Here is a 52,154-nt window from a genome sequence, read left to right as displayed (position 1 = left end):
AAAGAGGACCAGGCTCATAGGGCCTCCAGATTCCCCGCGTAGACCCTGCGCTCCACCTCCGGGGTCAGGTCCTCCACGGGTCCGTCAAAGACGAGCTGTCCCCTGTTGAAGGCCAAAACGCGCCGCGCATAGCGCCGGGCCAGCTCCAGGACGTGGATGTTTACCAAGACGGTCACCCCTTTTTCCTGGTTGTACTCCTTGAGGATGCCCAGGATGACGTCGGAGAGCCGGGGGTCCAGGCTGGCCATGGGCTCGTCCGCCAGGATCAGCTCCGGCTCCTGGGCCAGGGCCCGGGCGATGGCCACCCGCTGCTGCTGTCCGCCGGAGAGCTGGTCGGCCCGGGCCCGTTCCTTGCCTTGGAGGCCCACCCGGCGGATCTGCTCCAAGGCGAGGGCGGTGTCCTCCTCCCGGTAGAGGCCCAAAAGCCCCTTCCAGGTGGGGAGATAGCCCAGGCGTCCGTGCAGGACGTTCTCCAGCACCGTCAGGCGCTGGACCAGGTTGAACTGCTGGAAGATGAAGCCCACCCGGCGGCGGAAGGCTTGGAGCTCCCGGCGGGAGAGGCGGGTGACCTCCACCCCGCCCACCCGGATCTCCCCGGAGGTGGGCTCCACCAGGCGGTTCAGGGTGCGCAAAAAGGTGCTCTTGCCCGCCCCCGAGAGGCCGATAATGGCCACGAAGTCTCCCTGGGGGATGGACACCGAAACTCCTGAAAGGGCCTGGGTGCCGTCCGGGAAGACTTTGCTCAGGTTCTTGACCTCGATCATTGTTCCCCGAAAAAAAGCCCCCAGGGGTGCCTGGGGGCCGAAAGGGCTAGGTCCTCACTTGTCCTGGCCGGAGATGCGGCGGGCTTCCCGCACCACGTCGTAGTCGGCGTCCTTGGCCGGGATCATGTAGTCGATGCGGTAAAGGTTCTGCAGGAGGTTGCACTTGGGCGCTTTGCAGCGTTGGATGGCGGCGGCGATGCCCTTGGCCAGGTTGGGGTACTTGGTGAGGAAGTCCTTGGAAACCGAGAAGGTGTCGCCGGGGATGGGTTTGGAGTAGAAGATGGCGGTGATCTGCCGGGCCTCTTCGGGCTTCAGGAACTGGGTCCAGGCCCCCGACTTGTTCTTGTCGTCGTTGGCGAAGGTGGCGGCGGCGTCCACCGACTTGTTGAGCACGGCCAGCACCGCGGCGTCGTGCTTGCCGGCAAAGACCTGCTTGGCGAAGAAGGTGTCGGGGTTGATGCTCCGGCTCACCAGGGCCGCCCGCGGGAAGATGTAGCCGGCGGCGGAGAGGGGGTCCACCCAGGCGATGGTCTTGCCCTCGAGGTCCTCAATCCGCTTCAGGCCTGAGTCCTTGCGCACGATGATGGCCGACCAGTAGAAGGGGTTGCCGTTGCGCACCGACTTGAGGAGCACCTCGGCCCCCGCCTCCCGGTGGGCCAGCACGTAGCCGTCGGGGGGGAAGAAGGCGAACTCCAGCTTGCCCGCCTTCATGGCCTCAATGAGGCCGCGGTACTCGGTGGGGACGAAGATTTCCACCTCCACCGTGCCCTTGAACTCCTTCTCGATGTAGTCGGCGATGGCTTGGGCGGCCGCCTTCAGCTGGTCGGAGTTCTGGGTGGGGTTGAAGCCGATGCGCACCTTCACCGGGGCCTGGGCCAGGCCCAGGCCGAGGCCCATGAGGGCCAGGAGGAGAAAAACCCAACGCTTCACGGGCCGATTCTACACCCTGGCGGTCCTTGGGCAAGGGGCTACTTGCCCACCAGGCGCCTGCGCTGGCTGGGATCCAGCACCTTCTTGCGCAGGCGCAGGCTCTTGGGGGTCACCTCCAGGAGCTCGTCCTCCGCCAAAAACGCCAGGGCCTCCTCCAGGGAGAGCCGTCTCGGGGGGGTGAGGCGGATGTTCTCGTCGGAGCCGGCGGCACGCACGTTGGTGAGCTTCTTGGCAAGGGTGACGTTCACGTCCAGGTCGTTTTCCCGCACGTGCTCCCCCACGATCATGCCCACGTAGACCTCGGTGCCCGGCTCAATGAAAAACTGCACCCGCTCCTGCAGGCGGTTCAGGCTGTAGGCGGTGGCCACCCCCGCCTCCATGGCCACGGCGCTTCCCGTGGTGCGGGTGGGAATGGGGCCAGCCTCGGGGCCGTAGCCGTGGAAGGTGTGGCTCATGAGGCCTTCTCCCCCGGTAAGGGAGAGGAAGAGGCTACGGAAGCCGAAAAGGGCCCGGGCTGGGATGACGAACTCCGCCCGCACCCTTTCGCCCACCTCCATGTAGACCATCTCCGCCCGCCGGGCCCCTAAGGCCTCCATCACGCTGCCAAAGCGGTCCTGGGGCACCTCCACCACCAGGAGCTCGTAGGGCTCGAGGCCGTCTTTGGTGAGCACCCGGGGCTGGCCCACGCTGAACTCGTACCCCTCCCGGCGCATGGTTTCCAGGAGGATGGCCAGGTGGAGCTCCCCCCGGCCCTTAAGCTCGAAGACCTCCGGGTTCACTTCCTCCACCTGCAGGGCCACGTTGGTGCGGAGCTCCTTCAGGAGGCGCTCTTTCAGCTTCTGCCCCGTCACGTACCGGCCCTCCCGGCCAGCGAAGGGGGAGGTGTTGGCGGTGAGGGTGAGGGCCACGGTGGGCTCGTCCACCTGCAGGCGGGGGAGGGCTTCGGGGGCCTCCTGGGCCGCCAGGGTGTCCCCGATCTCCGCCCCCTCCACCCCGGCCAGGGCCACGATGTCCCCGGGGAGGCTCTCCTCCACCTCCACCCGCTCCAGGCCCTGGTGGGTGTAGACCGCGGCCACCTTGGCCAAGAGGCTGGCCCCTTCCTTGAGGATGGCCACGGTTTCCCCCTTGCGCACCCTCCCCCGGGCCACCTTGCCGATGGCCACCCGGCCCAGATAGGGGGAGTGGTCCAGGTTGGCCACCAGGAGCTGGAAGGGGCCCTCCGTCCAGCGGGGTGGGGGGACGTGCTCCACGATGACCTGGAAGAGCTCATGGAGGTCGTTTCGGGGCTCCTCCCGCCAGGCCCGGCCCTCCCGGCCGATGGCGTAGAGGTAGGGGAAGTCCAGCTGGTCGTCCGAGGCCCCCAGCTCCACCATGAGGTCAAAGGTGAGGCTTAAGACCTCGTCGGGGCGGGCCTCCTTCTTGTCCACCTTGTTGAGGACCACGATGGGCTTTAGCCCCGCCCCTAGGGCCTTCCTCAGGACGAAGCGGGTCTGGGGCATGGGGCCCTCGGCGGCGTCCACCAGGAGGAGCACCCCGTCCACCAGGGAGAGGGCCCGCTCCACCTCCCCGCCGAAGTCCGCGTGGCCTGGGGTGTCCACGATGTTCACCTTCACCCCGCCCCAGACCACCGCGGTGTTCTTGGCCAGGATGGTGATGCCGCGCTCCTTCTCCAGGTCACCGGAGTCCAGGATGCGCTCCCCCTCCTCTTTGGAAAGGGCCTTGGCTTGGCGGAGCATGGCGTCCACCAGCGTGGTCTTGCCGTGGTCCACGTGGGCAATGATGGCAATGTTTCGGATCTCCATGGGTGCACCCAATCCCCCCACTTTACCACGGGCGGGCGCGTAGGATAAGGGCATGGTGGTGGCCACCTTCTCCCTGGTGGCCCGGGACCCGGAAACGGGGGACCTGGGCGTGGCCGTGGCCAGCAAGTTTCTGGCGGTGGGGGCGGTGGTGCCCTTCGCCCGGGCAGGGGTAGGGGCCATCGCCACCCAGTCCTACGCCAACCCCCGCTTCGGCCCCCAGGGCCTTGCCCTTCTAGAGCAGGGGGCAAGCCCGGAGGGGGTTTTGGAAGCCTTCCGCCGCACCGATTCCGGGCTGGAGCGGCGCCAGTTTGGCCTGGTGAGCGCCAAGGGTGAGGCCCTCACCTTTACCGGGGCGGAGTGCCACCCCTGGGCCGGGGGGCTTTCCGGAGAGGGGTATGCCGCTCAAGGAAACCTCCTCTCGGGCCCCGAGGTGGTGGAGGCCCTGGTGGAAACCTTCCTGCGGGAGGAAAAGGCCCCCTTTCCCGAGAGGCTTCTCCTGGCACTTAAGGCGGGGGAGGAGGCTGGGGGGGACAAGCGGGGCAAGCAGTCCGCGGCGCTTTTGGTGGTGGGGGAAGGGAAGGGGTACGGGGGGCTTTGGGACCGCTACATCGACCTCCGGGCCGACGACCACCCCGAGCCCGTGGACGAGCTCTTCCGCCTGCTCTCCCTTCACCGCCTCCTCTTTGAAAGGCCCCGGGAAAAGCGCCCCCTCACCGAGGAGGAGGTGCGCTGGCTGCAGAGGGTCCTCCGGGCCCAGGGGCTTTATGCGGGGGAGGCCCACGGGGTCTTTGACCGGGCCACGGAGGAGGCCCTTTTGGCCCTCGTGGGCATGGAGAACCTGGAGGAACGCTACGGGGGAGGCCTGGAGGTGGACGAGGCCACCTTGGCCTACCTGAAAGGGAGGTACCCATGGAGCTAGGGGCGGGGGGCGTGGTCTTCAACGGGAGGAAAGAGGTGCTCCTCCTGCGCGACCGCATGGGCTTCTGGGTCTTCCCCAAGGGGCACCCCGAGCCGGGGGAGGGTCTGGAGGAGGCGGCGGTGCGGGAGGTGCGGGAGGAAACCGGCGTGGAAGCGGAGGTCCTCCTGCCCCTCTTCCCCACCCGCTACGTGAACCCCAAAGGGGTGGAGCGGGAGGTGCACTGGTTCCTCATGCGGGGGGAGGGGGAGCCCAGGCTGGAGCCGGGGATGACCGGGGCGGGCTGGTTCAGCCCCGAGGAGGCCCGGGCCCTCCTCGCCTTCCCCGAGGACCGCAGGCTTTTGGAGGTGGCCCTTGAGCGTCTACCGCTTTGAGGACAAGACCCCCAAGGTCCACCCCACGGCCTTCATCGCCCCCGGGGCCCATGTGGTGGGGGCGGTGGAGGTGGAGGAGGGGGCCTCCATCTGGTTCGCCGCCGTAGTGCGGGGGGATCTGGAGCGGGTGGCCATCGGCCCGGGCAGCAACGTGCAGGACGGGGCCGTCCTCCACGCCGACCCAGGCTTTCCCTGCCTTTTGGGGGCCCGCGTGACCGTGGGCCACCGGGCGGTGGTCCACGGGGCGGTGGTGGAGGAAGGGGCCCTGATCGGCATGGGGGCGGTGGTGCTCAATGGGGCCCGCATCGGCAAGGACGCCGTGGTGGGGGCGGGGGCGGTGGTGCCCCCGGGGATGGAGGTGCCCGCAGGGATGCTGGCCTTGGGGGTTCCGGCCCGGGTGGTGCGCCCGGCAGAGCCTCCGGGGAACGCCCCCCGCTACCGGGCCCTGGCGGAGCGCTACCGGGTGGGCCTCTTCCCCGTGGACCCGCCCCGGCGCTTCCGCCTCACCCTGCGGGGCCAGGACGCCCTGAACCCCTTTAGCGAGCTGCACCTGCGCCTCAAGCGGAGCCGAAAGGAGGCCCTCGAGGCCCTGCAGCGGGTGGCCCAGGGCTTCCCCCTGGCTCCGGAGGCGGCTTCGCCCCTCCTGGAGGAGGGCTTCATCGTTCCGGAGTGAGCCCGGGGCCACACAGGAAAAGCGGTAAGGAGGGCACCATGGAAGGCAGAATGGTGGAGTTAGAGGAGACCGGTCTCACCTTTGAAACGGAGCTGGACCTGGAGCGGCTTCAGCGCCTTGCGGCTGAGTGGCTGGAGGTCATTGGGGAAGACCCTGCTCGGGAGGGGCTCTTGAAGACCCCCGAGCGAGTGGCCAAGGCTTGGGCCTTCCTCACCCGGGGCTACCGCCAGAGCCTCCAAGAGATCGTGAACGGGGCGGTCTTCCAGGCCGAAGGCAGCGAGATGGTGGTGGTGAAGGGCATTGAGTTCTACTCCATGTGTGAACACCACATGTTGCCCTTTTTCGGCCAGGTGCACATCGGCTACATCCCAGACGGGAAAATCCTGGGGCTTTCCAAGTTCGCCCGCATCGTGGACATGTTCGCCAGGAGGCTCCAGGTGCAGGAGCGGCTGGCGGTGCAGATCGCCGAGGCCATCCAGGAGATCCTCCAGCCCCAAGGGGTGGGGGTGGTGGTGGAGGGGGTCCACCTGTGCATGATGATGCGGGGCGTGGAGAAGCAGCACTCCCGCACCGTCACCAGCGCCATGCTGGGGGTTTTCCGGGAAAGCCAGAAAACCCGGGAGGAGTTTCTAAGCCACCTCAAGTGACCTCCTCCCGTCCTGAGCCCTCTTCCGCTGGGGATGGGCCGGGGTACGTGAGGGTAACGGAAAACCCCCTGCAGGCGCAGGGGGTTTGGGGCCGTTACTCGGGGGGTTGCGGCGGTGCGGGCACCTCGCATCCCGGCACAGCCATCTGTGGGGCCAAGGTCTGCACGTTTACCGGGATTTCCGCGTCCCCCACACCTTCCACGTGGAGGCGCAGGATGCCGCTTTGCGCTCCTTGGGGAACACGGAACATGAGGGTGGCCGGGTTCTCTGCCTGGGTGATCTCAGGGGACTCGGCGGGGAGGCCGGGTTCGGGGGGAAAGAGGGCGTGGTTGGCGCCGCTGTCCCACTCCGCCTGGGTACCGAAGGTGTTGCCCTTAAGGGCCATCCAATCCCCGGCCCGCACGATGCACCCGGAGACCACATCGGGCTGAACGCTTTGGATGCGCAGGCTCCCCGTGGTCTTGATGCCTTGGGGAGCAGTGCAGGCCGCGAGGGCCAGAAAGACAAGCCAAAAAGCCTTTTTCATGTTGGCCTCCTAAAACCCCGGGCGGCCTCTGCCGCCCGGGACAAAGGGCTTACTCGCTACAGTGGCCGGGGCCGATCAGGCCGTTGTTGTAGCTGTCCAGGGTGGCGGCGTAGCTCTTAGCCTGGTTGGCCAGGGTCTTGCTCAGGGAGTCGCTGGGCTTATAGGTGCCGAAGAAGCTTTCCGCCCAGGCCATGGCGGCGTCCACCGCTGGGGTGGTGGCGGCCCCCTTCAGGAGGTTCAGCTTGGCGGCGATGAACTGGTGGGCCAGGATGTAGTAGGCGTTGCCCCCGGAGGGAGAGGTCCAGAGGACCTGGTAGTAGCTTTGGCCGGAGAGGTAGAAGATTGTGTCCTCGCCGAGCTTGGCCCAGGTGCTGTCGTAGGGGGCGGGGCCGTACTTGGAGTGGGTCTTCCAGTAACCCTGGGTGAGGGTGCAACCCCCGGCGCAGGGCACGTTCACCTGCACCGTGGCCGAGGCCGAGCCTTGGGTGCCGGTGGTGTTCGTGGTGAAGGTGGCGGTGTTTTTCACCTCGTACTGGCCGCAGGAGTCAAAGCGCACAGGGCGCTCGAAGAAGTAGGTCTGGGAGATGATCCCTTCGGGAGTGATGCCGCTGATGGCGCTCACCAAGGTGGCGGAGGGGTCTTGCACCGTCACGCTCCCGTCCACCACCTCGGTGGGGGCGGTGAAGGCGAAGCTGGCCTGGGCGGAGGCCGTGCCGCTTTCCCCGCCGCTATTCCAGCTCACCGTGGCGGTGTTGGTCCGGCTTTGCCCGTTGGGCAGGCTTTGGCTGTAGGTGCAGCTCAGGCTTTGCCCTGCGGGCAGGGTGTAGGGGAGGCTTACACCACAGTTGAGGGCTACGGTTTCGCCTGTGGAAAGGGTATCGCTAAGGGCCTGCAGAAGGACGTCCACGCTGCCCGTATTCTTGATGGTAACCGTGCCCTTTACCTTGAAGTCCGAGTCGGTGGGGGTGCCCACCAGGGAAACCGCGTACTTCACCAGGTAGCTCTGCCCCGGGGCCAGGGTAAGGGTCCCGCCCGCAGGGTCCGTGACCTTCTTCTCCATGGTCCAGCGGTAGGTGCGCTTGAACTCGGGCACCGCCGTTTTTTCCACCGTCACCGAGGCCCCCACCGCCACCTGGGGCTTGACGCCTTGGGGGGCCTGGGAGCAGGCTCCAAGGAGCCCTGCCGCTAAAAGCACTGCCTGCCAATACCGCATATCCATCCTCTCCTTTCCTGGATCCTCTTGCTCAATGGTTCGCGCTCTCCGAGGGGATGGCCAGGTCCAGTTCTCCCAGTCCTTCCCCATCGGCCAGCACCAGAAGGGTATGGTGACCGGGGCCTAAGGGCACTTCCCCGGTCCAGGTATAGCCGTCCTCGCTCTTTAGAGTGAAGCTTTGGCCCTTGGCCGTAAGGGCCACCTGGGTGGCCCGGAAGCGCAGGGTAACCTTGACCTTGGGCCCTTCCAGGGAGCTTGGGCTGTAGAGGGAGCCGGATACCACCTGCAGGAAAAGGGGGGCCTCGGCCTCTTCCTGGCCTTTGGCCCTTACGGTCAGGGCATGAAACCCTGGGGCCAGGGGCAGACGCACCCGGGCGGTGTAGTAGTTTCCCTCCTGCCGGACTAGGGTTACTGGGTCCGAGGGGAGATCCAGCCAGACCCGCTCCGCTTCTCCTTGGACCAGGGCCTTGACCTCCACCTCGGCTCCGGCGATGGGGGTGGAAGGGTCGGCGGTGGCCACCAGGCTCAGACGGCCTGCGGTATAGGTCACCTCCACCTCCCGCTTGGGGGGGGCGGCCACCACCTGGACCTCCGCCACAGGACCGCTCGGCTCCACCCGCACCTGGGCTGCCTTTTCCTCCCGGTAGCCCTCGGGTAGGTAGCGGGGGTCGGGGTAGACCCGGTACTCCCCGCGGAAAAGCCCGCCGATGAGGGCTCGGCCATTGGCGTCCGCCCGGGTGCACCGCTTCACCACCCCCTCGGCGCAGACGCCGGCGAAGGCCAGGCCCTGCTCGTTTCCGCCGTCCAACACCTGGACCGCCAGGGTGGTGGCGGGAGCAAAGGGCAGGTTCTTCTCCAGGCTGGCGTTCAAGGTGACCTGTACCCGTTCCTCCCCCAAGAGGGCCAGGGTGGCGGGAAGGTTACCGAAAAAGAGGACGCCCTCGCCAGCAGCGGTGAAAAGGCGGTAGCGGCCCTGGGCGTCGGTGGTTTCGCAGGTCTTTCCCAGGCAGACCCTCAGGCCCGCTAGAGGTGCCTCGCCTGGATCCAGGCGCCCGTTCAGGTTCTCGTCGCGGAAGGCCTGGCCCGCCACCTCGCCTCCCTTGCGGCCGCCGAAGAGGTCCACCACCTCTTTGGGGGTGGTGAAGGTGAAGGTTTGCGTGTAGGCCAGGCTCAGGCCAAAGTCATGGCGGATCCCGGCTTCTTCCAGGATGAGGGTGTAGGAGGCTCCTAGGGAAAGACTGGGTTCCAGGAAGTTGCGCTGGAATAGGGAAAGGCCAAAGCGCTGGCTCGCGCTTTCTTCCAGGCGGTACTCGTAAGAGAGGCGGGTTTGCAGACTTCCCGGCCAGAGCTGGTTCCAGGCAGCCCCGTAGAGGGTGAGGTCCTTTTCCGTGCCCCGCTTTGCCAGGTACTGCCCCTCGAGGCTCCCCCCGCTTAGGGCTAGGCGCAGGAGCAGATTGCCCTCCAAAACGGGGTTTTCCTGGACCAAGTAGCGCAGGTAGCCGGAGAGGCTGAGGTCGGGGGTGCCCAGGGTGAGGCTGGCCTGGTAGCTCTGGTTTTCTGGGGCTTCCCCGGAAAGCTTGCGGTTCACGCCGTAGCTCAGGCTCAGGCTACCTGCGTACACCCCGGGTTCGCCGAAGGCGGTGCTGAGGCTTGGGGCCAGGCCGAAACCCCGGCTTTCCCCCTGTTGGCGGTAGCTGCCCGTGAGGCTCACGAAAGCCCCCGCCACCGGCTGGGCGTACAGGGTGAGCTGGCTCTGCCACAGGCCCTGGCTGGGCCCGAACTGCAGGCTGCTGCTTCCCCGCAGGCCCAAGGGATAAAGGCTCCGGCTTCCCCCCGCCAGGCCCAGGGTGTGCAAGCCCGCAAGGGGTATGCCGCTGTAGCTTTGCACCAGCTCCAGGTTCTGGATCTGCCAAGTGAGGCTCTGGCTTAGGCCGAAGGCGAGGCGGTAGCCCTCCCCGGCCTGCCCGCTGAGGTCGGTGCCCAGGCCCAGGCTGAGGCCGCTTTCCAGGGGTAGGCGGTAGCGCAAGCTGAGGCTGTCCTGCCGGCCCGTGGGGGCGGTCTGGGTGGTAAGGGCGCCCTGCAGGTCCAGGTTTTTGTCCAGGCTCACTGCGCTGGCCCTAAGGCCCAGGGCCTCTGGGCGGTAGGTGCCCTCGAGGCTAAGCCGTGCCGGGTCCAGGCGGAAGGTGCCCGCCAGGCCAAAGCTCCCCTGCCCCCCTTGGGCCCGGGCCTCCCAGCCCTCCCCCTTCAGGCTCAGGGTGAGGGTCTGGGGCAGGCGCAAGGGCTCGGCCAAGCTGCCCGTGAGGGGGCTTGGGGTGGCGGTGGCGGCCACGTAGTCCGAGAGGGCGCCGCTCAGGCTGGGGGCGAGGAGGTAGCCCACCTGGCCTCGGAGCTGGCCCCGCTCCAGACTGGCCCCTAGGCCCAGGGCCAGGCCCAGGCCCAGGGTGAGCTCGGGGTCCTTGCCCCGGCCCTGCCCCACCAGGGGGTCGTTGAAGAGGACGATGACCCCGGCCTCCCTGCGGGCTGCGGGCGCGCCCTTGGGGGTGGCGCGAAGCTTCATGTAGAAGCGGTAGCCGGCGGAGATCTGCCCCTCGGGGCTCACCATGACCCGCACCGCCCCCGTTTCCCCGGGGGCTAGGCTGAGGCCTGCCGGGTTCAAGAAGACTTGGGCCATGGCGGCCTCGGCCTCCAAGAGAACCTCCACCTGCTGGTTGGAGCGGTTGGTGACGTAGACGGGAAACTCAAAGGGCCCGCCCAGCTGGGCCTCGAGGGCGGCAGGGGCGGAGAGGGCCACCTGGATGAGGGGAAGCACGGAGAGCTCCACCTCGGTGCGGGCCACCTCCTTTTCCTCCACGTAGGCCACCACCAAGGCTTTTCCCTTCGTGCCCGCAGGCAGGGGCGGCACCCTGAGGGTGAAGCTTAAGGACTCCTCCTTCCCCTCCAGCACCGCCTGCCTTTCCTGGGAAAGGGCCTGCCAGCCTTCGGGGGGAAAGAGGCGGAAGCGCACCGGGCCCTGGCCCTCCACCCTGAGGCCCAAGGTCAGGTAATCCCCGGGGGTGCCCGCCAGGCTGGGGCCCGGCAGGAAGCGCACCTGGGCCAAGGCAAGCCCCAGGAGGAGAAGAAGGGCCAGAAAGCGCTTCATCTCACGGCTGCCTCAAGGCGGTGACCAGGGCTTGCACCACGTAGCTTCCGGCGCGTTCGTTGCCCGTGAGCTCCAAGGCGAACTCCAGGCGGATCTCCAACCAGTCCCCCGTGGGGCCCGCTTGGGTGTAGATGATCTGGGGGGTGCCGTCGGCCCTAAGCCAGAGCCCCCCGTTCACCCGGTAGAGGATCTGTTTGGCGGGGAGGAGCAGGGCTCCGTTTTGGTCCTGGAGATCGGGGATCTGCAGGAGGAGGCTCCACACCCCTGGAGCGTTGGCGAAGACCTGGACCGGGAGCACCCCTCCTTCCAGGTTGCTGGCGGGGTAGGTGGCGGGAAAGCTCTTGGGGGGGTAATCCTTGAGGTCAAAGGCGATCTGGGTGGTGGGGGTGCGGAGGGCGATGGTTTCGGGAACCAGGGTCTGCACGATCCAGGTGGCCTGGGCCAGGGCGGGGGCCAAAAGCAGGATGAGACCCGTTAGCCAACTTCTCGTTCTCATGGGCTACCTCCTTTTTCCCCCTCGGAGGGGGGCTGGGGGGGCGCGGCCAGGGGCGTGCGCAGGGTGAAGGGCAGGTCGGCGGCCACGTCCTTGCTGGGGTCGCCGTAGTTCAAGATGGCCAAGGCGGTATACCCCCCTGCGGGCAAGGGCCCCACCAGGCTGACGGGAAGAACGCGCACCTGGCCGGGCAGGACCACCACCTCCTCCACCTCCACCTCCGCGGCCTTGCGTCCGGAGGCGTCCCGCACCTCAAAACGGCCGGAAAGCTTCTGGGCGGTGTTCCCCGTGTTCTGGTACTGAATGGCAAAGCGGTAGGGCTCTTGGGCCTCTTTAGGGGGGCTAGGCACGATGCCGGTGATGCGCCCAGAGGTGGTCAAGGGGGGCAGGTTCACATAGAAGACGTGGGCCATGCGCACCCGGAAGGTGGCCAGGGGCACCCCGGGGGGTGGGTTGGGGTCCTCGGACTCCAAGAAGAGGATGCCCCAGTGGGTGCCAGGGGTTGCGCCCTTGGGAATGGAGAGGGTGTAGGTGAGGGGGCGGCTTTGCTTGGGCTCCAACAAAAACTCCGCCGGGGAGAAGGTGGCCCAGGGGCTGGCGCTCTCCTTGAGCGAGCCGGTGGGCAGGAACTGGATCTTTCCCATGGGGTCGTAGGTCCAGTCCCCCAGGCTGACCCGCACCCGTACGGGACGGGTGCCCACGTTGTAGACGGTGAGGGTTTGCGTGAGAACCTCCCCCGGCTTGGCTTCCTTGAGGAGGACGGGTGGTTCCACGCCCAGGGTGCTTTGGGCCAGGGCGCTGAGGGCCAGGGTGAGGAGGAGGGGAAAGAGTCGCTTCATGGTTCACCAAAGGGTGAAGGCCTGGCCTAAAGGCCAGGCCTTCCAGCTCGCTTACCAAGCGGTCGTGGCCAGGGTGTAGGTGAGGTTCGCGGTGCTCTTGCCCCAGAGGTCGCTGTTGACCTTGACGGCCACCACCACCAGGTCATCCAGCCAGCTCTTGTAGCCACACCGCTCGGGGTTGTTGCCGGAACGGGTCCCCGTGGGGCCGGCCTGCAGGTTGCGGGGAACCAGCTCCAAGGTGGCCCCGTTGGGGAGCTCGTAGAGGCCCGTGGCCGCGCCGAAGGTGTCGCAGGGGTTGTCCTGGATGTAGAGGTGCTGGATGCCCTGGGCGCTTTCGGGGTCGTTGCGGTTCACGGTCAGGTGCCACTGCTTGCCGTTGGAGAACTTCTGCAGGATGAAGGTGCGGTAGCAGACGAAGTAGTTCTTGCTTCCGGGCACCAGTTCCCCGTTCTTGTCCAGCTTGATGGGCGGGTAGGCGGTCACCGCTCCGCCGCCGTTGATGGAGATGTTGGGCCAGGTGGCGGTGTTGTAGCTGGTGCCCAGGGGCAGGGTCTGCACCTGGTTGTAGAAGTTGTTCCCCAGCTGGGTCTTCACGTCCTGCTCCGTGAGGCCGTAGACGCAGACCATCTTCCCTTCAAAGTCCGGGGTGGAGTTGGGCCAGCTGGCCCCGTCCAGCCCCGTGAGGTCGAAGGTCAGGGTGGTGACGTCCAGGTGCAACGCCGTGGCCTTGGGGAGGATGAGCTCGATGGTCTGGTTCACCGCCGCCGAGTCGGCGCCCTTGGCGTAGGCGTCCGGGCCGTTGCCCCTGGTGGGGGCCACCGTGGGGGCCTGGGCCAGGGCCAGGGGAGCTAAAACCAGTACTGCTGCCAGAATGCCTTTGCGCATAATTCCCTCCAAATCCGTCCCTCGAGGTGGTGGCCTCTCAGGACGTCCTCACCCTAAGGGGCGGGGCGTTACCCGGGCGTTACGGGCAAAAGCTCCGTGGCGCTGGGTGGTCAGCGGGCGTGTGGTACCATGGGGGCAAGGCGGGTAACGGATTGAAACGCGCGCTTAACGCTCCGGTTTACGCACTGCCCCTCTTCGGCCGGGCCCGGGTGCTCCATAAGGGCAAGGAGGTCCGGGTGCCGCGGAAGGGGCTAGGGCTTCTTTACTACCTGGCCCTCGAGGGGCCCACCACCCGGGAGCGGCTGGCCCAGTTGCTGTACGGCCACGCCGCGGGCTTGCAGAACCTCAGGGTGGAGCTTCACCGCCTGGCCGAGGCCCTAGGGAGGCCGGTCTTCCCCCGGGGGCAGGACCCCTTGGTCCTGCCCGAATGGGTGCGGCTGGAGACCCTGGGCCACGGGGAAGCCCTGGAGGGCCTGGAGGACGTGGGGGTTCTTTGGGACTGGGTCCTGGAGGTGCGGGCCCGCCACGAGGCCTCCTCCGGGGTCCCCTGTCGGCAGGACCTCCTGCGGGAGCTTTCCGCCTTGCGCCCTCCCTTCCTCCTGGTGCTTAGGGGGCGGCTGGGAGCGGGCCAGCGGCTTTTGGCCCAGGGGCTAGCCCGGGTTTTGGGCCTGGCCTTCCACCAGGTCCTGCGCCCCGAGGGCCTGGTCTACCTCGAGCCCCCCTACCCCCAGGTGCCCCTCAAGGACCTGTTGCACTCCAAGGCCCTTTTGGTCCTGGGCCTGGACCCCGGGGAGGAGCCCCGGTTCTTCCTGGAGCTCCGGGCCAGCTACCCGGTGGAGCGCATGCGGGTGGTGGAGCTGGCGCCTTTGGGCTGGCTGGAGGCCAAGGAGGGCTTCCTGGCGGGGGTGGCCTTTCCCGAGGCGGCCAGGGCCTACTTCATGGCCGGGGGACAGCCGGAGTGGATCCCCGAGTGGCTGGCCTGCCCCGGCCCGCCCCAGCGCCCCCTGGCCCAGCTCCGCCTCCGGGCGCGCTGGCTGAGCGAGCCCGCCCGGGTGGCCTTGGAACGCCTCTCCGTGGCCTCGGGCACCATCTCCGAGGGGGTCTTGGACGCCCTTGGCGCCCTGCCCTACCTGGAGGAGCTGGAGCGGAAGGGATGGATCGTGTACCGGGAAGGGTACCGCTTCGCCAAGGAGGCGGAGCGGCGCCTCCTCTACGAGGCCCTGACCCCAGGGCGGCGGCGGGAGCTGCACGAGCGGGCGGCCACGGCCCTGACCCTTGCCGGGCCCAGCCTCGAGGAGGTGCAACACCGCCTGGCCCTGGGGGAGGGGGTGGGGGAGTTTCTGCCCCCGGGGTTGCGGGAGGTCCTTTCTGGGGAGGCGTTGCCGGTGGGCTGGGTGGGCCAGGGCCCGGAGCGGGCCCTTTTGCCGCGGGAAGGCCCCGGGGTGGTGCCCAGCCCCAGCGGGTTTGCCGCCGTGCTTTTGGAGCCGGGCGAGGAGGCTTTTTTGGAGCTGGCCTCCTTGGAGGAGGTGTTGCTCCTCGAGGTTTCCGGCGAGGCCTATGCCCCTCCAGAGGGCCTCGGGTTCCTGCTTGGCCTAAGGACGGGGGGAAAGGAGGTCTACGTGCGGCTTTCCGGGGCCTTCCTCCACCGCTTTCTGGTGGGGCCCGGTTCCCTGCACCTCCGCTTTAGGGGGCCTGGGGTGGCGGAGCTGGCCTTGCGGGCCTTCCAGGCCAGAGCCGGCCACCACAAGGCGGTCGTGCTAACGGCGTAGGGCCGAAAGCAGGTTAAAAAGAAGGCTCAGGAGGAGGGAGAGCGCCAAGGCTGAGGTGATGGGGATGTACACCCTGAGGTTCTCCCGCTCGATGCGGATGTCCCCCGGCAGATGGCCGAACCAGGCGAAGAGCTTGGGGAAGTAGAGGAGCAAAAGGCCAAGGAGGGCCAGGAGGATGCCCAGGGCCAAGAGGGTCTTACCGACTTCCATGCTCCACCTCCAGGTAGGCGGTGAGGGCCGCCCCCAAAAGCCCTGCGTCTTCGCCCAGGAGGGCCCGGCGCAGGGGGGGCGCTTCCCAGCCCCTCAAGTAGTGTCGGTAGGCCCCTTCCAAGGCTTCCCAGTACGGCGCGGGGGCGTTCAAGGCCAGGCCCCCGCCCACCACCACGGCTCCGGGGTCAAAGGCCTTCACCAGGCTGGCCAGGCCCATGCCCACGTAGCGGGCGGCCTGGAGGAGGATGCGCTCCGCCTTGGCCTCGCCTTCTTGGAAAAGCTGGAAGAGCTCCTTGGTATCCACCTTGCGGTGGTAGGCGTAGGAGGCTTCCCGCTCCAGGGCCCGGCCCGCCGCCAGGGCCTCGAGGCACCCCTCGAGCCCGCAGCCGCACACCGGACCCCCGGGGAGGAGGGTGATGTGGCCGAGCTCTCCCCCCTGCCCCCTTTCGCCTCGGAGGACCTTGCCCCCCAGGACCACGCCTCCGCCGATCCCCGTGGACACGGTGAGGAAGAGGGAGCTTGTCTCCCCCTTGGCCGCCCCCAGGTGGTGCTCGGCTAGGGCGGCGGCGTTGGCGTCGTTTTCCAGGTGGACGGGCCTGCCCGTGGCCTCCTCCAGGAGGCGGCGAATGGGGAAGTCCACGAGCCCGGGGATGTTGGGGGTGAAGCGGATGATCCCTTCCTGGAGGTCCAAAGGCCCAGGGGTGCCCAGGCCGATGGCCTCGGCCCGGGTCCCCGCCCTTGCCTCCGCCTGGGCCACCGCTTCCCTTAGGGCCTCCACCACCCTCTTCCCCCCTTCCTTGGGGGTGGGGAGGACCACCTTGGAAAGGAGCTTCTCCCCGTCAAAGACCCCGGCGGCGATCTTGGTGCCCCCCAGGTCCAGGCCCACCACGGTCATGGGATCTCCTCCTCCAAGAGGGCCTCCGCCTCCCCCAGAAGGGCTTCCGGCACCCAGAGGTTCACGTCCCCCATGTAGGTGCCCAAAGCGGCCTCGGGCAGATCGGAAAAGGGGGTTTCCAGGACCACGGGGATGCCTTTGGCCTCGAGCCTGGCCTTCAGCCCCTCGGCCACAGGCCGTGGGGCGGTGAGGAGCTTGGCGTAGGGGGTTCCGGCTAGGGTGCGGCGTTCCATAGGGCCTCCACCAGGCGCGCGTAGTCTTGGGCCGCGGCCTCCACCTGCGAAAGGGGAATGCGCTCTTGGGAGGTGTGGGCCAGGGCGGGGTCGCCGGGGCCAAAGCCCAGGACCGGGGCCTTGGCGCCCAGGTAGGGGGCGTCGGTGGTGAAGGGCCAAAGGCCCGCCCTTTCCTGGCCCAAGGCCTTCAGGGCGGCCAGGAGCAGGGGGTGGTCCTCCGGCAGGCGGTAGGGGGGCCAGAGGGCGGGGATGACGAGGCGCACCTCCCCCGAGGCCCGCTCCTCCTCGGGGATGTAGACCGAGGCATCCCCCAGGGCCCTAAGCCTCTCCAAAAGGCCCTCCAGGTCGGCCTCGGGTTCGTAGCGCACGTCCAGGTAGAGGCGCACCACTCCCGGGGTCTGGTTCCGGGCCCCGGGGTAGGTGTCCACCCGGGTGGGGGTGAGCTTGAGGCCAGCGGGGGAGGCAAGCCCCCTCAGGGCCAGGAGGTACTCGGCCAGGTGGAAGAGGGCGTTTTCCGGCCCGGCGAGGGCGGCGTGGGCCTCCTCCCCCTCAAAGTCCGCCCAGACCTCCGCCCGGCCCCGGTGGCCCCGCATGAGCTTTCTCCCCGAGGGCTCTCCCAGGATGAAGGCTAGAGGGGAAAGCCTTTCTGCGGCGTAGCGGCTCCCCAGGCCCCCCACCTCCTCCTGCACCGCGGCCAGGAAGCGCACCCGTCCCTTGAGGGGTTTTTGCGAAAGGGCCTCGAGGGCCAGGAGCATGGCCACCAAAGGGCCTTTCATGTCCACCGCCCCCCGTCCCCAGACTGCTCCCTCGGCCACCGCCCCCTGGGGGTGGGGCCAGCGCATGGGGTCCCCCACGGGCACCACGTCCAGGTGCCCGGCCAGGACCACCTCGGGCTCCTTCTCCCCCAGAAGGGCCTCCACGTTTCCCGCCTCGTCCAAGCGGGCGGGAAGGCCCAGGCCCTTCAGGGCCTCCAGCAGGAGGGCCGCCGCCTCCCCCTCCTGCCCGGGGAGGCTTTCCGCCTGGAGGAGGCGGGAAAGAAGCCTTACCCAGTCCACAGGCCTATCCTACACCCCGGCCCAAGGAGGCGGCGTAGAGGGCTATCCCTAAGGCCACGGAGGCGTTCAGGGACTCGGCCTCTTCCCGGATGGGAATGCGGAAGAGCTCGTCGCAGGCCTCCCGCACCAGCCGGCGCATCCCTTCCCCCTCCGAGCCCACCACCAGGGCCAAGGGCCTCCCGAAGTCCAGCTCCCTTGGGGTCTTTTTCCCCCGCACGTCCAGGCCGTAGACCCAGAGGCCCCGCCCCTTTACCTCCTCCAGGGCCCGGGGAAGGTTTTTCACCCGCACCACGGGAAGCTTCAGGGCGGCTCCGGCGCTGGCCTTCAGGGCCAGGGGGGAGAGGGGAGCGCTTCTGCGCTCCTCCGAAACCACCCCGTGGGCCCCCAGGGCCAGGGCGCTCCGGATCATGGCCCCGTAGTTCCTGGGGTCGGTGATCCCGTCCAGGAAGACCAAGAGGGGCATCTCCTTCCGCGCCTCGGCCAGCCGGAAGGCCTCCTCCAAGGAGGCGTAGCGGGGCTCCTCCACCTCCGCCGCCAGGCCCTGGTGGTGGGTGGTGCGGAGGAGGGTGTCCAGCTCAATCCGGGGCACCAGGGTGTACTCCGCGCCCAGCGTATCCAGCTCCCTTAGGAGCCAGCCCTCCACGCCCCGCGCCACCAGCACGCGCCGCGCCCGGCCTTCTTTGAGGGCCTCGAGGACCGGGTTTCGCCCGTAGATCCACATTGCCCCAGTCTACGCCCCGCGGCCCACGCTATGATGGGGTTGAAGGAGGCGTTATGTACAAGACCATCCTTATGCCCACGGACGGGAGCCCTTGCAGCTTCCAGGCCATTGAGCACGGCCTTTCCCTGGCCAAGGCCCTTTCCGCCAAGGTGCATTTCCTCTATGTGCTGGAAAACCCCGCCCAGGCCATCTGGATCGCCCCGGAGAGCGTGCCTTATGGTCTGGAGCTTTTGGAGGATCTGAAGAAGGCCGGGGAGGAGGCCATCGCCAAGGCCCTCAACCTGGCCCAGGAGAAGGGGGTAGAGGCCACGGGGGAGGTGAAGGAGGGGGTGCCCGTGCCCACCATCGTGGAGGCGGCCAAGGGATTCGACCTCCTGGTCATGGGCACCCACGGGCGCACCGGGCTGGACAAGCTCCTCCTGGGCTCGGTGACCGAGGGGGTGCTTCACCGGGTGAGCATTCCCGTGCTGGTGGTGCGCTGTCATTAGGGCGTGGGAATGCACTTCCTTTCCGTCTTCGTTTCCTCGCGCGTTTCCCCGGAAAGCCCCCTTTATCCCCGGCTCGTCCGCTACGGGGAGGTGCTGGCCGAGGAGGGGTTTGGCCTGGCCTGCGGCGGCTACCAGGGGGGCATGGAGGCCTTGGCCAAGGGAGTGAAGGCCAGGGGAGGGGTGGTGGTGGGGGTGACGGCTCCTGCCCTCTTCCCTGAGCGGAAGGGCCCGAGCCCCTACGTGGACGTGGAGCTCCCTGCCGCCAGCCTCCCTGAGCGCATCGGCCGCCTTTTGGACCTGGGGGCGGGGTACCTGGCCCTGCCGGGTGGGGTGGGCACCTTGGCCGAGCTCACCCTGGCCTGGAACCTCCTCTATCTGCGGCGGGGCCTGGGGCGGCCCTTGGCGGTGGACCCTTACTGGCTTTCCCTCCTCAAGGCCCACGGGGAGATCGCCCCTGAGGACCTTGCCCTTTTGCAGGTGGTGGCGGACGAGGAAGACCTGCGGCGCTTTTTGCGAAGCCTATGAGCGAGAGCGTGGTGGTCTACGTGCCGGACCTGGGCCAGGGGGTGAGCTTCTACCAGGCTTTGGGCCTGACCCTCGAGGAGCTGACCCCCGAAAGGGAGGCGCTCTTGGCTCCCCTGGAGGGGCCCTTGCTCCTTCTGAGACCGGGAAATGGAGGGGTGGAGCGGGGGCCCCAGCGGCCTAGGCCCGAGGGGCGGGGCTTTGCCCGCTTGCGGTTGGAGGAGGGGCGTTTGGTGTTTGCCGTGGAGAGCCTGGAGCACGAGAGGCTCCGCCTGGCCAAGTACGGCCTGGCCTTCCGGGATGCGGGGGACCACCTCCTCCTCTTTGACCCGGGGGAGAACCCGGTGCTGGTGCAGGAGGGGTTGTGAGGCTCTGGCTTTTGGACCTGGACGACACCCTTCTGGTGGACCACGCCGTGAGCCAGGCGGTTCTTTCCCGCCTAGGGGAGGAGGTGGGGGTGGAGGGCTTCTTCCCGGCGGTGAAGCGGTGGGCCGAGGCGTTCTTCCGGGAGGCCCCCTTCTACCCTTGGGCGGAGCAGATTGGCCACTCGGCCTTGGAGGCCCTTTGGGCCCGCTACTCCACCCCGGGGCTGGAAACCCTGGCGGAGTGGGCCTGGCCCTTCCGGGAGCGGGTTTTCCGGGAGGCCCTCAAGGATCTAAGCGGTCCCCAGGAGCGGGCCCGGGAGCTGGCGGAAGCCTTCTTCGCCGAAAGGCGGCGGTACCCTCTCTTTCCCGAGGTGCCGGAATTTCTGGAGACCCTTCGGGTCAAGGGGGGTATCCCGGTCCTCCTCACCAACGGCGTGCCCGACCTGCAGCGGGAAAAGCTCTTTGGGGCCGGCCTGGGAGGGGCTTTCCCCCTCACCCTCATCTCCGGGGAGGTGGGCCTGGGCAAGCCGGACCCCCGGCTCTTCCGCATGGCCCTCTGCGCCTTCGGCGTGGAGCCGGAGGAGGCGGTGATGGTGGGGGATAACCCCGAGCGGGACATCAAGGGAGCCCTTTTGGCGGGTCTTAGGGCGGTCTGGGTGGATCGGGGCCATCGCCCGAAGGATCTGCGGTATCCCGCCCACCTAGAGGTCCGGGATCTGCGGGAGGCCTTGGTCCTCTGGGAGGCCTAGGTGAAGCGGATGGCACTGGGCCTTGCCAGCGCGGCTTCCACCTTCTGGGGCTTTCTGTGGTTCCTCGGGGCCTTTGCTGAGGGGGAGGGGCGCTGGCTGGGGGTAGGGGTGCTCCTCATGGCCCTGGCCACCCTCTACGCCTGGCGCCGGCCCCGGCCTGGGGGGTGGGTGCTCCTCGGGGAGGGGTGGTTTTTGGCCGCTTCCTTGGCGGGGCGCCGCCCCCTTCTGGTCTTCGCCTTGACCGCCCTGCCCTACCTCCTCGCCGGAGGGTACTTGGTGATTTCCCTCCGAAAGGAGGAGGAGCCTTAGGGTAGGCTTGCCCTATGCATGAGGCCTTGCTCCTTCTCCATAACCTGGTGCGCTGGCTGGTTCTGGCCTTTGGCCTTTGGGTGGTGTTCCGTCCTGGGGCCAGGTCCGGGGCCTTCTTCGCCCACACCCTCACCCTGCAGGTGGTTTTAGGCGTGGTCTTGGCCTTCGTGAGCCCCCTTTTCCAGGGGGCCTTGGCCAACCTGGAGGGGGTTATGCAAACCCCCGGGGAGGCCCGCTACTTTGTAGCCGAGCACTGGGTGGGGGGCCTCATCGCTTTGGGCCTGGCCCACGCAGGGCTCGGCCAGGTGCGAAGGGGAAAGCCCAGAGCCCGGCTCTTTTTCGCCTTGGCCCTGGGGCTTCTTCTCCTTTCCATCCCCTGGTTCCGGCCCCTTCTTAGGTTTTAGCCGAGGAGCTCAGCCACCGGAAGAAAAAAGGAGGGGAAGGCCGCGGGAGCCAGGTGGTTTCCTGGGGACAGGGTTTGGACTTCCCGGTAACCCTCGGGGGAGGGGGAGCGAAAGGCGTGGAGCCGCTTGCCCTCCAGGTCCAGCACCCAGAGCTCAAGGACCCCATGGCGCGCGTATAGGGGTGCCTTAACCGCAAGGTCGTAGGCCAAGGAGGCCTCCGCCACCTCCACCAGGAGGAGGATATCCTGGGGGCCGGGGTGCTCCTCCTGGTAAAGGTCAGGCTGGGGGCGCAAAAGGGCCAGGTCCGGCTGGGGCTCGCTGAAAGGGCTAAGGCGCACGGGGTCCTGTACGGCGATAAGGCAGGCCCCTTCCATCTCCAAGGGGGTGAACAGGCGGCGAAGGCGCCGCACGGCGGCGGCATGGCGGCTACCGATGGGGCTCAGCTCCCAAACCTCTCCCTCCAGAAGCTCCACCCGGTTGTCCTCTCCCAGGAGGCCCGCCTGGGCCATCCTGTGGAACTCCTCCACGGTAAACCGCTTGCGCACCGGGGTCATGGTCTCATCTTAAAGCGGGTGGGTCTTCCTCCAGGAGATAGGCCACCGCGGCGTACCCCACCACCCGGCTTGCCTCATGGGAGGCCTCGGCGCTGGTGGCGTAGGCGAGGAGCCGAGGCCGCCACCCTAGCCCTTGGGCCAGGGCGGTGAGGGTGGCCCAGGGAAGGCGGCCGCAGGCCTCGGCCTCGGCCACCCCCTCCGCGTCCAGGGCCAGGGCCTTTTCCAGGGTGGAGGCGTCCCGCTTCCGGGCCACGGGGTCAGGGTGGTAGTGGGAGAGGTCGCTGGAGGCCACCACCAGGTCCTCCTCCCCCAGTTCCGGCAAGAGGGCCTCGGCCACCTCTTGGGGGTCCACCTCCCCAAAGAGGAGGGGCAGGATGGGCGTGCCCGGCAGGGCCAGCTGCAGGAAGGGGAGGAGGACCTCGAGGCTGTGCTCCTCCCGGAAAGGCTCCTCATAGGTCAGAAAGGGAGGGCCCTTTTCCCCAAGCCTCCTCCCCCCTTCCAGGTCCACCGCCACCTCCCCCAAGGGGGTGGCCCAGGCCCGGTAGGGGTAAAAGGCTACGCCCAGGAAGGGCACAAAGTGGCTGGGCCCTAGAAGGAAAATCCGCTTCGCCTTTCCCCTCCAAGCGGAAAGGGCCCGAAAGCCCTCCGCCATCACCTTGCCGCAGTAGAAGTAGCCCGCGTGGGGGGCAAGAAGGCCCCGCACCCCTGGGTCAGGGGCGGCCTGGGCTTCTTGCAGGAGGCGTTCCACCTCCTGCCGGAGCCTTGCGGGTTCCGACGGGTAAAAGTAGCCGGCCACCGCCGGGGGCCTCACCAGGTCCATACCCCAGGGATCCTCCTCCCGCACCCTGGGCAGACGCCTGGGGTGTCCCAGAGGGTTTCCACCCGGTAGCCCCGCCTCTGGACGAGGAGCCTGCCGCAGTCTGGGCAGCGGGTGGAACTTCGCTCCGGGTCCAGGACGTTGCCCACGTAGACAAACTTCAGGCCCTCCTCCTTGGCGATCTCGTAGGCCCGCACCAGGGTGGTGTGCCGGGTGGGCCTAAGGTCCAGCATGCGGTAGTCGGGGTGGGCGGCGGTGAGGTGCCAGGGCACTTCCGGGGAAAGCCCCTTGAGGAAGCGGGCCATGGCCCGCACCTCCTCCGGGGCATCGTTGTAGCCTTCCAGGAGGAGGGTGGTCACCTCCACCCACACGCCCTTCGCCACCAGGTGCTCCAGGCTTTGCAGCACGGGTTTTAGCCGGGCCCCGCAGACCTCCCGGTAGAACTTCTCGGTGAAGCCCTTGAGGTCCACGTTGGCCGCATCCAGGTAGGGCGTTATGTACTCCCAGGCCTCCTCCGTTTCAAAGCCGCTGGTGACGAAGACGTTTTTCATGCCCCGTTCCTTGGCCAGCTTGGCCGTGTCGTGGGCGTACTCGATCCAGACGGCAGGCTCATTATAGGTGTAGGCCAGAAGCCGCACCCCCAGGGCTTCGGCCTCCGCCACGATGGCCTCCGGGGGCCAGTCCTCCCCGATGGGCCGGTCCAAGAGGCCTTCCGGCGTGACCTTGAACTCGCGGAACTGGGAGATCTGCCAGTTTTGACAGAAGGCGCAGAAGAGGTTGCACCCCACGGTGCCCACCGAGAGGATGCCCTCCCCAGGGTGGAAATGGTAGAGGGGCTTCTTCTCCACGGGGTCCAGGTGGACCGCGGCGGCCTTGCCGTAGGTGACCAGGTAGAGCCTCCCCCCGAGGTTGCGCCGCACCCCGCACTTGCCCGCACCGCCTTCGGGCACAGCGCAATAGTGGGCGCAGGCCCGGCACTGCACGTACCCCTTGGGCAAGGGCCGGGCCAGGTCAGCTTCCCTTAGGGTAGCGGTGAGGGTCATTTCATAGGGCCTACCCTCAGGATAGCACCGGCGGAGGGGCCCTTGCGTAGACTTTAGGCGTGGCCGCCTTCCCCCCCGAAAGGGAGGAGGACTTCGCCCCCTATGTGCCGGAAGAGGTCCTCCGCCGGGGCCTGGCCTACTTCAAGGAGGGCCGGGTGCGCAGCCTTTTCCGGGTGGGGGAGAGGCTTCTGGGGGAGGTGCAGGGCTCCGAGCCCACCCCCTACCGGGTGGAGGTGGGGCCGGGGCTTGTGGGGCGGTGTACCTGCCCCTACCCCTCCTTTCCCTGCAAGCACGCGGTGGCCCTTCTCTACGCTCACCTGGAGCGGAAGGCCCAGGACCTGGGGGCCCTTTTGGCGGTCCTGCCCCCGGAGGAGGCCAAGGGCCTCCTCCTGCGCCTGGCCCACCTCCCCGAGGTGGCCCTCCTCCTGGCCGAGGCCCTGGTGCCGGAGGAGGCCTTCTTGGAGGGGGTGCGGGCCCTGCGCCAGGCCTTCCGCCTGGGGGAAGGGGAGGAGGAGGCCAGGAGGCTTCTTTTACGCCTGGACCGGGCGGGAAGGAAGGAGGTGGAGGCCTTTTTGGAGGCCCTGCCCCTGGCGCCCTTCGACCCCGAGCCCTACCTGCGGGCGGCTTTGGTGCGCTATTTGCAACTTTCCCCTAGGCTTTCCTTCCTCCTCGCCCTTTACCTGCGCCACCCCTCGGAGGGGGTGCGGAAGGCCTTCTTGGGGGCGGCTTTGGAGGAGCCGGAGCAGGCTCTGGGCCTCCTCCAGGGGGCGGATCCCTCGGGGCTCAAGCGGGAGCTTCGGGCGGAGCTCCTCTTCCGCCTGGGGCGGGTGGAGGAGGCCTTGGGCGCGTTGCGGGAGGGCCTCGAGGGGGTGGAGGACTACCTCCTCCTGGTGGAGCGGCTTCTCGCCCTGGGCCGGACGGAGGAGGCCCTCAAGTACGCGGAGGAGGCCCGGGAATGGTTCGGCAAGGACCCCAGGCTCCTTCCCCTTTTGGACCTCTTGGTGGCCCACCGGGGAAGCCCCGAGGACCACCGGGCCCGCTTCGCCCTAAAGCCCAACCTGGAGGACTACCTGGCCCTCAAGGCCAAGCTGGGCCGGGCCTTTCCCGAGGAGCGCAAGGCCCTCCTGCGCCAAGTCAAAGACCCCGCCCTCCTCGCCCGCATCTACCTTCTGGAGGAGGACTGGAAGGCCCTGGACCGCCTCCTCAAGGGCGCCCCGCCCGAGGCCTACCCCCGCTTGGCGGAGGCCCTGGAGGCGAGGCTTCCCGAGGAAGCCAAAAAGCTCTACCTGGAAGGGGCAAGGCGGGAAGCGGAGAAAGGCACCCGTAAGGCCTACCGGGAGGCGGCAGGGCTCCTCCTGCGCCTGGCCCGTTTGGAGCCCAAGGGGGCGCGGGAGGCGGCTTGGGCTTTGGCCCGGGCCTTTCCCCGGAGGAAGGCCCTCTGGGAGGAGCTAGGGCCCCTGCTCTCGGAGAACCCTCATGAGCCTGCCCCAAAATAGTCCTGTGGAGCGCTTTCCCTGGGTGGAGGTCTTCCGGGGTTTAGCCATCCTCGAGGTGGTCCTCCACCACGTGACGAGCCGCTTCCTCCGGGAGCTTGCCCCGGAAAGCCTGGCCTGGCTCCTTCTGGCGGCGGTCAACCGCACCCTGCACTTCGCGGTGCCCGCCTTCCTCTTCATGACCGCCCTGGTCCTAGGAGCAGGGCTTCTGAGGGAGTTTCGCTTGGGCCGCTACCTCAAAAACCGCGCCCTGCGCCTCCTCTGGCCCTACCTCCTCTGGAGCGGCGTCTACCTGGCCTTCCGCTACTGGGACCACGGGGTTTTCCATCCCGAGCGCCTTGTCCATCAGCTCCTTTGGGGCAAGGCCTACTTCCACCTCTACTTTCTGGCGGTGGCCCTGCAGCTTACCCTGCTCCTCCCTATCGTCCTCCCCTTTCTCCGGAGGTGGCCTCACGGGGCCTGGTTTCTCCTCCTGGGGGTGGGGCTTACCCTCTTGGTCTACTTCCTGAACCGCCACTACCGTTTCCTGCCCTACCCGGGGAGCTTTGTCCTTTGGTACACCCCGGCCATCGTGCTGGGCCTTTACCTGGCGAGCCGCCTGGAACACCTCCCCCGCCTCCTGCGCCTTTGGCCTTTGGCCCTGCTCCTGGCTGTCCTGGGCCTCTGGGGATACCTGCCCCTGGCCCTAGACGTCCTGCGGCGCCTTCCGGTGAACACCTTCCACTACCAGGCCTTCCACTGGCTCTTCACTACCGCCATGGCCTTCCTCCTCCTGGCCTTGGCCTTCGCCCTGGCCCGCACCCCCTTGCGGGGCCCCTTGGCCTTCCTGGGCCGCTACTCCCTGCAGATCTACCTGCTCCACCCCATGGTGCTCCGCCTTTTGGAGAAGTACCCCGGCTTCCCGGAGCCCTTGGGGCTTAAGCCTGCCTTCGCCATCTACCTGGGCCTGGCCCTCCTCCTGCCCCTCCTCCTGGCCCGGCTTTTGGCCCGGGCCCGGGTCTCGGTGGCGGTCTTCGGCCGCTGATATCCCACCTGGACCCCATCCGCGTGGTGGCCCCGGCCAACGGTTGAGGCAGGGCCTTGGGTTCCGGGAGAGGAGGGCAGGCTTCTGGGGAAAGGGGTATGAGGGCATGGGTTGGTCTTTTCCTGGCCTTGCTCTTCCTCCTAGGGGGAGGATCCCCTAGCTGGGAGCGGGTTCCAGGGGGCATCCTCTACCAAAGGGAAGGGGTTAGGCTCTTCGCCGAGCTGTGCCTGCCCCAAGGGCGGGCAAGCCGGGCCCTGGTCCTGGTGCCGGGGGGCTTCGGCCCTCCCACGGAGGCCATGGGAGAGCGGTGCCGCCGGTGGGCGGCAAGGGGTTTCCTGGCCGTGGTTCCCCACCTCCGCGGGCGGGGGAGGAGTGGGGGGCGCATCACCGGCTGCCTCGAGGAGGCGGAGGACCTGGCCCTCCTGGGCCGGATCCTGCCCCAACTTGGGGTGAGGGCCCACGCCTACGCCGGCTACTCCCTGGGGGCCTGCGTGGCCCTGAAGGCCGCCGCCCTGGAGGGGAAGGCCCGAGGAGTGGCCTTCGTCATCGGGCCCGTGGACTTTGCCGAACAGGTGAAGGTCCTCAGGCGCACCCGGCCTGAGGCCCTCGCCCGCTGGCGGGAGATCTTCGGAGGGCTCCCGGAGGAGTGCCCGGAGTGCTACCAGAGGCAAAGCCCCTTGCCTTTGGCCGCCCGGCTCCAGGCCTCCCTCCTGGTGGTCCAGGCGGGCAACGACCCCTTGATTCCACCCGCCCAGGCTTGCCGCTTGCGGGATGTGCGGGAGGAGGCGGGGCGGCGGGTGCACCAGGTGGCCCTCACCCGGGAAGGAGAGGCCTGGACCCTCCCCCTCACCAAAGGGCGGGCTTGCCTCAGGCCCACGGGGTTTGGCTCCCTGGCGGAGGACCACCTGGTCCTCTTCCCCGATCTGCACCACGCCGTGACCCTGGCCATGGAGGCCCTGGTGGAGCGGTTTGTCCTGGCCTGGCTCCGCTAAGGGGCCAAAAGGGGTATGGCCTGGGCCAGCATCCGCCTAAGAAGGGGCTCTAAGGCCTTGGCTTCCTCCTCCGTGTAAGCGTGAAGCTCCACTGGAAGGCCCCCAAAGGCCTTTCGTGCCAGGCGGTGGAGGTCTTGGCGGGAAGGGCCTTCGTAGATGAGGAGCACGTCCACGTCGCTTCCCGGTAGCGCCCGACCCGCGGCCCAGGAACCGAAGAGGTAGGCCCGCCGCAGGGGAACTTCTTCCTGGAGCACCGCTAGCCCCTCCCGCAGGCGCTTTAGGATTTCCTCCTTAGTCCATGGGGGGAAGAAGACCCTTACAGAAGGCATAGACCTCCTCGGCATAGCGTAAGAGCCTTTCGGCCTCCGGACGCCGGTACCGCTCAAAGGGAGCCCCTTCGGGGAGGGCGTCGGGGTAGCGGGTGGGGATGTAGGCCTTGTCCAACTCGCTGGCCCCGTCCAGAAGGGCTTCGCTCACGGGGTATTGTCGGGCCAGCTCCTCCAAGAGGCCTTGCACCGAATGTCCCCAGGCCACGGCCCCCAGATGCTGAAAGACGGCTTTGACCGCTTTTTCCGCTGCCTGCTGAGCGGAAAAGGCAGCCCATTCGTAAAACCCGTTCTCCAAAGCGAAGCGCGCGTGCTCCAGGTCCCTTTTCGCCGGAAGGAAAAAATCCCGGCTTCGCTCCACAAAGGCAGTATAGACCATCCTGATTGACAAGCGGAGGCGCTTGGCGCATAGTAAACCTTGCGGCCATACCTTGGAGGGTTGGCCGAGCGGTTGAAGGCGGCGGTCTTGAAAACCGCTGTGGGCCTAGGGCCCACCGGGGGTTCGAATCCCTCACCCTCCGCCAAAAGGCTTGGAGAGGTGGCCGAGTGGTCGAAGGCGGCACCCTGCTAAGGTGTTGTACCGGGATAACCGGTACCGCGGGTTCGAATCCCGCCCTCTCCGCCAAGGAGCCCGGCCCAAAAGCCGGGCTTACGCTTTGCCCATGCCTCCTTTCCCCTTGCCCCCCTTGAAACCCTGCCGCTTCCTCCGCCGGAGGAACCGCTTCCTGGTGGAGGCGGACGTGGGACCCTTGCACCTGGCCAACTCCGGCCGCATGGGAGAGCTCCTCCTTCCCGGTGCCCCCTGCTTCTACCATCCCCACCCCGCGCCCAAGACCCTGGGGCGGGTGCTCCTGGTGGAAAGCCAGGGGGTACTGGTGGGGGTGGACGCCACGCTGGCCAATCGCCTCCTGGAGATCCTTTTGCGGGAGGGGCGCTTTGGGCCCCTCGAGGCCCTGGAGAAGGAGGTCCGCCTTGGCGGGGAGAGGCTGGACTTCCGGGCCCGGCTGGGAGGTAACGAGGCGCTCCTGGAGGCAAAGAACTGCAATCGGGTGGAGGCAAGGCCGAGGGCCGAGGTGGGGAAGCCGTCCGACCGCACGGGGCGCAAGGGGGCTACACAGGGCCTTTGGGGAACCTCCGCTTCGGCGCAAGCCGCGACGGGGTACTTGGCCCTCTTCCCCGACGCCCCCACTGCCCGAGGAGCCCGGCACCTCCGGCTCCTGGCGGGCTTTGCCCGGGGAGGGGGGCTCGCCTATGCGGTCTGGTTCGTCCAGCACCCCCTGGCCCAGGCCTTCGCCCTGGATCCGGAAGACCGCGCCCTCTTCCAGGCCGCGAAGGAAGCGGAGGCCGCTGGGGTTAGGCTCCTGGCCTACCGGGTGCGGCCGGCCCTCGAGGCCCTCCACCTGGAAGGGGAGCTTCCCTGGGTCTGGCTACCCGCCCAGGAGAATCTGGAAGGCCACCATCAGGGCCACGGATAGGGTGAGGACCGTGGCTACCCCGCCCGCTTCGGCCTCCTTGAAGGCCTCGGGGAGGATTTCCGCTACCGCCATCCAGATCATGGCCCCGGCGGCGAAGCCCAGCCCCACGGGCAGGGCGGGCTTGAAGGCTTCCACGAACAAAAAGGCGGGCACGGCCATAAGGGGCTGGGGCAGGCTGGAGAAGACGCTCCAAAGGGCGGCCCCTAGGACGCTCACCCCGCGGGGGATCAGGACCAGGCTGATGGCCAGGCCCTCGGGGATGTTGTGCACGGCGATGGCCAGGGTGATGAAGACCCCTAAGGCCTCCCCGCCCCCAAAGGCCACGCCCACCCCCACGCCCTCGGCGAAGGAGTGGAGGGTCATGATCCCCACGATCATGAGGGCCTTGCGGGCATCCAGGCCGTTCAGGCTCCCGAAGCTTACTTCCCGTCCATGGAGGAAGCGGTGGGAGAGCTGGATGAAGAAGAGTCCCAGGACCACGCCCAGGAGGGTGCGGGCCAGGCTGTAGTTGACGCCCTCGTAGATGAGGCCGAAGCTGGCCGAGAGCATCAGGCCAGCGGCCGCGGCGTTGGCGAGGCCCAGGTGGCGGGCCACGATGTTGCGGGTAAAAAGGAAGGGCAGAGCGCCAAACCCGGTGGCGACGGCGGTGAAGAGGGCGTAGAGGAAGACGGTCCAAGGGGTAAGGGGAAACCCGTCCATGGCTTCCATTCTATTGCAAGTGATTACTATTAGCAAGAAGCTGGTCCCGTGCCGCCTGGGCTACCTGTTCCCGGTCCAGGAGGAGGTCGTGGCCGCTCTTCGGGAAGACCAGGTACTCCTTGCGGGGGCTTCCTAAGCGTCTGTACGCAAAGGTTGCCCCATCGGCCAAAGCCAAGGTGGTGCGCTCATGGTTTTTTTGGGGCCCCCATCGTGGCGCAAGCCACGACGGGGTACTTAGGATGGCGAAATGGCCCCGGACCCCGGCAGGGGCCACCACCCGGTCCCGCCCCGCCTCCACCACCAAGGCAGGGGCCTGCACGCGGGGAAGAACCTCTGGTGTGCGCCGCATGAGGGCCAGGAGGGCGCCCATGGAAAGCCCTACTACCCCTTTGGGTTCGGGGAGCTTTGGGTAGGCGTCCTGGGCCGCTTTCAGCCAGTCCTGCCAGCGCACCTTGGGGAGGTCTTCCGGGTGGGTGCCGTGCCCAGGGAGGGCGGGCTGGATCACCCCAAATCCAGCCATCCTCAGCACCTCGGGCAGGGGGCCCAGGGCGAGGAGGGAATGGGAGGTAAAGCCGTGCAGGAGAAGCAGGTTCATGCCTAAGAATACCCTGCCTGGACGCTTGGAAGGCGGCGTGGTAAAACGGGGGGGAATGCTGGGGCAGCCGTCGGGACACCTTGAGGGCAACCTTGCGGAGTTCCCTTTCCCGGCCTTGGTGGGCGCCCTCATGGGGGCTGGCCGCACCGGGCGGCTCCGCATCCGTTCCCCCCACCTGGAAGGGGAGGTTTACCTGCGGGGCGGCCAGGTGGCCCACGCCCGGGTGCAGTCGGGGGAGCGCTCCTTGGAAGGGGAGGAGGCTTTGGACCTCCTGGCGGGGCTCAAGCGGGCCCCCTTCGCCTTTGAGGCCGAGGTCCTCCCCCCGCACACGACCCTGCTGGGGGGGCTTGCCGTACCCGCCCGCCTGGCGGAGGCTCAGGCCGCGTGGCAGGCCCTTTCCCTGCCTTCGGACTGGGGTTATGTGCTGCGCTTGCCTACCGGGGGGAAGGAGGTGGAGCTTGGCCCGGAGGCCCTCCGGGTGCTGGCCCAGGTGGAGGGGAAGCGCATCGCCGAGGTGCTTCTGGCCCCCGGGGTCTTGCGCCTGGCGCGGATCCTGCACACCCTTTTGCAAATGGGCGTCCTCGAGGCCGTGCCCTTGGTGGAGGTGCCGCCCGTTTCCCTCCTGGTCCTCCCCATCTACGGGCCGGGCTCCGGGGTGGCCTACGTGGACGAGGCCCTCTATGCGGAATGGGCTCGGGCCATCCGCCACGGCTTCCGGCTGCGCCTGAAGCCCCCTGGGGTGGTGATGGAAGTGCGCCCCCGGCCCAACATCCCGGGGCGGCTTGGGCTTTTGGAGGAGGACCTCAAGCGCCTGCGCCTCAGGCGGGGGGATAAGGTGGAGGTGGTGCCGGAGGTGTAGCCATGGACATCCTTGCCCTAAACGACGCTTTGAACCGGATCGTATACGGCTTTCCCATGAAGCTGGTCTTCCTCCTGGTGGGGGCCTATCTGGTGATTTTCCAGATCCGCTGGTTCAGCGCCCCCTTGCGGATGATGCGGGTTTCCTTCAGCGAAACCCTGGGGGCCATCCGCGAGCGGGCCTTTGGCTTCGGCGGGCAGATCACTCCCTTCCAGGCCACCATGGTGGCCCTCTCCGCCACCGTGGGCACCGGCCACCTCCTGGGCATGCTGGCGGCGGTGCTGGTGGGGGGCCCAGGGGCGGTTTTCTGGATGTGGCTCGGCTACTTCTTCGGCACCGGCACCAAGTTCGCCGAGGCTACCTTGGCGGTGCACCTCCGCCGCCGCTTTGCCGACGGCTCGGTTTCCGGCGGGCCCATGTACTACCTCTACCGAGGTCTCCCCAGGCTCCGTTTTCTGGCCTACTTCTTCGCCTTCTCCGCGGCCGTGGCCGCCTTCGGCATCGGCAACCTCTCCCAGGCGGGGGCGGTGGGTGGGGCCTTGGCGCCCTTGGGAGCCCCCCCGGCCCTGGTGGGCCTTTTCCTGGCCCTCCTGGTGGGGGTGGTGCTGGGCGGGGGCATTGTGCGGGTGGCCCGCTTCGCCCAGGTGGTGGTGCCCCTGAAGCTCCTCCTCTTCCTGGTGGCGGTGGTTCCCCTGCTGGTGCGCTACGGGGGGAAGATCCCCGAGGCCTTAGCCTTGGTCTTCCAGGCGGCCTTCAGCCCCGAGGCGGCCTTGGGCGGGGCGGCGGGTTTTAGCCTCTTTGCCGCCATCAACGCCGGGCTTGGCCGGGGCATCTTCGCCAACGAGGCGGGCTTGGGTTCGGCCCCCATCGCCCATGCCCAGGCCCAGGTGGACCACCCCGTGCGCCAGGGCTTCTGGGGCGTTACAGAGATGTTCGTGAGCTTCCTGGTCACGAGCCTCACCGCCCTCACCTTCATCGCCTCGGGGCTTTGGCGGCAGGGGGGGAGCGCGGCCGAGGCCGCGCAGGCCCTCTTCCAGGCCCACCCCTTGGGCGGGCTGGTCCTGGCCCTTACCGTGGCGGTCTTTGCCCTGGGGACCATGGTTTCCTGGGGCTTTTATGGGGAGGAGGCCGCGGCCTTCCTCTTTGGGGAGGGGATCCGCTGGCCCTACCGCCTTACCTTTGCCGTCTTGGCCCTGGTGGGGCCTTTAGGGGGCCTCGAGGCCTTCTTGGCCATCTCCGACACCCTAAACGGCCTCATGGCCATCCCCAACCTCCTGGGGCTGGTCCTCCTGGGGCCGGTGGTGGCCCGCCTGGTCTACGGCTTCTTCCGGGGGGAGCCCTGGATACCGCCCCGCTGAGCCCAAGGGCCTACCCCTGGGCGCCCGGTGGGGCCTTCAGCGGAAGAGTTCCCGTATGGTTTTTTCCAGCTCTTCCCCGGCCTTGCGGTCCAAGGTGAGCTTCACCTTGAGGGCCACCCTCAGGGCTTCCTCCTCGAGGCTCTCCCGGCTTTCGCACCCCTCCAGGCGTCGCACGAAGGGCTCCGCCTTGGGGCCCAAACGTTGCTTCAGGAGATCGGTGAGCTTACGGCAGAGCTCCTTAGGCCCTTCCACCGGCAGGATAAGGCCCCGCTTGAGGAGGGTGGCCAGGACCAGGTAGGCCTCCTCCCCCAGGCCGCTTTCCCGCACCACCTCCTCCTCGGTGCGCCGCCCGTCGCAGAGGGTGTAGACCCGCCACTCCTCGGGGGAGGGCTTCCAGTCGGCCTCGGGGGGGTTGGGGTTGCGGCGGAAGACCATGGCTACAAGGAGGCCACGATGGCGTCCACCAGGCGGAGCACCATGTAGACGAAGACCGCTCCCAGCAGGAGGATGAGGGAGAGGAGCAGGAGGAGGAGGCTAGAGGGCTCGCTCCAGGTGAGGAGGAGCACCACCAGGTAGGCCAGGGCGAAGAAGGCAATGAGCCCCAGCATCTGCCCGCCCCTCTCCCCCATGACCCCGCCGGGGATGGCCCGCTTCAGCCGGAGGCCGTAGAAGACGTTGTAGACCATGACCAAGAGGCCCAGAAGCAGAAGAACCTTTTCCATGGCTTTATTCTAGCCGCTCCACTCCCGAATAGGGATAAGCTCTCCCCCCTCAAGGCTTTTGCGCACCGGGCGGTAGCGGCGGTCAAACCAGATTTCCAGCACCGCCCGGTCCAGGCTCTTCGGGGCCACGATCTCCTTGCGCACGTAGTAGCCCTCCTCGGTGGGGCTGATCTCCAGGCTCTTGGAGAGCCTTAACTCCACCACCTCGCCGCTTTTGGTGCGCACCCGCACCCGGAAGGCCAGAGGGCCTTCAGGCTTCACATGGGGGTCTTTGCGGAAGGGCCACACCCTAAGCCTCCTTTAGGTCTGCCACATGGGCATGGGTGAGGGCCAGGAGCTCCTTCGGGGTCAGGGCAAAAAGGGCCTTGGGGGTTCCCCCTGCCCCCCACACCTGCCGGTAGGCCAAGAGGTCCTGGTCCAGGAAAGCGGGGAGGGCAACCTTGTGGCCCACCGGCGGCACCCCGCCGATGGCGAACCCCGTGAGGGCCCGCACCTCCTCCGGGGTGGCCTGGCGCAGGGGTTCACCCACCAGGGCCTCGGCCTTCCTCAGGTCCAGGCGGTTCTTCCCGCTCACTAGGAAAAGGTAAGCCCCCCTTTCCCCCACGAAGACCAGGCTCTTCACGATCTGCCCCACCTCGGCCCCCACGGCCTCCGCGGCCTCCTGGGCAGTGCGGGTGGGGGTGGGAAGCTCCTCTACCCTGAGGTGCCCAAAGCCCCGCGCTTCCAACGCCTTCTGCACCTTGGCCGCGGAAGGGGAAAGGCTCATAGGGCGTAGAGGAGCTCGGCCAAGAGGGCCGCGCGGCGCGGGATCTCCGAAACCACCACGTACTCCGTGCGCTGGTGGGCGTCCCCACCGTAAAGCCCCAGGCCGTCCAGGGTGGGCACGCCCAAGGCGGCGGTGAAGTTGCCGTCCGACCCCCCGCCCACCCGCCCCGGGCGCAAGGAGAGGCCCAAGGTCTCCCCGATGGCCCGGGCCTTTTCAAAAAGGGCCAGGCTTTCTGGGGTGGGCTCCATGGGGGGGCGGTTGAGCCTCCCGGAAAGCTCCAGCCGGGCCCCAGGGAGGACAGGGCTCAGGGATTTGAGCCCCTCCTCCACCCGCCGGGCCTCCTCTAGGGTCCAAGCCCGCAGGTCGATCTCCACCCAGGCCTCCTCCGCCACCACGTTGCTCACCGTGCCCCCCCGCAGGACGTTGGGGCCGAGGGTGGTGCCCCTGGCGGGGTCTTGCAACCCCACCACGCGGACGATCTGGTGGGCGAGCTCCAGGATGGCGTTCACCCCCTTTTCCGGCTCCACCCCCTGGTGGGCGGCTTTGCCCATGGCCTTCAGCCGGTAAAGCCCCACCCCCTTGCGCGCCACCTTCAGGTCCCCTTCCGCGGTGGGGGGCTCGAGGACCAAGGCAGCTCGGGCCTTCTTGGCCGCGGCCTCGATGAGGGGGCGGCTCTCCTTGGAGCCCACCTCCTCGTCGGGGGTGAAGAGCACCTCCAGGGCGGGAAGCTCCCTTCCCGTGGCTTCGGCGTGGCGCAGGGCGTAGAGGAGGGCAAGGATGCCCCCCTTCATGTCGTAGACCCCGGGGCCCACGGCGCGGTCCCGCTCCAGACGGAAGGCTTCCGGAAAGCTTCCCTTGGGGTGGACGGTGTCGTAGTGGCAGAGGACCAGAACCGGCTCCCCGCGGCCTTCCCGCTTGAGGAGGAGGACGGGGCCCAGGGGGGTGTTCTTGCGGGAGAGCCTCCCCTTAAGGGGCCCGAAGGCCTCCTCCAAGAAGGCGGCGGCCTCCTCCAGGGCCCTCTGGTCCCCCGAGGGGGATTCCCGGCGCACGAAGGCCTCGAGGTCCTTCAAAAACTCCGGCAGCTTCCCCTTCATCCATTCCAGGGTTTCCATGGGACCATTATCACCCGCCGGGCCGGGCCCGGTGCCTCTTGGCAAGCCATGCCCCCCGTGGTATAAAGGAAGGGTATGCCCTTCGGGGCCGGTTCACACGGAAGTGGGGAGTGAGCGTTCTCCCCCTCCTTTTCGTGTGGACGCGCGCGAGATGCGCCCGCCTTCTTCAAAGAAGGCGCGTAAGGAGGAAAGAGGCGGCATGGAAGAAAAGGCGACCCAGACCCCAGAAAAGACCTTCAGCATGGAGGAGGCCCTCCAGGAGACCGAGGCCCGCCTGGAAAAGCGGGTGCGCCCTGGCCAGGTCCTCACGGGCAAAGTGGTCTTGGTGGGTTCCGAAGGTGTGGCGGTAGACATCGGCGCGAAGACGGAAGGCATCATCCCCTTCAACCAGCTCACGGAGAAGCCTCTTCCCGAGGAGGAGCTTAAGGGCCTCCTGAAGCCCGGGGACGAGGTGCGGGTGCAGGTGCTCCGGGTGGACCCGGAAACGGGCCAGATCCTCCTTTCCCGCCGGAAGGTGGAGGCCACGGAGCATTGGGACCGCATCCAGGAGCTTTATGAAAAGGGCGAGCCGGTGACCGTCACCGTGAAGGAGAAGGTCAAAGGCGGCGTGGTCGCCGAGCTGGATGGGGTGCAGGCCTTCATCCCCGCCTCCCAGCTGGACCTCCGGCGCATCCCCAACCTGGACGAGTACGTGGGCCAGCAGATCCTGGCCAAGATCATCGAGTTCCACCGCAAGAAGGGGCGGGTCCTTCTCTCCCGCCGGGCGGTCTTGGAGGAGGAGCAGAAGCGGGCCAAGGAAGCCTTCTTCCAGAGCCTTACCCCGGGCCAGGTGGTGGAGGGAACCGTGGTGGACGTCACCGATTTCGGGGCCTTCGTCAATTTGGGCCCTGTGGACGGCCTGGTCCACCGCTCGGAGATCACCTGGGGCCGCTTCAACCACCCCAAGGAGGTGATCCACAAGGGGCAGAAGGTGCGGGCCCAGGTCATCTCCGTAGACCCCGCCAAGGAGCGGGTGAACCTCTCCATCAAGGCCCTCATCCCCGACCCCTGGACGCAGGTGGCGGAGAAGTACCCGGTGGGCACCCGGGTCCGGGGCAAGGTGGTGGGCCTCACCCAGTTCGGGGCCTTCGTGGAGGTGGAGCCTGGCCTCGAGGGCCTCATCCACATCTCCGAGCTCTCCTGGACCAAGCGGCCCAAGCACCCCTCCGAGGTGGTCAAGGAGGGCGACGAGGTGGAGGCCGTGGTCCTTAGACTGGACCCCGCCGAGCGCCGCCTTTCCCTGGGCCTCAAGCAGACCCAGCCCGACCCCTGGCAGCTCCTCACCGAGAAGTACCCTCCCGGCACCGTGGTCAAGGGCCGGGTTACCGGCATCACCGACTTCGGGGTCTTCGTGGAGCTGGAGCCGGGCATGGAAGGCCTGGTCCACGTCTCGGAGCTGGACCACCAGCGGGTGGAAAACCCCGCCGCCCTCTTCAAGAAGGGGGACGAGATGGAGGTGGTGGTCCTCAACATCGACCCGGTGGAGCAGCGCATCTCCCTCTCCCGCAAGCGCCTCCTCCCTCCTCCGCCCCCCAAGGCCGAAGAGGAGCGCCCCCGTCGGCCCAAGGGCAAGGAGGCCCGCGCCAAGCGCAAGCCCTCCGGCCGCCGCGAGGAGCGCCGGGAGTACGAGTACGGGGCCGTGGCCGAGTACAACCTCTACGACGCCTCCGCCGTGCCCACCACCAGCACCAGCGTGAAGCTGGGCGACCTCTACGGCGACCTCCTGGCCAGCCTTGGCCTCGAGGAGGAAAAGTCCTCCTAACCCTGATTCTGGAATGGCACCCCCGCTAAAAGGCGGGGGTGTTTTCCTTNGAAAGCCACGACGGGGTACTTAGCTCAGAGGGCCGCTTCTTCTTGTTCCCCCTTCTTCCCGTAGAAGATGCGGAGCAAGGTGTAGGAAACCAGGTAGGTGAGGAGAGGCCCCCCCAGGACCAGAGTCCAGAGCACGGCGTTGTTGCCCAGGATGGAGCCCTGCTGCTGGAAGTCGATCTTGTACCCGGCCAAGGAGGTCATGAGGAAGAACATCAAGAGGGCCAGGATGACGCTGGTGCGCACCGGGCGCTCCGACGGGAGCTCCATGTAGCGCATCTTGTCCTTGCGGGTATCTACGAAGGGAAGGAGAAGGCCCACCAAGGCCAAGATTCCCGGCACCACCGCTCCGCCGATGAACTCCGGCCCGATGGTGGCCCCGAAGAGGTGGAACTCCCAGGTGGAGGGAATGAGCTGGAGAATGCCGTAGATCCAGAGGAAGTACCAGTCGGGTTTGACCGCCGGGGTGTTGGGGGTGGGCGGGCCGAAGGCCTCGATGGGGTGGGCCAGGAAGGCCCCGGCGATGAAGGTCATCACCCCCACGTAGAGGGCGAAGAGGATCCCCATCATCACCATCTGCTGGGGGTACATGGGCACGCCCAGGATCTTGCCCGGAGCCACCCGCTCCGCGTAGCGGGGCTGGGTGTGCTTCTGCTTCATCATGATGGCCAGGTGGCCCCCGATGAGGGCCATGAGCAGCAGGGGGAGCCAGAGGACGTGCAGGCTGAAGAGCCGGGGGATGGACTTGGCCGAGCCGGGGAACTCCCCGCCGAACATCACCTGGGCAAGGGTGCTTCCGATCCAGGGGATGGAGCCCGCGATACCGTAGCCGATGCGGGTGGCGGTTACCGCGTAGTTGTCGTAGGGGAGGGCGTAGCCGGTGAAGGCGGTGACCACGGCCAGGCCCAAGAGGGCCAGACCCACCAGGTAGTTGAGCTCCCGTGGCTTCTTGTAGGCTCCCGAGAGGAGGATGCGGAGCATGTGCAAGAAGGCGGCGGCGATCATCACGTGGGCCGACCAGTGGTGGAGGCTCCGGATCACCGCCCCGAAGGGGAGGCTGTCGATGTAAAGGACGCTGGCGTAGGCTGCGGGCACCGTGCGCCCGTCGGGGAGCTTCACCTCGCGGATGGAGGGCTCAAAGTTCAGGGTGAGGAAGACGCCGGTGAGGACCAGGACGATGAAGGCGAAGAGGGTGATCTCCCCCAGGAAGAAGGAATGGTGCACGGGGAAGGCCTTGCGCAGGACCTTCTGGTAAAGGCCGGTGAGGTCTAGGCGTTCGTCAAGCCACTTGTACATGTGCTCCTCCTAGACGTGCTCATGGTGGCAGTGACCGCCCTCAGCCTTGACGCCCACCTCGCCCAGGAACTCCCCGGCGGCTACCAGCACACCCCCCTCTACCTTCAGGGGAAGCTGGGGCACGGGCCGGGGCGGAGGGCCTGCGATGACCCGGGCCCCCTGGGCGAACTCAAAAGTCCCCCCGTGGCAGGGGCAAAGGCCTGCCTTCTTGTCCGCCACCCACTGGCTCACGATGCAGCCCAGGTGGGTGCAGACCGCGGAGTAGGCCACGACCCCTTCCACCGCGTGCTGGGCCACCTCCGGGGAAAGCTCCTCTGGAGCGTAGCGGGCCACCAGAACGGTGTTCTTGGCCTCGCCGCTCTTCACCACCTTGGTCTTGGGGTCCATGGGGTAGGCCAGGACGAAGGGGTCTCCGGGTTTCAGCTCCTCGAGGCGGATGGGCTTGGGCTCGCCTCCCCCTTGGGCGTAGACCAGGATATCACCTGGCTTCAAGGGTTCTTTTTCCGGAGTAACCTCAGCTTTGGGGCGGAGGCTCGCTCCCACGTAGAAGGCGGAGACCAGGGAGAGGCCGATACCCGTGCCGATGGCGGTCTTTAAGAAGAGCCGCCTGCGGGAGGTGCGTAAGCGAAGCTCGCGTTCGTCCATGCTTCACCTCTTACCAGGGGAAGTGGCTCTTCTCCTCCTCGGTGATGGCTTCATCGCGGCCGAAGAACTTTTTGTAGATGCCGAGAAGGGCCGCCACCACCAGGCTGATGGCCCCGAAGACCGCGCCTTGGAGCCAGGTGGGGTTGTGGCCGGTCTGGGCCGAGTAACCGATGAGCCGGACGAAGAACCCAGAAAGGGCCGTGAGGAGGAGGACCAAAAGGACGCCCACCACCACAGGTGTGGTGGAGGGGGTGGGGAAGTGGCGGCCAGGACGGAGCTCCAGCCCTTCCAGCCAGTAGGAAACAAGGCCGATGAGGCCATAAAGGAGTAGGACAGCGCCGAAGGCCATGAGGCCGATCTGGCCTACGGAGAGCTCCTCGGGCGTGTGGCCCAGGAGGCGGGCAATGTGGATCCCGTCCAGGTAGGCCATGTAGAAGAGTCCAGCGGCGAAGATGAGGGCGAAGGTGGGAACGATGGGGTCGTTACGGTACATGCTACCCCCTATTCCACCGGGCCGAAGCTGTTGCCGAAGCTGTTGCGGATGTAGGTGGCCACGGCCTTCAGGTCCTCGTCCGAGAAGGCCGCGCCCACCGCAGGCATAGCGCCGCGCCCGTTTTTGACCACGTTCAGGATCATCTGGGCGTCTTTCAGGTTGGCGTTGCCCGCCAGGGCGGGGAAGGCCGGAGGCATGCCCTGGCCGCCAGCTTGGTGGCAAGCGGCGCAGTTGGCCTCGTAGAGGGACTTACCCTTTTCCATCAAGGCCTGGTCCACGTTGCCTGCAGGGGTCGCCTGGCCGCCGTGGGCCTGGGTTTCCTGGGCAGGAGGGGCCACTTGGGCCACGATCTTCTCTGTGGCTGGGCTCAGGGCGAAGTAGCCCCAGATGCCGCCCAGGACCACCACCGAGGCCACCACGTACCAAATGGGGTTGAAGCGCACCGGCTCCACGGGCAGCTCGGGCTCGCCCACGCTCAGGCGAAGCTCCACGTTGCCGGAAACCTCGCTCCCCTCATCCACACCCAACACGAGAACATCGGGGTAGTTGTTCACCGTGAAGGGGATCTCGCGTAGCTCTTGGCCTCCCCCGCGGAAGTGGGTGACGATCCTCAGGGTGTGTTCCCCATCGGGGAGCTTCCGCGTGTCCAGGTTCAGACGGTAGGGGGGTTCCTTCAGCACCGCCAGGGGCTCCGTTGCCCCGTCCAAGTACACCTCAATCCGGTCTACAACCATTCTGCCTCCCTTTGTGAAGAGGGGTACAAACCCCCACCCCACTACTATAAAGGCCCCCCGGCAAGGACAGATGTCCCTCAGGGGTGCTGGCTCAGCGGACAGGAAAGGCCTTCAGGCGGGCGAGGCTCTGCCGCACCCCCTGGCTGCCTCCGCCCACTTCCAGGGCCGCTGTCCCGGTGAAGCCTGCAAGCCGGGGGGCAAACTTCTCCCAGGGAACGGCCCCGCTACCCACGGGGAGGTGGTCATCCCGCTTGCCGTGGTTGTCGTGCAGGTGAAGGTGGAGAAGCCTGTCCCCCAGGGCCTCCCAGTAGAGGAGGGGCCCTCGAGGGCCGAGTTCCACCAGCGCATGGCCCACGTCCAGGCAGAAGCCGTACTGGGGGAAGCGTTCCAGAAGGGCCTTGAGCTCCTCGGGACCTCGGAGGAGGTCTTCCTCGGCTAGGGCCAGGTTTTCCAGGGCGACGGGGAAAGGGAGGGGGAGGAGAGCGGAGAGGGTTTTTTCCAAGGCTTCCCGGGCCAGGTCCAGGGCCAGGGGGTGACGCACCGGCACCTGGCCGGTGTGGAGCACCCCTACCTTGGCCCCCAGGGCCTCGCCGAACTCTAAGGATCGCTTGAGGCGTTCCTCGGAAAGGGCCCGCACGCTGGGGATGAGGCTGGCCGGGTTCATCTCCACGAAGGGGAGGTGCAGGGTGAACCCCACCCCCAAGGCTTCCCCCGTGGCCCGCAAGGCCTTGGCATCGGGAAGGGCCAGGGCCTCGTGCAAGTCGTAGGGTACCTCCAGGTCCAACCCCAGCTCCGCCGCCAGGCGGAAGGCCTCCTCGTAGCCCATCCCAGCGTTGAAGGGGCTAAAGCTCAGACGCATCCCTGCCATTCTAGGGCCTCAGCGCGTGGCCTCAGCTTTACGCTGGGCCTCCTCCAGGGCTTTCTGCGGCGGCACGCCCCCTTTGAGGCTCTTTTCCAAAGCTTCCGCTAAGATACCAGCCCAGGCGCTGAACTGGGGCACGCGGGGGCGCTCCTGGGCCTGGGCGATCTGCTCGAAGGCCACCTTGCGGAAGGGGTTTTCCCGGTAGAAGCCCTCCAGGAGGGGGATGGCCGATTTGCGCACGGGCACGTAGTAGCTGGCCTGCACCCAGCGGGCCCCGTTTTGGGGCTCCATGAGGTAGCGCCAGAACTCCAAGGCCCCCCGCACCTGGGCTTCCGAGGCCCCTTTCAGGACCACCAGCTGGGCCCCGCCCATGGGCACCTTGCCTCCGGGTTCCCGGGGCACAGGGGCCACCCCCAGGGTGAAGGCGAAGGAGAAATTTTCCGCGGCGGGCCAGTTGGCAATGGAGGCCATGACCATCATCCCCTTGGTGCGCACGAAGTCCAGCTGAGCGAAGGTGGACTCGGCCATGCTGCGCACGGAGAGGGCTCCGGCCCGGTTCAGGCGCTGGAGGGTTTCCAGGGCCTCGAGGGCCTCCTTGGAGGTGAAGTTGGGCTTGCCCTCCCGCACCAGGTTCCCGCCGCGGCTGGTAACCATGGCCTCAAAGAGCCAGGCCTGGGGATCGGTCACGAAGATGAAGCCCTTGGCCTGACGGGAGGTGAGGGCTTTGGCCACCTCCTCAAACTCCTTCCAGTTCCTTGGCGCCTTGAGCCCCTTGGCCCGGAAGGCGTCCAGGTTGTAGAAGAGGACAGGGGTGGAGGTGTTCAGGGGAAGGCCGTAGCGCCTGCTTTCCATCACCCCGTAGTTCCAGGCGGGCTCAAAGAGGTCCTCCACGAAGGCCTTTTCCAGGTTCAAGTAGGGGTCCAGGGGCAGGGCGCGGCCTTCCCCCACCAGCCGGGGGAAGAAGGAGATTTCTGCCTGGAAGAGGACGGGCTGAGCCCCGGTGCGCAGGGCGGCCACCAGCTTGGTTTCCGCATCCCGATAGTCCCCTACGTACTGGGGCGACACCCGGTACTGGGCTTGTCTGGCGTTGAACTCCTGGGCAAAGGCGGAAAGGAGCCGCCCCGCAGGGCCGTCCATGGAGTGCCAGAAGGAAACGTCCGTCTGGGCCAGGGCGGTGACCAGAAAGAAGGCGAGGGGCCAAAGCTTTCTCATGGGGCGGATTTTACCACCTGCCCGGTCAGGGACCCTTCAAGGACCTACCGCCGCTCTACCGCCATGGCCTTTTTTTGAGCCTCCTCCAGAGCCAACTGGGGCCTCACCCCTTGCTTCAGACTCCTTTCCAGGGCTTCCTCCAGGAAGCCATACCAGACCACCATCTCTGGGTCTTGGCTCCAGGGGCGGCCCAGCTCCGCTTGGGTGAAGACCACCTGCCGCTCGGGGTCTTTCAGGAAGTCCCCAAGCTCCCGCTCCGCCTCCCTCCGGAGGGGCAGGTACCAGGTGGTGCGCACCCACTCCGCCTGGCGCTTGGGCTCGAGGAAGTGGAGCCAAAAGGCCACCGCCCCCCGGGTCTGCTCCGGGCTTGCCCCCCGTAAGACCGCCAGGGCCGCCCCCGAGAGGGGCACCGCGCCCCCTTCCCGCCGGGGCACGGGGGCCATGCCCACCTGGAAAGGCAGGGAGGTCTGGGCGAGCACCACGGGGAGGGCGGTGGTGGGGCCCAGGCCCATGAAGGCCTTAGTGCGCAGGAAATCGGCCACGGCGAACTGGGCTTCCGCCAGATTCCGGGCCTGGGCGTGCCCCTTCTGCACCATGCGGTGGAGCATCTCCAAGGCTTCCACCACCTCCTTGGAGGTGAAGGCGGGCAAGCCGTCCCTCACCAGGCTCCCGCCCAGGCTCATGACGATGGCGTTGAAGCTCCAGATGTCGGTGGCCACCACCAGGCCCTTGGCGGTGCGGCTGGTGAGTTTCCCCGCGGCCTCCTCCACCTCGGCCCAGGTCCTGGGCGGCTTCAAGCCCTTGGCCCGGAAGGCGTCTTTGTTGTAGTAGAGGGCGGGCACGGAAAGCCCCAGGGGAAGGCCAAAGGTCTTCCCTTTGACCTGGGTGGCGCGGAGCATCTCCGGGTAGAGGTCCTTGGGCAGGCCGTTGAGGTAAGGGTCCAGGGGGATGGCGGCGCCCTCTTGGGCCAGGCGGGGCAGGAAGGAAAGCTCCCCGTGGAAGAGCACCGGAGCCCCGCCGGAGCGCAGGGCGGCGAGGAGCTTTACCCCCGCTTCCCGGTAGTCGCCCACATAGCGGGCCTCAATGCGGTAGGTCCGCTGGTTCTGGTTGAAGCTCCGGATGGCCTCCTCCAAGACCGCATCCCCTGGGGGGCCTGCGGTGTGCCAGAAGGGGATGGCCACCTGGGCCTGGGCCAGGGTGCCGAAGATCAGGGCGGCCAGAAGGGGTCGCCTCATGCCCCCAAGCTTACCCGGCCTTGGGTGAGAGGGCTGAAAGGGGAAGGGCAAGCTCCTTTAAGAAGGGCTCGGCCCGTTGGTACAAGGCCTCGCGGAGCCGCTGGAATTCCCGGCGGGCGGCCAGCCCCGCGTAGCCGGGGGGCAGGAGTTCTGGGGGCAGTAGGGGATCCAGGAAGAGCACCTTGCGCATGGCGTGCACCAAGCGGGTGAGGGCTTGGAAGGCCGAAAGGGGGCCTTGCGGCACCTCTTGGGGGAAGAGCGCTTGGTATTGGGCCTCGGCTTGTTCCAGGGGGAAGGCCCGGAGGACCTCCTCCTTAGCCCCCAGGTGGGCTCCCTGGAACAGGGTGGCTGAAAGGCCGTAGAAGGAGAGGAGCTCCCGGGTGGCCTCGAGGTCCACCCCCGCTCCCAGGTAGACCCCGCTTTGCAGGTTCCCGTAGCCCAAGAGGGCCATCTCCCGCCGGAAGCGCTCCCGTTCTCCCCGCTCCCTCGGCCCTTCCAGCAGGACCAAGAGGAAGCGGCCATCCCAAGGAGGCGGGGCCTCGTACAGGCGCCTCCGCACCTGGCGCACCTGCCAATAGACCCGGTCGGAGAGGGCGTAGTAGGTGGTGCGCCCCACGCGCTCCGGGACTACCCAGCCCCTCTTGGCGCTCCGGGAGAGGGCGGCCCGCACCGCGGCCTCGGAGAAACCCAGCGCCTCCATCATGGCCACGAGGTCCCGCACCCGGGCCTGCCTCTCCGGGTAGGCGTACTCCAGGAAAAGGGTGAAGAGGGTGGAGCGGGCCCGCATCAGAAGAGGGGTTCCAGGAGGCGTTCCCGGTACTCCTTGAGGGCGGCCTCGAGGAAGCTGGCCAGGGGCATGGCCCCCAGGTTCCCCCGGTGCCGGCGCCGGACGCTCACGCTGCCTTCGGCCTTTTCCTTTTCCCCCACCACCAGGACGTAGGGCACCTTCTGCACCTCCGCGTCCCGGATCCGGGCCTGCATGCGCTCGGGGCGGAGGTCGGCCTCGGCGCGCAGGCCCGCCTCCTTGAGCCGCTGCGTTACCTCCTGGGCGTAGTCTTCCTGCTTCTCCGAAACCGGCACCACCACCACCTGCACCGGGGCGAGCCACAGGGGGAAGTCCCCGGCGAAGTGCTCGATGAGGATGCCGATGAAGCGCTCCAAGGAGCCGAAGGGGGCGCGGTGGATCATGACGGGGCGGTGTTCGGCCCCATCTGGCCCCACATAGGTGAGGCCGAAGCGCTCGGGGAGGTTGTAGTCCACCTGGATGGTGCCGAGCTGCCATTCCCGCCCCAGGGCGTCCTTGACCACGAAGTCCAGCTTGGGGCCGTAGAAGGCGGCGTCCCCCTCCTCCACCGTGTAGTGCAGGCCAGCTTCCAGGGCCGCCTCCTCAATCTGCCTTTCCGCCAAGGCCCACTTGGCTTCGTCCCCCACGTACTTGTCGCTTTTGGGATCCCGGGTGCCGATGCGGGCGCGGAAGTCCTTGAGGCCCAAGGTGGCGAAGACCTTCAGCACCAGGTCCAAGACCCCCAAGAACTCCGCCTTCACCTGCTCTGGGGTGCAGAAGAGGTGGGCGTCGTCCTGGGTGAAGCCCCGCACCCGGGTGAGGCCCAGAAGCTCCCCCGCCTTCTCGTAGCGGTAGACGGTGCCGAACTCGGCGATCCTCAGGGGAAGCTCGCGGTAGGAGCGGCGCTTGAAGGCGTAGATGCGGATGTGGTGGGGGCAGTTCATGGGCTTGAGAAGGTATTCTTCCTCCTCCCCCCGCTCCTTAAAGCTTATGGGGGGGAACTGGCTTTCCGCGTAGTAGGGGTAGTGGCCGCTGGTCCGGTAAAGCTCCAGGCTGCCGATGTGGGGGGTGGTGACCAGCTGGTAGCCCCGCCTGATCTGCTCCTCCCGCATGAAGGCGATGAGCTCCTCGCGGATCACGTTCCCCTTGGGGAGCCAGAGCACCAGACCCTTGCCCACCATGGGGTCTATCAGGAAAAGCTCCAGCTCCCGCCCCAGGCGGCGGTGGTCGCGCCTTTTGGCCTCCTCCAGCTGCCAGAGGTATTCCTTAAGCTCCTCGGCGGTGCGGAAGGCCACCCCGTAGACCCGCTGGAGCATGGGCCGTTTCTCGTCCCCCCGCCAGTAGGCCCCGGCCACGTGGGTGAGCTTGAAGTGGGGGGGGATGCGGCCCGTGGAGGGCACGTGGGGTCCGCGGCAGAGGTCGGTGAAGCCGTAGGCCTCGTCCCCCTGCTGGTAGAAGCTGATCTCCTCGTCCTCGGGCAGGTCCAGGATGAGCTCGGTCTTGTAGGGGTCCTTGCCCTGGTAGCGGGCCAGGGCTGCCTCCCGGGGCACCACGTAGCGGCGTAAGGGGAGGTCTTTGGCGATGATGGCCCGCATCTTTTCCTCTATGGCGGGGAGGTCCTCGTCGGAGATGGGCTCGGGGGCGTCGATGTCGTAGTAGAAGCCCTTCTCGATCACCGGACCCACCCCTAGCCTCACGCTTTCCGGGTCGTGGCCCTTTTCGGCGAAGAACTCCTTCACCGCCTGGGCCAAGACGTGGGCCAGGGTGTGGCGGAAAAGGAGCTGGTACTCGGGGTCCTTTTCGGTGAGGATGCGCACCTGGGCCCCCGCGGGCAGGGCTTTGAGGAGGTCGTAGAGTTCGCCGTCCACCAAAGCCCCCACCGCCGCCTTAGCCAGGCCCGGGCCGATGGCTTGGGCCACGTCCCAAGCAGTGGCGCCCTCGGGGACCTCGAGGGCTTTCCCGTCCGGCAGGTAAACCGTCATGCTCCTCACTATACCCCCTCTAGCCTCCCTGGGGCAGCTTCCGCCCCGCGTAGAGGGCCAGGGCATAAAGGGCCGCTGCCAGCCCAAAAAGGGCGCGGTAGCCCAGCCCGTCCGCCACCCAGCCCCCCAGCACCGTGGCGAAGGCGAAGACTCCAGCCACGGTGTTGGCCAGGCCGATGAAGGCGCCCCGTTCCTCCGCCGGGGCCAGGTTCAGGAGGTAGGTGGTGGTGGCGAGACCCACGGCGGCCAGGTAGGCTCCCTGGAGGAGGAAGACCAGGCCGAACAGGGAAGGGGGTAGGAAGAGGGCTAAAAGGGGAGCGAGGAGGGCCAGGAGGGCCCCTGCCTGGAGCACCCTCTTGGAACCCCGCTCCGCCAACCTGGCCCAAAGCAGGTTGGAGAGGGTGAAGGACAGGGCGTAAAGGGAGAGGTAAAGTCCCAGTTCTTCCCGTTGCCCCAGGGCCCGCACGGCGTAGACGGCGTAGAAGGGCTCGGCCATCCCCGCCAGCCCCAGGAGGACCCGCACCCGCAGGTAGCGGCGGAAGCCTGGGCTCCTTAGGGGCAGGCGGAGGTCCAGCCGCTCCTCCTTCGGGGGTTCCTCCGGCTCTTGTGTGAGGCCGAAAAGGTACCAGCCCGTACCGAAAGCCAGAGCCCCCAGAGCGAAGAGGAGGGCGTAGGGAAGGGGGAAGGGAAGAGGCAGGGCCAGGACCTCCCGCACCAGGAAGCCCGTCAGAAAGGCCAGGAGCCCCCCCACCAGATTGCGGGCGGAGAAGAGGGCAGCCCGCCGCTCTTGGGGGATGGTCTTGGCCACCACCTCCCAGAAGGGAAGGCTGGAAACCCCGGTGAAGAGGGCGTTGAGGAGAAGGCCCAGGAGGAAGCCCGGGAAGAGGAGGTGGGGCCAAGGCCCCAGCACAAAGGCGGAAAGGGCCATGAGCACCACCCCGGAAAGCCTGAGGGCGGCCACCCGGCGGTAGAGCACGATCTTGCGGGGAAAGCGGGCCACATAGGGGGCCAAGAAGGCCTGGGGGATCATGCCCCCGGCCTGAAGGAGGGCGGGCAGGAGGCCAATCAGGGCCCCTGGGGCTCCCAGCTTGGCGGCGAAGCCGGCGAGGACGATGTTGGGGTTCAAAAACGTGTCCCCCAGCCACACCAGCCAGCCGTTCACCACCGCCAGGCGGTAGTTCCGCTCCCTGAGGTCTAAGATGGTGAGGATGTTGCTTCTACCTTCCCTCGGGCCCTTCCACATCCTGCATCCACGCTACAACGCCGCCACGGTCCTGGCCCTCTTGGAGGAAGCCGAGCCCCCCGTCCTCTACCTGGCCTCCCACTCGGAGGAGGCCTTGCGAGAAGGGCTTTGGCGGGAGGAGGATCCCCTCCTCTTCCACCTCCTGCCCTGGGCGGAGGCCAAGGGCATCCCCGTGGTGCCCCTGGACGAAGAGGCCCATCTGAAGGGGGAAGCTGAGGCTTTCCGCGAGGTCCTGGCCCAGCACCCCCTGGGGGCTTCCCATCTGGAGGGGATGCGGGCCTTTGACGAGGCCCTTCTGGACTTCCTCAAGACCCCCCTCACCCCCGAGGCCCTGGGCTCGGAAACCTTCTTGGGCCGTTTGCGGGAGGTCTATGAGGGCTTTGCCCAGGCCTTTGGAGAGGGGCCGGCCACCGGCTTCCGCGCCCGGCGCATGGCCAAGGTGGCGGAGGCCCTGCCCCAGGAGGGGGCGGTGGTGGCTGACCTCCTGGACTACCTCTTTTTGGCCGAGCGCTTCCCCGAGGCCCGGCCCAAGGCCCACGAGCCCACGGAGGAGGAGCGCCAAAGGGCCCTTTTGGATCGGGCCTGGCAGCTCAGGGAGGAGGACGATTGGGCTGGCCTTCTGGAGGGGCTTTTCGGGGTGGGAAGCCCCGAGGCCCTCTACCTGGCGGCCCAGGTCTACCTGGCCGCCGGGGAGTGGCAGGAGGCCCTGAAGCTCATGGAGGAGGTCTTCCGCATGGACTTCCAGCACCCCGGCTACCTTCCGGGGTACGTGCTGGCCCGCTTGGGGCAGCTCTTGGACATGGACGGACAACGGGAGCGGGCCCTCAGGGCCTACCGGGGGGTATTGGCCCTCTCCTGGGCCCCGGAGGAGGCGCGGGCCATCGCCCTGGCGGGCCTGCGGTCCCCCTTTCAGATCGCCTCCTGAGGGAGCGTTTGGGGCATTTGTCCCGGCGCCTCCTCCCTAGGATGGGGCTATGGAAGTGGAGGTCCGCCGGGCTCGCCATGCGCTTTACCTGCGCCTGGCTGCGGCCCATGCGGGTCCTTTGGGACCAGCGCTTCTGGGGCATCCGGAGTTGGCCCCGCTTTACCCCACAGCCTACGCCGCCTGCGGGGGGGCGGAAGGGCTTCCCTGCGCCGGGGTGGGGGGGGAGCCCCGGGTGTGCGTGGTGCGGCGGCTGGAGCACCTGGCAAGAAGCGCTCTCCGCGGCGGCAAGAGGCGGCGGGCGCAAGAGAAGGCCATGGTGGAAGGCCTTCTGGTCTGTATGGCCCACCTGCAACATGAGTTTCCCCAGGAGTTCCTGCCGGTCCTCGAGGCCACCCGACGCCACCTGGAGAAAGACCTGCGCTACCTCCAGGGGGAACTNGGGGGGGGGGGGGGGGCCCCAAGGAGGCCATGAGCACGCTGCTTTGGCCTTGGCCGATGGGGCAACCTTTGCGTGCGGGTACTTAGGCCTAGAGCAGGTGGTACATGCGGCCCAAGATGAGCATCAGGGCCACGGTGGAGGCGGAGAGGATGATCAGGGCCAGCATGAAGAGGATGAAGCGCAGGTCAAAGGTTTCCCCTTCGGTGGTAAGGACGCGGGGGTTCAGGATCAGGTAGAAGAGCAAGGTTACCAGGGCCGCTCCCAAGGCAAACAGCGCGATGTAGACCATATTCTCCCTCCCTTTACCAGAGGCGCAGGATAGCCTCCAGGCTTGCCCTCAAGTCTACCAGCCCCACCCCGTAGGTGGGAATACCCAAGCTCCGCCCCACCGAGCCCCAGTAGGGGCCTTCCCCTACAGGTAGGTCCACTGCAAGGGGAGGCGTTTCCCAAGGTTCGTACCACCGTACCTCCCCGTAGCGCAGGCCCGTGGGGGCTTCCACCTGGAGGCGCAAGGGCTCGCCGGAAGCTTCCAGGGGTTGCCAGCCTTCCTGGGTCTCCTTGCCCCCGGGGTAGAAAAGCCCAAGCCCCTTTCCCGGGAAGGCCAGGAGAAGGCGGTCTGGGCGGACCCGTTTCAGGAGGTGGAGCAGGGGGGCCTGCGCCGGCCCCGAGAGGGGCATGCCCTCCAGGGTGGGGGAGAGGTAGGAGGTGTCCAGGGCCAGGAGGATGCGCCCCCGGAAGGCCAGGCCGTTCAGGGCCTGGAGCACGGGGAGGGCCTCCCCGTAGGGGGCGTGGAGGAGGAGGGTGCCCCCACCCCTTTGCCCCTCCAGGTAGCCGTAGAGGGTGCCGAACTCGTCCAGGCCTGCCCGGAGGTGCTGGGAGAGGACCTCGAGGTCCTGGGAAAGCTGCTCCAACAGGTCCGCGGTCATGTTCTCATGGTATCCTAAGCCCCGTGCGCTACCTGGTCCTCTCGGACATCCACGGGAACTGGCCCGCCCTGGAGGCCGTTCTCCAGGCCACACCCCCTTTTGACCGGGTGCTTTTCCTGGGGGACGCGGTGGGCTACTACCCCGACGGGGACCGGGTGCTGGACTGGCTCATGGAGGTGGGGGCGGAGGGCGTCTTGGGCAACCACGACGCCTGGCTTTTGGCTCTGGAGGCCTTGCCCAAGGAGGGGGCGGTGCTGGAGATCCTGGCCTGGCAGCGGGCGCGCCTTTCCCGGGCGCACCTAGAGTACCTGGCCTCCTGGCCCTGGCGGAGGGAGGTGGAGGGGACCCTTCTGGTTCACGGATCCCCCTGCGACCCCATGGAGTACCTGGACGACCTGGAGCCCGCCCGTCAGGGCTTCGCCTGTACCGAGGCCCGGCTCGCCTTCCATGGGCACACCCATCTGGCGGGGGCCTTTTTGGAGCTTTCCGGCCCCCGGCCTTGGGTGCGCTACCAGCGCTTTGCCGAGGGGGGGGAGCTCATCCTGCCCCCGGCGGTGAGGGCCCTGGTCAACCCCGGCTCCGTGGGCCAGCCCCGGGATGGGGTGCCGGGGGCGGCCTTCGCCCTTTGGGAGGAGGAGCGGATCGCCTTTTTTCGCGTGGGCTATGACTTGGAGAAGGTGGCCCGCCGCCTGCGGGAGGAGGGGTTCCCCGAGTGGCTCTACACCCGGCTGACCCTTGGGGAATAATCGGCCACGAGGCGGTTTTGGAGCTCCTGCCCCGCCTTTCAGCCGCCACCTTGCTCTTCTCTGGGCCCGAGGGGGTGGGTAGGCGGACCGTGGCCCGCTGGTACGCCTTGGGGCTCAACCGGGGTTTCCCTCCCCCCCCGTTGGCGGAGCACCCGGACGTACTGGAGATCGGCCCCCAGGGCAAGGGCCTCCGGGGGGAGAAGGAGGTGCGTTTGGAAGAAGTGGAGCCGCTTTTCGCCTTCTTCGCCACCCATCCCCGGGAGCGGGTGAAGGTGGCCATCCTGGACTCCGCCCATCTCCTGACCGAGACCGCGGCCAACGCCCTGCTGAAGCTCCTGGAGGAGCCCCCTTCCTACGGGCGCATCGTCCTGGTGGCCCCGAGCCGGGACACCCTCCTGCCCACCTTGGCCAGCCGGGCCCTGGAGGTCTCCTTCGGGCCGGTGCCCGAGGAAAAGCTCCGCCTCCTCACCCAGGACGAGGCGCTTTTGGCCTACGCCGCCGGGGCTCCGGGGCGGCTCAAGCGGGCCCTGGCGGACCCCACCCTCTTCCGGGTCCGCATGGAGAAGGCCCGCTCGCTCCTCCAGGCCCCTCCCCTGGAGCGCTTGGTCCTCCTAAGGGAACTCCTCGCCGAGGAGGAGGGGTTTTTCGCCCTCTACGCTCTTCTCCGCCATGCTCCGGGGGCGCTTTTGGCCCTCGAGGCCGCCCGGGAGGCCCTGGAGCGGTATGTGAGCCCGGACCTGGTCCTGGCCCGCCTGGTCTTAGACTTAGAAGCATGACCGTGGGCGTCCGCTTCCGCACCCCCCTGCTCCGCTACTTCCGCTTCCAGGGGGAGCCCCCGCCCCTGGAGGCCTACGTGGTGGTGCGCACGGGAAGGGGTCTGGAGCTGGGCAAGGTGCGCACTCCCCCCACCAAGGCCAAGGAGGCCGGGGAGGTGGTGCGCCTGGCCACCAAAGAAGACCTGGACCTGGCGGTGCGGCTTCGGACCCGGGCGGAGGAGGCCCTCTTCTACCTGCGGGCCCGTCTGCGGGAGGAGGGGGTGGAGGCCAAGGTCTTGGGGTGCGACCTCACCCTGGATGGCCGCCACCTCCTGGTGCACTACGCCGCCCAGGAACGGGTGGACCTGAAGCGCTTCAGCCGGGAGCTGGCGGGGCGCTTTGACGTGCGGGTGGAGTTTTTGGCTGAAGGCCCCCGGGAGGAGGCCGCCTATTTGGGGACCCTGGGAGCCTGTGGGATGGAGTCCTGCTGCTCCACCTGGCTTCAAGGCTTCGCCCAGGTTTCCATCAAGCTGGCCCGGGACCAGCAACTGCCTTTGAACCCGGAAAAGATCTCCGGCCCCTGCGGCAGGCTGCTGTGCTGCCTGGCCTACGAGCACCCCGTGTACCAGGAACTCCTGGCCGAGCTCCCCCGCAAGAACGCCCGGGTGTGCACCAAGGAGGGGGTCTGCGGCAAGGTGCAGAAGCTGAACCCCCTGAAGGGCACGGTGGAGCTCTACCTGGAGGAGGGCAAGACCCTGGAGGTGCGTAAGGAGGAGCTCCAATGAGATCCTATCCCGTCCAAGGCCCCCTGCCCGCCTTTTACCACTACTACCCCGGGGTCCCCGCGGTGGTGGGGGTGCGCCTTGGGGAGCGGGTGAACTTCTGCCCCGCGGTGTGGAACACCGGCCTTTCCGCCAACCCGCCCCTCTTCGGGGTGGCCTTGAGCCCGAAACGCTTCACCCACGGGCTTCTTCTGGAGGCCCGCCGCTTTGCCGTAAGCTTCCACCCCCACGCCCAGGCGGCTTTGGTGCAGTGGCTGGGGAGCGTCTCGGGCCGGGAGGTGGACAAGGGGCGGGTGCCCCACTTCCTGGGGCGCACCGGGGTGCCCGTCCTCGAGGGGGCTTACGCCGCTTACGAGCTGGAGCTCCTCGAGGTGCGCACCTTCGGCGACCACGACCTCTTCGTGGGCAAGGTGGTGGCGGTGTGGGAGGAGGAGGCTTTCTTGGACGAGAAGGGCAGGCCCAAGCCCGGCCTTTCCCTCCTCTACTACGGA

Annotated in this window: 63 protein-coding genes and 2 tRNA genes (2 of these 65 running past the window's edge); 26 read left to right on the top strand and 39 right to left on the bottom strand. The window is 67.7% G+C overall.

The annotated features are described in order from the left end of the window. The 4 genes in view from phnE to typA are tightly spaced (at most 54 nt apart) and all read right to left on the bottom strand, a layout consistent with a single transcriptional unit that may run on beyond the window. A protein-coding gene (phnE, locus tag L1088_RS02745) for a phosphonate ABC transporter, permease protein PhnE (RefSeq protein ID WP_234553619.1) crosses the window boundary here: on the bottom strand, positions 1–18 show its start. Its footprint begins 1,608 nt before the window's first position; the window shows 18 of its 1,626 coding nt (coding positions 1–18); its start codon is at positions 16–18; its stop codon lies beyond the left edge, outside the window. After that, entirely contained in the window at positions 15–764 is a 750-nt protein-coding gene (phnC, locus tag L1088_RS02740; protein WP_234553618.1) for a phosphonate ABC transporter ATP-binding protein, read from the bottom strand. Before phnC ends, phnE begins: the two co-directional genes overlap by 4 nt. Positions 765–818: 54 nt before the next feature. After that, the gene (locus tag L1088_RS02735) at positions 819–1,694 is read right to left on the bottom strand and encodes a phosphate/phosphite/phosphonate ABC transporter substrate-binding protein (RefSeq protein ID WP_234553617.1); all 876 of its coding nucleotides are present in this window, start codon (positions 1,692–1,694) and stop codon (positions 819–821) included. A 38-nt stretch (positions 1,695–1,732) separates the two neighbouring features. Beyond that, on the bottom strand, positions 1,733–3,496 hold the full coding sequence (typA, locus tag L1088_RS02730; protein ID WP_234553616.1) for a translational GTPase TypA: 1,764 nt from the start codon (positions 3,494–3,496) through the stop codon (positions 1,733–1,735). 52 nt (positions 3,497–3,548) lie between these two features. Between typA and L1088_RS02725 the strand changes: the two genes are divergently transcribed. From L1088_RS02725 to folE, 4 genes are read left to right on the top strand one after another with little or no spacing between them, the layout of a single operon-like run. Continuing rightward, positions 3,549–4,415 (top strand): DUF1028 domain-containing protein, encoded by an 867-nt coding sequence (locus L1088_RS02725; RefSeq protein ID WP_234553615.1) that lies wholly within the window; start codon positions 3,549–3,551, stop codon positions 4,413–4,415. Then, positions 4,406–4,786: an NUDIX hydrolase gene (locus L1088_RS02720; protein WP_234553614.1), complete on the top strand. Its 381-nt coding sequence runs from the start codon at positions 4,406–4,408 to the stop codon at positions 4,784–4,786. The genes L1088_RS02725 and L1088_RS02720 overlap by 10 nt, the downstream gene beginning before the upstream one ends. Beyond that, complete coding sequence (locus L1088_RS02715) at positions 4,767–5,459, top strand: gamma carbonic anhydrase family protein (protein ID WP_234553613.1); 693 nt, start codon at positions 4,767–4,769, stop codon at positions 5,457–5,459. Before L1088_RS02720 ends, L1088_RS02715 begins: the two co-directional genes overlap by 20 nt. A 38-nt stretch (positions 5,460–5,497) precedes the next feature. Further along, on the top strand, positions 5,498–6,106 hold the full coding sequence (folE, locus tag L1088_RS02710) for a GTP cyclohydrolase I FolE (protein ID WP_234553612.1): 609 nt from the start codon (positions 5,498–5,500) through the stop codon (positions 6,104–6,106). Positions 6,107–6,200: 94 nt separating this feature from the next. Here folE and L1088_RS02705 read toward each other — a convergent pair whose 3' ends face one another. From L1088_RS02705 to L1088_RS02680, 6 genes are read right to left on the bottom strand one after another with little or no spacing between them, the layout of a single operon-like run. Next, a complete protein-coding gene (locus L1088_RS02705; RefSeq protein ID WP_234553611.1) occupies positions 6,201–6,632 on the bottom strand; it encodes a hypothetical protein in 432 nt (143 codons plus the stop codon). A 49-nt stretch (positions 6,633–6,681) separates the two neighbouring features. After that, on the bottom strand, positions 6,682–7,845 hold the full coding sequence (locus tag L1088_RS02700; protein ID WP_234553610.1) for a hypothetical protein: 1,164 nt from the start codon (positions 7,843–7,845) through the stop codon (positions 6,682–6,684). Positions 7,846–7,876: 31 nt separating this feature from the next. Then, positions 7,877–10,984 (bottom strand): hypothetical protein, encoded by a 3,108-nt coding sequence (locus L1088_RS02695; RefSeq protein ID WP_234553609.1) that lies wholly within the window; start codon positions 10,982–10,984, stop codon positions 7,877–7,879. A 1-nt stretch (position 10,985) separates the two neighbouring features. Continuing rightward, positions 10,986–11,480, bottom strand: coding sequence for a hypothetical protein (locus L1088_RS02690; RefSeq protein ID WP_038048355.1), 495 nt, complete (start codon positions 11,478–11,480; stop codon positions 10,986–10,988). Further along, entirely contained in the window at positions 11,477–12,316 is an 840-nt protein-coding gene (locus L1088_RS02685; RefSeq protein ID WP_234553608.1) for a DUF916 domain-containing protein, read from the bottom strand. The genes L1088_RS02690 and L1088_RS02685 overlap by 4 nt, the downstream gene beginning before the upstream one ends. Before the next feature lie 51 nt (positions 12,317–12,367). After that, positions 12,368–13,201 (bottom strand): hypothetical protein, encoded by an 834-nt coding sequence (locus L1088_RS02680; RefSeq protein WP_234553607.1) that lies wholly within the window; start codon positions 13,199–13,201, stop codon positions 12,368–12,370. A 152-nt stretch (positions 13,202–13,353) separates the two neighbouring features. Here L1088_RS02680 and L1088_RS02675 point away from each other — a divergent pair, with 152 nt between their 5' ends. Further along, positions 13,354–14,970, top strand: a complete 1,617-nt coding sequence (locus tag L1088_RS02675) for a hypothetical protein (protein WP_234553606.1) — start codon at positions 13,354–13,356, stop codon at positions 14,968–14,970. Here the strand turns inward: L1088_RS02675 and L1088_RS02670 are convergent. Genes L1088_RS02670 through rlmB form a run of 5 tightly spaced genes read right to left on the bottom strand, consistent with a single transcriptional unit; the run spans position 14,959 to position 18,084 of the window. Continuing rightward, positions 14,959–15,180: a DUF2905 domain-containing protein gene (locus L1088_RS02670; protein WP_234553605.1), complete on the bottom strand. Its 222-nt coding sequence runs from the start codon at positions 15,178–15,180 to the stop codon at positions 14,959–14,961. The genes L1088_RS02675 and L1088_RS02670 overlap by 12 nt on opposite strands. Then, on the bottom strand, positions 15,167–16,075 hold the full coding sequence (locus tag L1088_RS02665) for a glucokinase (RefSeq protein WP_234553604.1): 909 nt from the start codon (positions 16,073–16,075) through the stop codon (positions 15,167–15,169). Before L1088_RS02665 ends, L1088_RS02670 begins: the two co-directional genes overlap by 14 nt. Next, positions 16,072–16,308, bottom strand: coding sequence for a putative signal transducing protein (locus L1088_RS02660; protein ID WP_234553603.1), 237 nt, complete (start codon positions 16,306–16,308; stop codon positions 16,072–16,074). The genes L1088_RS02665 and L1088_RS02660 overlap by 4 nt, the downstream gene beginning before the upstream one ends. Beyond that, positions 16,290–17,363 (bottom strand): M20 family metallopeptidase, encoded by a 1,074-nt coding sequence (locus L1088_RS02655; protein WP_234553602.1) that lies wholly within the window; start codon positions 17,361–17,363, stop codon positions 16,290–16,292. Before L1088_RS02655 ends, L1088_RS02660 begins: the two co-directional genes overlap by 19 nt. Before the next feature lie 4 nt (positions 17,364–17,367). Beyond that, positions 17,368–18,084, bottom strand: coding sequence for a 23S rRNA (guanosine(2251)-2'-O)-methyltransferase RlmB (rlmB, locus tag L1088_RS02650; protein ID WP_234553601.1), 717 nt, complete (start codon positions 18,082–18,084; stop codon positions 17,368–17,370). Between the two features lie 53 nt (positions 18,085–18,137). Here rlmB and L1088_RS02645 point away from each other — a divergent pair, with 53 nt between their 5' ends. The 6 genes from L1088_RS02645 to L1088_RS02620 are packed head-to-tail and all read left to right on the top strand — an operon-like array spanning position 18,138 to position 20,921. Next, a complete protein-coding gene (locus tag L1088_RS02645; RefSeq protein ID WP_234553600.1) occupies positions 18,138–18,572 on the top strand; it encodes a universal stress protein in 435 nt (144 codons plus the stop codon). A 9-nt stretch (positions 18,573–18,581) separates the two neighbouring features. Beyond that, positions 18,582–19,097, top strand: coding sequence for an LOG family protein (locus tag L1088_RS02640; RefSeq protein WP_234553599.1), 516 nt, complete (start codon positions 18,582–18,584; stop codon positions 19,095–19,097). Then, the gene (locus tag L1088_RS02635) at positions 19,094–19,462 is read left to right on the top strand and encodes a VOC family protein (protein WP_234553598.1); all 369 of its coding nucleotides are present in this window, start codon (positions 19,094–19,096) and stop codon (positions 19,460–19,462) included. Before L1088_RS02640 ends, L1088_RS02635 begins: the two co-directional genes overlap by 4 nt. Then, positions 19,459–20,208 (top strand): HAD family hydrolase, encoded by a 750-nt coding sequence (locus tag L1088_RS02630; RefSeq protein ID WP_234553597.1) that lies wholly within the window; start codon positions 19,459–19,461, stop codon positions 20,206–20,208. Before L1088_RS02635 ends, L1088_RS02630 begins: the two co-directional genes overlap by 4 nt. Continuing rightward, positions 20,209–20,517, top strand: a complete 309-nt coding sequence (locus L1088_RS02625; protein WP_234553596.1) for a hypothetical protein — start codon at positions 20,209–20,211, stop codon at positions 20,515–20,517. It abuts the gene before it with no gap. Between the two features lie 14 nt (positions 20,518–20,531). Then, complete coding sequence (locus L1088_RS02620) at positions 20,532–20,921, top strand: hypothetical protein (protein WP_135260590.1); 390 nt, start codon at positions 20,532–20,534, stop codon at positions 20,919–20,921. On the opposite strand, the gene L1088_RS02615 is transcribed toward L1088_RS02620, so the two are convergent. Genes L1088_RS02615 through amrS form a run of 3 tightly spaced genes read right to left on the bottom strand, consistent with a single transcriptional unit; the run spans position 20,918 to position 23,335 of the window. After that, entirely contained in the window at positions 20,918–21,475 is a 558-nt protein-coding gene (locus L1088_RS02615) for a Uma2 family endonuclease (RefSeq protein ID WP_234553595.1), read from the bottom strand. The genes L1088_RS02620 and L1088_RS02615 overlap by 4 nt on opposite strands. Before the next feature lie 4 nt (positions 21,476–21,479). Continuing rightward, positions 21,480–22,295, bottom strand: coding sequence for an AmmeMemoRadiSam system protein B (gene amrB, locus L1088_RS02610; RefSeq protein WP_234553594.1), 816 nt, complete (start codon positions 22,293–22,295; stop codon positions 21,480–21,482). Beyond that, on the bottom strand, positions 22,283–23,335 hold the full coding sequence (amrS, locus tag L1088_RS02605; protein ID WP_234553593.1) for an AmmeMemoRadiSam system radical SAM enzyme: 1,053 nt from the start codon (positions 23,333–23,335) through the stop codon (positions 22,283–22,285). Before amrS ends, amrB begins: the two co-directional genes overlap by 13 nt. A gap of 59 nt (positions 23,336–23,394) precedes the next feature. On the opposite strand from amrS, the gene L1088_RS02600 reads away from it, so the two are divergent. The 3 genes from L1088_RS02600 to L1088_RS02590 all read left to right on the top strand — a co-directional run bounded on the left by L1088_RS02600 (position 23,395) and on the right by L1088_RS02590 (position 26,844). After that, positions 23,395–24,831 (top strand): SWIM zinc finger family protein, encoded by a 1,437-nt coding sequence (locus L1088_RS02600; protein WP_234553592.1) that lies wholly within the window; start codon positions 23,395–23,397, stop codon positions 24,829–24,831. A gap of 4 nt (positions 24,832–24,835) precedes the next feature. After that, positions 24,836–25,852, top strand: a complete 1,017-nt coding sequence (locus L1088_RS02595; RefSeq protein WP_234553591.1) for an acyltransferase — start codon at positions 24,836–24,838, stop codon at positions 25,850–25,852. Between the two features lie 98 nt (positions 25,853–25,950). Continuing rightward, positions 25,951–26,844: an alpha/beta hydrolase family protein gene (locus tag L1088_RS02590; protein WP_234553590.1), complete on the top strand. Its 894-nt coding sequence runs from the start codon at positions 25,951–25,953 to the stop codon at positions 26,842–26,844. Here L1088_RS02590 and L1088_RS02585 read toward each other — a convergent pair. Continuing rightward, positions 26,841–27,173 carry a nucleotidyltransferase domain-containing protein gene (locus L1088_RS02585; RefSeq protein ID WP_135260586.1) on the bottom strand — a complete coding sequence of 111 codons (333 nt, stop codon included), beginning with the start codon at positions 27,171–27,173 and terminating at the stop codon, positions 26,841–26,843. The two genes, L1088_RS02590 and L1088_RS02585, sit on opposite strands and share 4 nt — an antisense overlap. Next, positions 27,136–27,531, bottom strand: a complete 396-nt coding sequence (locus L1088_RS02580; RefSeq protein WP_234553589.1) for a HEPN domain-containing protein — start codon at positions 27,529–27,531, stop codon at positions 27,136–27,138. Before L1088_RS02580 ends, L1088_RS02585 begins: the two co-directional genes overlap by 38 nt. 72 nt (positions 27,532–27,603) lie before the next feature. Here L1088_RS02580 and L1088_RS02575 point away from each other — a divergent pair. From L1088_RS02575 to L1088_RS02565, 3 genes are all read left to right on the top strand, one after another. Further along, positions 27,604–27,694: transfer RNA gene (locus L1088_RS02575), tRNA-Ser, on the top strand. Between the two features lie 8 nt (positions 27,695–27,702). Beyond that, positions 27,703–27,795: transfer RNA gene (locus L1088_RS02570), tRNA-Ser, on the top strand. 37 nt (positions 27,796–27,832) lie between these two features. Then, the gene (locus L1088_RS02565; RefSeq protein ID WP_234553588.1) at positions 27,833–28,645 is read left to right on the top strand and encodes a DNA/RNA nuclease SfsA; all 813 of its coding nucleotides are present in this window, start codon (positions 27,833–27,835) and stop codon (positions 28,643–28,645) included. Here the strand turns inward: L1088_RS02565 and L1088_RS02560 are convergent. Together L1088_RS02560 and L1088_RS02555 are read right to left on the bottom strand one after the other, a co-directional pair. Next, entirely contained in the window at positions 28,598–29,344 is a 747-nt protein-coding gene (locus L1088_RS02560) for a ZIP family metal transporter (protein ID WP_038043337.1), read from the bottom strand. The two genes, L1088_RS02565 and L1088_RS02560, sit on opposite strands and share 48 nt — an antisense overlap. A 10-nt stretch (positions 29,345–29,354) precedes the next feature. Beyond that, complete coding sequence (locus L1088_RS02555; protein ID WP_234553587.1) at positions 29,355–29,939, bottom strand: alpha/beta hydrolase; 585 nt, start codon at positions 29,937–29,939, stop codon at positions 29,355–29,357. Positions 29,940–29,994: 55 nt separating this feature from the next. On the opposite strand from L1088_RS02555, the gene L1088_RS02550 reads away from it, so the two are divergent. Both L1088_RS02550 and L1088_RS02545 read left to right on the top strand, forming a co-directional pair. Next, positions 29,995–30,798 carry a DUF4388 domain-containing protein gene (locus L1088_RS02550; protein WP_326490747.1) on the top strand — a complete coding sequence of 268 codons (804 nt, stop codon included), beginning with the start codon at positions 29,995–29,997 and terminating at the stop codon, positions 30,796–30,798. Positions 30,799–30,800: 2 nt separating this feature from the next. Then, positions 30,801–32,156: an alanine/glycine:cation symporter family protein gene (locus L1088_RS02545; protein ID WP_234553586.1), complete on the top strand. Its 1,356-nt coding sequence runs from the start codon at positions 30,801–30,803 to the stop codon at positions 32,154–32,156. A 36-nt stretch (positions 32,157–32,192) separates the two neighbouring features. Here L1088_RS02545 and L1088_RS02540 read toward each other — a convergent pair whose 3' ends face one another. From L1088_RS02540 to L1088_RS02520, 5 genes are read right to left on the bottom strand one after another with little or no spacing between them, the layout of a single operon-like run. Then, positions 32,193–32,591 carry a hypothetical protein gene (locus L1088_RS02540; RefSeq protein ID WP_038048308.1) on the bottom strand — a complete coding sequence of 133 codons (399 nt, stop codon included), beginning with the start codon at positions 32,589–32,591 and terminating at the stop codon, positions 32,193–32,195. Between the two features lie 2 nt (positions 32,592–32,593). Beyond that, entirely contained in the window at positions 32,594–32,878 is a 285-nt protein-coding gene (locus L1088_RS02535; RefSeq protein WP_038048307.1) for a hypothetical protein, read from the bottom strand. A 9-nt stretch (positions 32,879–32,887) separates the two neighbouring features. Further along, positions 32,888–33,166: a hypothetical protein gene (locus L1088_RS02530; protein ID WP_234553585.1), complete on the bottom strand. Its 279-nt coding sequence runs from the start codon at positions 33,164–33,166 to the stop codon at positions 32,888–32,890. A 1-nt stretch (position 33,167) separates the two neighbouring features. After that, complete coding sequence (locus tag L1088_RS02525; protein ID WP_234553584.1) at positions 33,168–33,644, bottom strand: YbaK/EbsC family protein; 477 nt, start codon at positions 33,642–33,644, stop codon at positions 33,168–33,170. Then, positions 33,641–34,756 (bottom strand): M20 family metallopeptidase, encoded by a 1,116-nt coding sequence (locus tag L1088_RS02520; protein ID WP_234553583.1) that lies wholly within the window; start codon positions 34,754–34,756, stop codon positions 33,641–33,643. Before L1088_RS02520 ends, L1088_RS02525 begins: the two co-directional genes overlap by 4 nt. A gap of 199 nt (positions 34,757–34,955) precedes the next feature. Between L1088_RS02520 and L1088_RS02515 the strand changes: the two genes are divergently transcribed. Further along, on the top strand, positions 34,956–36,557 hold the full coding sequence (locus L1088_RS02515; protein WP_234553582.1) for a 30S ribosomal protein S1: 1,602 nt from the start codon (positions 34,956–34,958) through the stop codon (positions 36,555–36,557). 74 nt (positions 36,558–36,631) lie between these two features. On the opposite strand, the gene L1088_RS02510 is transcribed toward L1088_RS02515, so the two are convergent. The 10 genes from L1088_RS02510 to L1088_RS02465 form a co-directional block, all read right to left on the bottom strand. Next, positions 36,632–37,900: a cytochrome b gene (locus L1088_RS02510; RefSeq protein ID WP_234553581.1), complete on the bottom strand. Its 1,269-nt coding sequence runs from the start codon at positions 37,898–37,900 to the stop codon at positions 36,632–36,634. 9 nt (positions 37,901–37,909) lie between these two features. Then, entirely contained in the window at positions 37,910–38,545 is a 636-nt protein-coding gene (locus tag L1088_RS02505) for a QcrA and Rieske domain-containing protein (RefSeq protein WP_234553580.1), read from the bottom strand. A 10-nt stretch (positions 38,546–38,555) separates the two neighbouring features. Further along, on the bottom strand, positions 38,556–39,038 hold the full coding sequence (locus L1088_RS02500) for a cytochrome C (protein WP_234553579.1): 483 nt from the start codon (positions 39,036–39,038) through the stop codon (positions 38,556–38,558). 8 nt (positions 39,039–39,046) lie between these two features. After that, positions 39,047–39,772 carry a c-type cytochrome gene (locus L1088_RS02495; protein ID WP_038048287.1) on the bottom strand — a complete coding sequence of 242 codons (726 nt, stop codon included), beginning with the start codon at positions 39,770–39,772 and terminating at the stop codon, positions 39,047–39,049. 91 nt (positions 39,773–39,863) lie between these two features. After that, complete coding sequence (locus L1088_RS02490) at positions 39,864–40,631, bottom strand: sugar phosphate isomerase/epimerase family protein (protein WP_234553578.1); 768 nt, start codon at positions 40,629–40,631, stop codon at positions 39,864–39,866. A gap of 18 nt (positions 40,632–40,649) precedes the next feature. Next, positions 40,650–41,846 (bottom strand): ABC transporter substrate-binding protein, encoded by a 1,197-nt coding sequence (locus L1088_RS02485; RefSeq protein WP_234553577.1) that lies wholly within the window; start codon positions 41,844–41,846, stop codon positions 40,650–40,652. Between the two features lie 44 nt (positions 41,847–41,890). Continuing rightward, complete coding sequence (locus tag L1088_RS02480; RefSeq protein WP_234553576.1) at positions 41,891–43,081, bottom strand: ABC transporter substrate-binding protein; 1,191 nt, start codon at positions 43,079–43,081, stop codon at positions 41,891–41,893. Between the two features lie 10 nt (positions 43,082–43,091). Further along, positions 43,092–43,868, bottom strand: coding sequence for a PaaX family transcriptional regulator C-terminal domain-containing protein (locus L1088_RS02475; RefSeq protein WP_234553575.1), 777 nt, complete (start codon positions 43,866–43,868; stop codon positions 43,092–43,094). After that, on the bottom strand, positions 43,868–45,847 hold the full coding sequence (thrS, locus tag L1088_RS02470) for a threonine--tRNA ligase (protein WP_234553574.1): 1,980 nt from the start codon (positions 45,845–45,847) through the stop codon (positions 43,868–43,870). Before thrS ends, L1088_RS02475 begins: the two co-directional genes overlap by 1 nt. A gap of 19 nt (positions 45,848–45,866) precedes the next feature. Continuing rightward, complete coding sequence (locus L1088_RS02465) at positions 45,867–47,090, bottom strand: MFS transporter (protein ID WP_234553573.1); 1,224 nt, start codon at positions 47,088–47,090, stop codon at positions 45,867–45,869. Here L1088_RS02465 and L1088_RS02460 point away from each other — a divergent pair. Next, the gene (locus L1088_RS02460; protein ID WP_234553572.1) at positions 47,047–48,015 is read left to right on the top strand and encodes a tetratricopeptide repeat protein; all 969 of its coding nucleotides are present in this window, start codon (positions 47,047–47,049) and stop codon (positions 48,013–48,015) included. The genes L1088_RS02465 and L1088_RS02460 overlap by 44 nt on opposite strands. Positions 48,016–48,064: 49 nt before the next feature. Then, a complete protein-coding gene (locus L1088_RS02455) occupies positions 48,065–48,487 on the top strand; it encodes a hypothetical protein (RefSeq protein WP_234553571.1) in 423 nt (140 codons plus the stop codon). Positions 48,488–48,542: 55 nt separating this feature from the next. Here L1088_RS02455 and L1088_RS02450 read toward each other — a convergent pair whose 3' ends face one another. Next, positions 48,543–48,743: a hypothetical protein gene (locus tag L1088_RS02450; protein WP_038048272.1), complete on the bottom strand. Its 201-nt coding sequence runs from the start codon at positions 48,741–48,743 to the stop codon at positions 48,543–48,545. A gap of 13 nt (positions 48,744–48,756) precedes the next feature. After that, positions 48,757–49,380 (bottom strand): hypothetical protein, encoded by a 624-nt coding sequence (locus L1088_RS02445; protein ID WP_234553570.1) that lies wholly within the window; start codon positions 49,378–49,380, stop codon positions 48,757–48,759. A gap of 23 nt (positions 49,381–49,403) precedes the next feature. On the opposite strand from L1088_RS02445, the gene L1088_RS02440 reads away from it, so the two are divergent. The 4 genes in view from L1088_RS02440 to L1088_RS02425 are tightly spaced (each overlapping or abutting the next) and all read left to right on the top strand, a layout consistent with a single transcriptional unit that may run on beyond the window. Next, complete coding sequence (locus L1088_RS02440) at positions 49,404–50,126, top strand: metallophosphoesterase family protein (RefSeq protein WP_234553569.1); 723 nt, start codon at positions 49,404–49,406, stop codon at positions 50,124–50,126. Next, the gene (locus tag L1088_RS02435) at positions 50,093–50,902 is read left to right on the top strand and encodes a DNA polymerase III delta subunit-related protein (protein ID WP_234553568.1); all 810 of its coding nucleotides are present in this window, start codon (positions 50,093–50,095) and stop codon (positions 50,900–50,902) included. The genes L1088_RS02440 and L1088_RS02435 overlap by 34 nt, the downstream gene beginning before the upstream one ends. Further along, a complete protein-coding gene (locus tag L1088_RS02430; RefSeq protein ID WP_234553567.1) occupies positions 50,899–51,666 on the top strand; it encodes a PSP1 domain-containing protein in 768 nt (255 codons plus the stop codon). Before L1088_RS02435 ends, L1088_RS02430 begins: the two co-directional genes overlap by 4 nt. Next, on the top strand, positions 51,663–52,154 hold the 5' portion of the coding sequence (locus L1088_RS02425) for a flavin reductase family protein (protein ID WP_234553566.1). The gene runs 45 nt beyond the window's last position; the window shows 492 of its 537 coding nt (coding positions 1–492); it begins with the start codon at positions 51,663–51,665; the stop codon falls past the right edge of the window. Before L1088_RS02430 ends, L1088_RS02425 begins: the two co-directional genes overlap by 4 nt.

This window comes from Thermus caliditerrae (assembly GCF_021462525.1).
Classification (GTDB): domain Bacteria; phylum Deinococcota; class Deinococci; order Deinococcales; family Thermaceae; genus Thermus; species Thermus caliditerrae.
The sequence above is the reverse complement of the archived record's forward strand: the minus strand, read 5'-3'. Positions and strand labels throughout refer to the sequence as shown.

Bases quoted from the DNA above. Each gene is read 5' to 3' on its own strand.
- L1088_RS02520 (WP_234553583.1), bottom strand. From the start codon at position 34,756: ATGGAAACCCTGGAATGGATGAAGGGGAAGCTGCCGGAGTTTTTGAAG.
- L1088_RS02585 (WP_135260586.1), bottom strand. From the start codon at position 27,173: ATGCCTTCTGTAAGGGTCTTCTTCCCCCCATGGACTAAGGAGGAAATC.
- L1088_RS02695 (WP_234553609.1), bottom strand. From the start codon at position 10,984: ATGAAGCGCTTTCTGGCCCTTCTTCTCCTCCTGGGGCTTGCCTTGGCC.
- L1088_RS02485 (WP_234553577.1), bottom strand. From the start codon at position 41,846: ATGAGAAAGCTTTGGCCCCTCGCCTTCTTTCTGGTCACCGCCCTGGCC.
- L1088_RS02510 (WP_234553581.1), bottom strand. From the start codon at position 37,900: ATGTACAAGTGGCTTGACGAACGCCTAGACCTCACCGGCCTTTACCAG.
- L1088_RS02505 (WP_234553580.1), bottom strand. From the start codon at position 38,545: ATGGACGAACGCGAGCTTCGCTTACGCACCTCCCGCAGGCGGCTCTTC.
- L1088_RS02500 (WP_234553579.1), bottom strand. From the start codon at position 39,038: ATGTACCGTAACGACCCCATCGTTCCCACCTTCGCCCTCATCTTCGCC.
- L1088_RS02555 (WP_234553587.1), bottom strand. From the start codon at position 29,939: ATGAACCTGCTTCTCCTGCACGGCTTTACCTCCCATTCCCTCCTCGCC.
- L1088_RS02725 (WP_234553615.1), top strand. From the start codon at position 3,549: ATGGTGGTGGCCACCTTCTCCCTGGTGGCCCGGGACCCGGAAACGGGG.
- L1088_RS02465 (WP_234553573.1), bottom strand. From the start codon at position 47,090: ATGTGGAAGGGCCCGAGGGAAGGTAGAAGCAACATCCTCACCATCTTA.
- L1088_RS02475 (WP_234553575.1), bottom strand. From the start codon at position 43,868: ATGCGGGCCCGCTCCACCCTCTTCACCCTTTTCCTGGAGTACGCCTAC.
- amrS (WP_234553593.1), bottom strand. From the start codon at position 23,335: ATGACCCTCACCGCTACCCTAAGGGAAGCTGACCTGGCCCGGCCCTTG.
- amrB (WP_234553594.1), bottom strand. From the start codon at position 22,295: ATGGACCTGGTGAGGCCCCCGGCGGTGGCCGGCTACTTTTACCCGTCG.
- L1088_RS02565 (WP_234553588.1), top strand. From the start codon at position 27,833: ATGCCTCCTTTCCCCTTGCCCCCCTTGAAACCCTGCCGCTTCCTCCGC.
- L1088_RS02680 (WP_234553607.1), bottom strand. From the start codon at position 13,201: ATGCGCAAAGGCATTCTGGCAGCAGTACTGGTTTTAGCTCCCCTGGCC.
- L1088_RS02490 (WP_234553578.1), bottom strand. From the start codon at position 40,631: ATGCGTCTGAGCTTTAGCCCCTTCAACGCTGGGATGGGCTACGAGGAG.
- L1088_RS02640 (WP_234553599.1), top strand. From the start codon at position 18,582: ATGCACTTCCTTTCCGTCTTCGTTTCCTCGCGCGTTTCCCCGGAAAGC.
- L1088_RS02480 (WP_234553576.1), bottom strand. From the start codon at position 43,081: ATGAGGCGACCCCTTCTGGCCGCCCTGATCTTCGGCACCCTGGCCCAG.
- L1088_RS02685 (WP_234553608.1), bottom strand. From the start codon at position 12,316: ATGAAGCGACTCTTTCCCCTCCTCCTCACCCTGGCCCTCAGCGCCCTG.
- L1088_RS02535 (WP_038048307.1), bottom strand. From the start codon at position 32,878: ATGGAAAAGGTTCTTCTGCTTCTGGGCCTCTTGGTCATGGTCTACAAC.
- L1088_RS02430 (WP_234553567.1), top strand. From the start codon at position 50,899: ATGACCGTGGGCGTCCGCTTCCGCACCCCCCTGCTCCGCTACTTCCGC.
- L1088_RS02720 (WP_234553614.1), top strand. From the start codon at position 4,406: ATGGAGCTAGGGGCGGGGGGCGTGGTCTTCAACGGGAGGAAAGAGGTG.
- L1088_RS02515 (WP_234553582.1), top strand. From the start codon at position 34,956: ATGGAAGAAAAGGCGACCCAGACCCCAGAAAAGACCTTCAGCATGGAG.
- L1088_RS02665 (WP_234553604.1), bottom strand. From the start codon at position 16,075: ATGACCGTGGTGGGCCTGGACCTGGGGGGCACCAAGATCGCCGCCGGG.
- L1088_RS02660 (WP_234553603.1), bottom strand. From the start codon at position 16,308: ATGGAACGCCGCACCCTAGCCGGAACCCCCTACGCCAAGCTCCTCACC.
- phnC (WP_234553618.1), bottom strand. From the start codon at position 764: ATGATCGAGGTCAAGAACCTGAGCAAAGTCTTCCCGGACGGCACCCAG.
- folE (WP_234553612.1), top strand. From the start codon at position 5,498: ATGGAAGGCAGAATGGTGGAGTTAGAGGAGACCGGTCTCACCTTTGAA.
- L1088_RS02635 (WP_234553598.1), top strand. From the start codon at position 19,094: ATGAGCGAGAGCGTGGTGGTCTACGTGCCGGACCTGGGCCAGGGGGTG.
- rlmB (WP_234553601.1), bottom strand. From the start codon at position 18,084: ATGTGGATCTACGGGCGAAACCCGGTCCTCGAGGCCCTCAAAGAAGGC.
- L1088_RS02545 (WP_234553586.1), top strand. From the start codon at position 30,801: ATGGACATCCTTGCCCTAAACGACGCTTTGAACCGGATCGTATACGGC.
- L1088_RS02460 (WP_234553572.1), top strand. From the start codon at position 47,047: ATGGTGAGGATGTTGCTTCTACCTTCCCTCGGGCCCTTCCACATCCTG.
- L1088_RS02495 (WP_038048287.1), bottom strand. From the start codon at position 39,772: ATGGTTGTAGACCGGATTGAGGTGTACTTGGACGGGGCAACGGAGCCC.
- L1088_RS02615 (WP_234553595.1), bottom strand. From the start codon at position 21,475: ATGACCCCGGTGCGCAAGCGGTTTACCGTGGAGGAGTTCCACAGGATG.
- L1088_RS02540 (WP_038048308.1), bottom strand. From the start codon at position 32,591: ATGGTCTTCCGCCGCAACCCCAACCCCCCCGAGGCCGACTGGAAGCCC.
- thrS (WP_234553574.1), bottom strand. From the start codon at position 45,847: ATGACGGTTTACCTGCCGGACGGGAAAGCCCTCGAGGTCCCCGAGGGC.
- L1088_RS02445 (WP_234553570.1), bottom strand. From the start codon at position 49,380: ATGACCGCGGACCTGTTGGAGCAGCTTTCCCAGGACCTCGAGGTCCTC.
- L1088_RS02645 (WP_234553600.1), top strand. From the start codon at position 18,138: ATGTACAAGACCATCCTTATGCCCACGGACGGGAGCCCTTGCAGCTTC.
- L1088_RS02705 (WP_234553611.1), bottom strand. From the start codon at position 6,632: ATGAAAAAGGCTTTTTGGCTTGTCTTTCTGGCCCTCGCGGCCTGCACT.
- L1088_RS02590 (WP_234553590.1), top strand. From the start codon at position 25,951: ATGAGGGCATGGGTTGGTCTTTTCCTGGCCTTGCTCTTCCTCCTAGGG.
- L1088_RS02525 (WP_234553584.1), bottom strand. From the start codon at position 33,644: ATGAGCCTTTCCCCTTCCGCGGCCAAGGTGCAGAAGGCGTTGGAAGCG.
- L1088_RS02560 (WP_038043337.1), bottom strand. From the start codon at position 29,344: ATGGACGGGTTTCCCCTTACCCCTTGGACCGTCTTCCTCTACGCCCTC.
- L1088_RS02550 (WP_326490747.1), top strand. From the start codon at position 29,995: ATGCTGGGGCAGCCGTCGGGACACCTTGAGGGCAACCTTGCGGAGTTC.
- typA (WP_234553616.1), bottom strand. From the start codon at position 3,496: ATGGAGATCCGAAACATTGCCATCATTGCCCACGTGGACCACGGCAAG.
- L1088_RS02670 (WP_234553605.1), bottom strand. From the start codon at position 15,180: ATGGAAGTCGGTAAGACCCTCTTGGCCCTGGGCATCCTCCTGGCCCTC.
- L1088_RS02620 (WP_135260590.1), top strand. From the start codon at position 20,532: ATGCATGAGGCCTTGCTCCTTCTCCATAACCTGGTGCGCTGGCTGGTT.
- L1088_RS02450 (WP_038048272.1), bottom strand. From the start codon at position 48,743: ATGGTCTACATCGCGCTGTTTGCCTTGGGAGCGGCCCTGGTAACCTTG.
- L1088_RS02700 (WP_234553610.1), bottom strand. From the start codon at position 7,845: ATGCGGTATTGGCAGGCAGTGCTTTTAGCGGCAGGGCTCCTTGGAGCC.
- L1088_RS02690 (WP_038048355.1), bottom strand. From the start codon at position 11,480: ATGAGAACGAGAAGTTGGCTAACGGGTCTCATCCTGCTTTTGGCCCCC.